Raw genomic sequence first — 56,959 nt, 5'->3', positions numbered from 1 at the left:
GGATTGTGAATTAGTGCTACTAAACCGTCAATTATTTCCCCTAAATTGTGCGGCGGAATGTTGGTTGCCATCCCTACAGCAATCCCGGAGGAACCGTTGAGCAAAATTTGGGGGATGCGTGCGGGGAGTACGAGGGGTTCTTGCTGGGAACCGTCGAAGTTGTCGCCGAAATCAACTGTTTCCGAGTCGATGTCGCGCAGCATGGAGTCGCTAGTCAAAGCTGTGAGGCGACATTCGGTGTACCGCATGGCAGCGGGCGGGTCGTTGTCAACGGAGCCGAAGTTGCCGTGGCCGTTGATCAGGCGTTCCCGCATGGAGAAATCCTGAGCCATCCGCACCAGGGCGTCGTAAACCGCTGTATCTCCGTGCGGGTGATACTTGCCCAGCACCTCCCCCACGACGCGGGCGCATTTGCGGAAAGGTCGATCGGGAGTCAAGCCCAATTCGTTCATAGCGTAGAGAATGCGTCGGTGAACGGGCTTGAGACCGTCCCTCGCATCTGGTAGCGCCCGACCGACTATTACGCTCATGGCGTATTCCAAGTACGATCGGGACATCTCATTACCCAGATCCGTCGGGATTATCCGCGACTCAGAGGTGCTCATAGGTTGAAAAACTCCGTTAAAAATTTAAATTTGACCGCTATAAATCTCAAAAATGCGATAAAATCGGTTTGGATTCAGTAGAGCTGCCAAATATTGCAAATTACTCCTGAAATTATATCACAATTTGCCTTTGACTTTATGGGAAAGTTGCCAGAAAAATTAAGGGACGAAACAAGCACAATTGATAATTTGTCAGTTGGTGATTTTTTCAGCAGTTGGCAAAAGCTAGAAAGGTTTTTTTAGGCTGAAGGCTTTCATGCTTTCGTGACTTTTTTGACGCCCATATAAGAAATTAAAATGGTTACTCGATCGAAATTTTAATTTCACAAAACCGAAGGCCTTCTTAAAGCCAACTAAAAATCTAAAATCTAAAATCTAAAATCTAAAATCAGCCGATGCTACCCGTCATCTACTCCGAAGATTTCTTGCTGCACAAGACTGGAATGCTTCACCCAGAGCGACCAGAACGTTTAACGGCGATCGTCAACGCTCTGAAAGCTGCTCCCTGGGCGGATCAAATTCAGTGGCAACTGCCTACCCCAGTGGCGCAGCGCGAACAACAACTGTTCTCGGCTATCAAAAAAGTTCACTCGCAAAGATACATCAAAGAAATCGAACATTTGGCTCATCGGGGAGGCGGCTACCTCGACGGCGATACGCCGATTTCTGCTGAAAGTTACGATGTAGCGCTGCTAGCGGCGAGTGCTTGGCTCGATGGGGTCGATCGAGTGGTGGCTGCGGGGGAACCGGCTTTTGTGCTGGCCAGGCCGCCGGGACACCACGCCGAAAACGCCCGCGCGATGGGTTTTTGCTTGTTTTCTAATGCTGCGATCGCTGCTCACTACGCCTTGGAACAGCCGGGAATCAACCGCGTCGCTGTCCTCGACTGGGACGTGCACCACGGCAACGGCACTCAATCTTTGGTGGAAAACTGCCGCCAAATTGCCTACTGTTCCCTGCATCAATCTCCGTGCTATCCGGGAACAGGAGATGCCGAGGAGCGAGGCATCTACGAGAACGTGCTGAACATTCCCCTGTATCCGGGCGGTGGCATAGCTGAATACCTGAGCGCCTTTGAATCTCTTGTCGTGCCTTTTTTGTCCAAATTTGAACCGGATTTGTTGATTGTCAGCGCTGGTTATGACGCTACTGCGTCCGATCCGCTGGCGAGTATGACTCTGATGCCGTCAGATTTCGGTACTTTCACCGGATACTGCCTGCAAATCACCCGTCGCATCGCCTTTGGTTTGGAGGGGGGTTACGCGCTGAAAGAGTTGGCAGAGTCGGTTGTGGCGACTATTGACCGATGCCTCAATTAGCTGGAAAATTGGCATAGGGAAAAATAAGGTTGAAAAGCTGTGAGGACGGGATGGAGAGTTTTTGAGGGCGATCGCGCTTGATGGTCTTTTTCCCTCTGACTTCTGACTTTAGTGACAAGCATCACAAATTTAAGAGATCCAAGTCACTGGGCATCAAAGTCTCGGTCACAGATTTTTAGCCGAAAAATCACACCGTGTCAATGTTTTCGATCGCCTGTGAAGTCGCTGGCAAAGAGCATAATTAGGACTACAGTCAGCCTGTGAAAATTTTATCTGTCTCAATCAACTAGGAGGTTTATCATGTCAGTATCCCAAATGACACTCGAAGAGTTATTTGGTCAGGTCATGTTCTCCAGCGTCGTGACTCGCCACGACCGGAGACAGCTCAGATCTGCACTCTTAGAAAGAACACTGAATGATGATGAGTATGCCATCATCAACCGACTGCTGTACAACGTTCGCCGCGGTTGGGTAAAAATTGTCGATTAAAGAACTGGTAGCTACTCCCTTTAGGCGAGTTAATACCATTTTTGATTAAAGCATTGGGAAGGATTGATAACTATCGGGGTTGAGAGCACGGGCATACAGTTACATTTTTTGGGGAAATCGTTAAAAGTAGAACTTGCCAGTTGGGGAAGTTTTTGTTGTTTAATACTTGGCTCGAAAGTGTAATGTGTTTGACCCGGGTGTTAATTATCAAAATCTCGCTACACATCAGCCTATAGGTAGAGATAATTATAAAATAACAGGTTGCGGGTGCATCTCTACTTGTTGAAAACTTGTGAGTTTTGAGTTACTGACTGAGAAGTTATAATTAACTCAAAACTCATAATTTTTTGGATATGAGATGGGAGATTGGAGAGTGGGAAAACTGATGAATATTAGGGTTGAAAACCGCTATAAAGTTAAGATTTTTTAAACTGATATTAAGAATCAAAACTATAAGCAGTTTCCGGTTGAGGAGGATTGTGCGATGGTTACCAACACACCGAGTCGTATAGGTCGATCGACCATTCCGGCAATTTGAGCCCGGAAGTGTCAAAATATTAACAACCAGTTCATCCCCAAAATATATGGCTCCCGCCGTTTTAATTGAAAATCTTCAGAAACGCTACGGCACTGTAGAAGCCGTTAAAGATGTTTCCTTCAAGGTAGAACCGGGGGAAATATTTGGTTTGCTAGGCCCCAACGGTGCAGGCAAAACCACAACCCTGCGGGTACTTTGTACTTTGAGTGCGCCCGATAGCGGACGCATTGAAGTGTCTGGCATTTCTGCTGTCAGTCAGCCGAGAATTGCCAGACAAAAACTCGGCTACGTCGCCCAAGAAGTGGCTCTCGATAAGGTGCTGACGGGGCGGGAACTCCTGCAACTGCAAGCAGCGCTTTACCATTTGCCGCGCCCTACGATTAAAGGGCGAATTGACGAAATGGTGAAACTCCTCGGTTTGGAGGAGTGGGAAAATAAAAAGACGGGTACTTATTCCGGCGGTATCCGCAAACGCCTCGACTTAGCTGCTGGGTTGCTTCACCAGCCGGATGTTTTGGTGTTAGACGAACCGACTGTCGGGCTCGATATTGAAAGTCGGGTGGTGGTGTGGGATTTCCTGCGGCGCTTGCGGGAGGAAGGTACGACGGTGCTGATTACCAGCCATTATCTCGAAGAAGTTGACGCTTTGGCCGATCGCGTGGCGATTATTGACAAGGGTACGGTGATTGCACAGGGCACGCCGGAGGAGTTGAAAAATCGGGTTGGGGGCGATCGGGTGACTCTGCGGATTCGGGAGTTTTCGCCGATCGAAGAAGCTGAAAAAGCTAAAAATCTGATGCAATCTTTGCCTTTTGTGCAGGAAGTAATTGTCAACGCGGCTCAAGGAAATTCTCTCAATTTAGTAGTAACACCGCAAAGCGATGCGCTGGTGACTATTCAGCAAGCTTTGAAAGATGCGGGATTGCCTACTTTTGGGATTGCTCAATCTCGGCCGAGTTTGGATGATGTGTATTTGGCTGCGACTGGTAAGACGCTGTTGGATGCGGAGTTGGCTGCTGCTAGCAACCGCGATTTGAAGGCGGAGCAAAAACAGGCGATGCGATCGTAGTTTGAGGGAAGGGAAAAGTTCGTGAGAAACAGGCTTTCCGGCCTGTTCCACAAAGAGTGAATTTTCTTGTGGAACAGGCCGGAAAGCCTGTTCATAAACGAGATAAACCGATATTTAAGCTGAATTTGATATCATACATCCAAAACTTGCTCTGCTGTCAATGCTAATTCTGGGAAAGTTCGGGATATAATGCGATCGATCCCTCGGTAAGCAGTCATTTGATAAACCCCATTTTCATCGAGCAGGTAAACAAAAACAGTCCGTTCTTTCGGGTTGCCCAAATAGTTTCTGCTACCCAAAGCTAAATAATCGACAATCCAATATTCAGAAATTCCCAGCCGCTGATATTCATCCAGCTTGTCGATATAATCATCTTCCCAATTTGTTGAGACAACTTCTACAACTAATTGTGGGGGTTCAGTTAGGGCTGAATAGGCGAACGGCTGCGATTCCCAGAGGTTTTTGTCTACTACTGTAACATCAGGATGGCGGCCTTGTTCTTTACCATTCGGGGTTAATGTCCTGACTACAATTCGGCCAGATACCCTGTAATTCAGGTTGAGTATTTTTACCTCGTCTTGGAACGTATTTTCAATAAAATCAGCTACATTTTCGTGCAGTCTTATTGTTGGTAAGATTTTGACAATTTCTCCATTAACCAGTTCATAACGTCCGTCTTCATCTAGAAGTTGCTTGATGAATCGATCGAAAGTGAGCATTAGTTTAGGTTTGGTAGGAGTTCCATCGTGGTTTGCTCTCATTTAGCTAGATATTTAAGACTATTATGCCACCAGTTTAACATACTGTTTTAACACAGGTGGAATCGTGAGAAGAGTTTCATCTTTAATGTGACTTATTAAGTTATTTGGTGATATTTTATGAGTTTTTAGGATTGTCAATTTAAAAAATATATGTTAGGATAGATTGGAATAAATGCAACAGTTAAATTTTTGGATATTTTTGTTAACGATAGGTACAAAAATGAGTAAAAAATTAGTTTCATGGGAAGATATTCGAGAAGATTTTGAAAACAAGGAAACCAGTCTTTTGCTGGGCAAAGGTTTTAGTTGTGCAGTGTGGAATCGTTTCAAAGATTCATCCCTGTATCAAGAGGCATCATTACAAAATAATGGTGGCAATTTCTTGTTACCAGAAGATATAAAAATTTTTGAGAAGCTAGAAACTAAAAACTTTGAGAAGGTACTAGCAACTCTTTCAACAACCAAAGAAGTCAATGAGATTTTAGGGGTGCAGGCGCATTCAGAGCTTCTCCAGACAATAGACGATCATTATCAGAATATCCAACGCTCTCTAATTGAAGCCGTAGAGCGAGTCCATATTCCTTGGCTAAAAACCCAAAAACAAAAAACACAGGTATTAACCACTGTCAAAAAAGAAATATTGAAGTATCAAAATCTGTTTTATACAAGTTATGATTTGCTGATTTACTGGAGCCTTATGTCAGATGGACCTCCTGAAGGGTTGCGAGACTACTTTAAAGGTAAGGAATTCCAGGAAGATTTCTGCCCTGAGAATGCAACGTTAAGGTTTTTTTATATTCATGGGGGCTTACACCTATATTCTCAAGGAGAAAAAATCCTAAAAATTACCAATAAAGGAGAAAACATCTTAGAACAATGTAAACAACTCTGGAGCGATCCAAATTTCCGACCCTTGTTCATTGCCGAAGGTACATGGAGAGACAAACTCAAATTCATTCGCAACTCCGATTATCTGTTTTTTGCTTATAACAGGCTCAAACAAAACACTGATAAACTTGTTGTACTTGGCAACCCGTTGAACCTTGATAAAAATCTGCTGGATAAAAATCATGATTTTAACAAGCACCTTTTAGATGCAATTGTTGAATCAAGCCCTCAGACAGTAGCTATTTCCATAGTAGATGATGGAGATGTAGCTCAGCAAATCAAGTATTGGGAAGGCGTAATGAAGCCAGACGACATACAGTTTTTTGACGAAAAATCTCATCCTTTATGCTCTCCTGGTATCAGGATAGAAGCAGACTGATAGAGCTTAATCGTTCCTGTTGCTTTCGGTGTTTGTTGACATTTAAACAGAATTTAGCAATATCTGGCTCAATCTTAACGTGCCAGATATTGCCAGCATAATATTTTTTCCAATCTGTGATAGGTGCAGCCAATTTCAGTGGTAATTTACCAACACTATCAGAACTTACCACTACAGCCGGACGGATTTTTTTGATTTCTGCTCCCACTGTTGGGTCAAAATTAGGTAACCCAATATCACCCCGTTTAGGAGAAGGAGAGTTAGTAGTCAATTAAATCTCCGGCTTCTAATTCTTGCCATTCTCTATCTTGCTGGTAATGTTGCAACATTACCTCAGCTTGTCTTTCTAAAATATTTCGCCTCTCTTCTAACGGCAATTGCATAAATTCTCTGCGACTGGGATAGTCGGCTAGTGTTGGTATTTCTAAAGCTATATCCATCTGCTGATTTTTAATCTTACGATCGCAAATCAATGCTTCTATTCGCTCGCCTTCTGCTGCTTCGGCTGCAATGTCAGCATCAATTTCCTCTCGGTTAGCATGGTAATAAGTCAAAGCTGCATAGACTTGGGTGAGAGTTAAATGCCCGATGCGATCGACAATTTCTTCTGGACTCAAACCTTGCTTGTACCAAATAGCAATGCGCCGGACTGTAACACCAGTTCCGGCAATAATAGGACAGCCACCATGTATGTCAGGCTGACGGCTAATTAAAGTTCCTATATCGGTGATAGTTGACAAGATTTTTTCCCGCCAATTTCTGATTGTTCTCTTATCTAGGATAGCACTGTCACAGCAAGAGCGATCGCCCCCTAATTTTCTGGAAAATAACGCTCCAAAAATTCCCTAGCCGTAACAATAGGAATCCCCTCATATTCCTGCAACACTAACAAATCCAGATCGCCCGTAACAATTGCATCAGCATCAGCAGCGAGGGCAGTTGCTAAAACCATATTGTCATTAGCATCTCGTAACTCAGGCACGTTGATAGTGGAAATCGGATAAATCTCCACTAACTCTCGTGTTCCGCTCATTAAATCATTGAGATTCACTCTCAAAGCCTGAAGTTTAGAAAGAAATTTATCTTGACTCAATGTGCTTTGCATTTCATCAAGCAACTCTTCAGAAGCACACACAGTAATGAGATAAACTTCTGCTAATTTTAATACTCTATCGGGTCTACCTCCCCACAACCACCCTGAGATAAAAATATTAGTATCCAGTACAACTTTCATGGTTGCGACTCTCTTTCCAAACGTTTATCGCGACGTACTTCCCGCACAAGTTCGCAAATTTCCTCCATTGTCATCGGATTAGGATCGAGGGGTAAAGACTCTCTACGCCGTCGTAGTTCCTCCCAGTCGAAACCTGCTACCTTCTCAAAAACAATACTATCTCCTGTCACTGTAACTGCATATCGATCCCCAGGCTTCAGTTGAGCCTCAATCTCAGCGGGAATTTCTAACTTACCGTCGGGGTTGACAGGAACAGTAATATTTGATTTCAGAATGTATTCTCGCAGGTGTTCAACAACTCTATCTTGCAGAGTTTCTGGCAAAGATTCCATGATTTTGACCAAAGTTGCGATCGCCCTTGATGACATAGCTTTATCCTCCTAGTAAATCAAGTTTTTATTTAGCATTATTAATGAGAGCTTATACTTAATTTTACCACAATATCTTCTCGGCAAAAATCAAGCAATTTCCTCCGCTAAAAGCCGACCCTCGCAGCGCTCATACTCATCTTCCAAAAGCCATGAATGAGCCTCATCATAGCTTGAAGTTAAAAACAGAGACTTATAGTTGGCTGATGGGTCATAAATACAAAAACCTCCATTCTTTCCACTCACTAACATCAAAATACGAGGGAGAAAAACAATCGGATCTACCCACAATTCGATAAAGTCCCAATCATTAATTTGTTCGGCGAGGTCTGGTGCGTGGGATAACATGATATGTATCTGTTCCTTTGATAATTTTTATTTCAGCATAATAAAGAGGAATGCGACTACCATCTGCTCTAACTTGATAGCCTATCGCATCGTCAAAGTAGAGTCCATAACGTTCATAGTCATCGGTTTCATCCTCAACTCCTGTCAGATATCCTCTGTCTATAATAGCTTCCGTCACTGCATCTAGTGTAGCTCTGTCATTGGAAACATGAGCTTTTCCCTCTTTCCTTAGCAGTCGTTCCACCTGTGAGGTACCGGGAAGATGTTTGTCAAATAAACTATTTCTAGCGTCTGGTGTTAGTTCGCGGTTAATGCCACTCATCAACTAATTAGACAGGTAACATGATATTCAGTTTACCCAAACTCTACACAAAAAGCGATCGCCCGCCCAACACCACCAATACCTCCAGACTTGCTACTGTAAAGAGAGTTAGATTTAATCAAAATCAGCGCAAGCAATTATGAGCGGTACTGTTACATCCCCCAACAACCTCAACCAGCAGCGGCCACTCTCCACGGCATCCGCTGACACTTCCACTTCCCTGCTGGGCGACTTCATCCAAGAAACACTCGCCTTAACCAAGCGCCTGTTTATTCAATTGCAGCGCCGCCCCTCGACGCTAGTTGCAGGCATTATTCAGCCCCTGATGTGGTTGGTTTTGTTCGGAGCTCTGTTTGAAAATGCACCCGCAGGCTTGTTCGGCGAAAGCCAGAATTACGGACAATTTCTCGGCGCTGGTGTAATCGTTTTTACTGCCTTTGCCGGGGCGCTGAATGCTGGTTTGCCGATTATGTTCGATCGCGAATTTGGATTTCTCAACCGCCTGTTAGTCGCGCCGTTGGCTTCCAGATTTTCGATCGTCCTGGCCTCGGCTATTTTTATCGTCACCCTCAGCTTTATCCAAACCGGCACAATCGTTACAGCGGGCGCGTTTTTGGGCGCGGGATTCCCCGGAATTGCCGGACTTGGGGCGATCGCCCTAATTGTCCTACTATTAGTTTTGGGCGTCACCGGCTTGAGTCTGGGTTTAGCCTTCGCTCTTCCCGGTCACGTAGAATTAATAGCGGTAATTTTTGTTACTAACCTGCCGCTGTTATTTGCCAGCACCGCCCTCGCGCCGCTGTCATTTATGCCAGAGTGGCTGCAAGTTGTGGTGACTCTCAATCCTCTGAGTTATGCGATCGAACCCATCCGCTACCTGTACCTGCACAGCGATTGGTCTTTAGCCAGTGTGGTGATGCACGCTCCTTGGGGTAATGTCACCTTTGGAGGAGCCCTATTAGTGCTGTTGGCGTTTGATTTGGTGGCGCTGCTGAGCATTCAGCCCCTGTTGCGGCGCAGGTTTGCTTAGGGCGATCGTTTCACCTGCACCGTCAATTCTAGGGACACTCCAAAAGCCCATTGGTGTCAACTTAATGTCAAACCCAGTCACAGAATGGTGTTGGACTATTAAGCCTAGATCCCCCCTAGCCCCCCTTAAGAAGGGGGGAACCGGAAATGGATCAAAGTCAACCCCTACTCCCCTTCTTAAGGGGGATTTAGGGGGATCTGGACTCAGGTAAAAACGAGATTTATCAAGGCTTTCAGGCGATGGTTGACACCAATGGGCATGGCTCTGTCCTTAGCCCCAGCGAAGTAATATAATATTTAGTCACAAGTCAGAATATTGTTTAGATAGAATTGTTTTTTTGAAGGTTCAACTAATAAATTATGAACACCAAAACTTCCAAATCGGGCAAATTGATGATTGGGATTGCTGCAAGCGCGATCGCATCCTGTGCTCTGTTTTCCCCTCAAGCAAGCTTCGCTCAAGCCAGCGGTTTAAATAATGCCCAACCGCTGCAAGACTTTCAAACTCAAGACAATACCGACCCATTTTCCGGCCAAAGCAGCGGAAGCGCAATATTTGATTTAATTCACAGATCCAGATTGGGAGGCGGCCGCAGCATGGAAGAATTTAATAGCGAACAGCGCCAAAATTTGAACGATGCGGCCACAGAATTTCGCAACAAACAGCGCCTTATGCTGCAAAAACCAGACCAAGCAGTGCCTTCACCGGCGATCGCACCTACAGAAATTCCCGCCCCTGTCCCTTAAATTGCTTTCTTAGTCCGCGTAGGCGGACTTCGTTTGTCTAGCAGCGGTTTCAACCGCCGAGTTTTAATTTTATTTCTTAGTCCGCGTAGGCGGACTTCGTTTGTCTAGCAGCGGTTTCAACCGCCGAGTTTTAATCTTTATTTCTTAGTCCGCGTAGGCGGGCTTCGTTTGTCTAGCAGCGATTTCAAAATCTGAATCTTATCTAAAAACCATCGCCCTTAATCCCGTTCCAACCACGCCCGCATTTTACCCGGATTAAGCAAACCGTAAGGATCCACCAACTTTTTAAACTGCAACTGTTCCACATTAATACTTTTCATCCCTCCATCTTCCAATATATAAGTGTGAGGATTAGCAATTAGCGCGCCTTGCTCTTCGTGATAGCGAATAATTTCATTGAGCCGTGATTCCGTAGTGTAGCGAACTATTTGCAAAGCAGCCGCGATCGCCCTCCCATTCATCCGCAAAAACTCCAAGTGCATCATCACCTCATCTCCATAATAATTGTACAGTTCCTCAATCAATTTCAAACCTCGATCGGCGGGAAAAATCGTCTGCAAATAAGTCAGAGAAGGGTCAGCGCTGCGAGCGTGTAGAGTTGTATGATTCCAAGTAAATTCAGCAATGGCTGCACCTTTGCTCGCTGCTTGCGCGTTTTTTTGATAGCAAATTGTGCCGCCATATTCGCGCACCAAATCTTGCAGCGGTTCCAGACAAGATTCAGCTACCATTAACAAAGCGCAGTGCTTACCTTCAGGAATCTCCTCGCGGAAAGCAGCAAAAGAAGCAGGAATCGGCCAAGCACAAACACAAATTAGTTTTTTGATAATTCCGTCAGCATCGCCCAAAGCTTGACCGAAGTTTGCCGAGGTCATAAAATCGTCAAAAGCGACGATGATTTCCGCCCAAGGATAAGCAGGGGCGAGGGGAATTTCTAACTCAGTAATAATCCCATTTGTGCCGTAAGCGTGATTGACTTTTTGCACTTCATCGCCGCGTAATTCGATGACGCGGGGCTCGTCTTCCATTGTAACGACTCGAACGGCATGAAGATTTCCTCGATCGCGCAATTGCCCGTAAGTTATCGAACCAATTCCGCCGCTACCGCCACCAATAAATCCCCCAATCGTTGCGGTGCGGTAGGTTGAGGGAACCATCCGCAATTCCCAACCGGTTTCTCGCGCTTGTTTGTCGAAAACCGACATTTTCACCCCTGGTTCTACGCAAGCTAAACCCGGTTTTATCCAGCGGATACTGTGCATTTTTGTGGTATCTAAAATGACGCCGCCCTTGAGGGGAATGCACTGCCCGTAATTGCCCGTTCCTGCACCTCTGACAGTTAACGGAATTTTGAATTTGACGCAGGCTGCCGCAATCCGCAAAACTTCGGCTTCGCTGGCGGGACGAACGACTAAATCTCCTGTTTTATCACTTAAGAGAGGTTGCAAAACAGGACTGAAGTGATAATAGTCGTGAGATAGCTTGACAACTTGCGCGCGATCGCTAATTATTTCGATTCCCGATAGTTCCGAATAAAAAGCATCCCCGTCAATACTTTGAATCGCAGTTGCAGTCATTTTGTTTCCTCCATGCTGGCAGTATTATATGTTTTATCAAGCAGAACTTAGTAAGATAAAATACTAACTGCAATCTTTCTTTAAGTAGTAAGGTGCGCCGAGGCCCACCCTACATATAGATGTTCTGCGTCCAGGGCTCCTTTTTTCAATTAACAAATCCCCCAAATACTGCCATACCGTAGTATTTCCAAGGAACTGCAACAGTCTCAAATCCAGCTTTTGCCAGCATTTCCAAATGTGCCGAAAGTGTAGCTAGGCGATCGGGATTAGAATACCCGTAAGAGACACTCGTCCCCACATTTGCGCGAATTTGTGCTAAGGTTTCCCCCTGATTTAGCGCCCAGTCTTCTCGCGCCGCTTGATAAATATCTTTCATTGCTGCTGATTCTGCTAAAAGAGGATCGGCATTCCAAAAACAGCCACCAGCATTTAAACTTTCGCGAATGCGTTCAAACAATTTCAACTTCATCTCATCCTCAAGATGGTGAATTGCCAGAGAGGAAATGCAAGCATTGAATTTATCCCCCAAGCCTGATAAATTTGGATTGTTCGCCCATTCTCCAAAATCCATTTCTATTCCAGTCCACCGGGCTGCGTATCCTGCCGACTCTATTTTGGCGCGGGCAAAATCAAGCATTCGCGGCGAGTAATCGACAGCAACTATTTCCGCAGACGGGTAGCGTTTGAGAACTTTTAAAGTGAGTTCCCCCGTACCGCAGCCGAGTTCTAAAATGCGGTGGTTTGTGTTAGCAATGCAGCCTGCTACTACATCCAGCATTTCGTCATATTTAGGTAAAAGTCGCCGAATGCCAGTATCAAAATTAGCAGTATTGACGAAAACTTCTCCCGGAAAAATTTCGTTGCCCGTCGGTGAGACAGTAGAGTCAGAATTCACGATCGCCAACCATAGACTACAATTGCTATCCTAACCGAGATAGAACAAAAAGTGCGTGAAGTAGGGACACGGCACTGCGGTGTCCTTACTCGATCATCTGTACTTCACTCAACCGAAAACCACTATAAAGTTATGGGTATTCTTACGGATAAGCGAAACACTCGCGGTAAACAATAATTAACCCTCGGTTGCACTCAGAGAGTCTTGCTTTACCCCGGAGGCCAGCAAAACAGTCTGAACAACCAGTGTTATGTTAGTAGTGCATAAATTGAAATAAAGATTAAACCTCACACTTGAGGATACCATGCGCCAGTTGATTTCTCGCAGTCGGGCTGCCATCAGCCAATTAATTTATAAGCGAATTCTGCTTGCGCTGACAATTTTATTTTGTGTAGGTGTAGGAGTAGCGATGGCAAATATGTATCGTCTTTCCTCCACCCTAATCGAATCGCAAGCCCTCCAAAATGCCACCCTCTATGCCCAAGCAGTTAAAGAAGCCCGCACCCTTTACAGTTCTGATGTTGTCAATCCTCTAAACACCGCTAAAGCGATTAACTTTACCCACGACTACAACCCGACAAAAGTAACAGTTCCCGTACCGGCCACTTTCTTAATAGAACTCGGCAACCAGATCACCAATAAAAATCCCGAAGTATCACTTCGTGTCTACAGCGACTACCCGTTTCCCTGGCGGCGAGGAGAAGGCGGAGTCCGAGACGATTTTGAACGGCAAGCTATTACCTATTTGACAAAAAATCCGACACAAAAGTTTTTCCGCCGTGACGATTTTCGCGGCAAGCCAGCATTTCGATATGCCGAGGCAGATCTTCTAAGTTCTAGCTGCGTTAACTGTCACAATACTCACCGCGACAGTCCTAAGACTGATTGGAAAGTGGGAGATGTACGGGGAATATTAGAAATTACTCAACCTCTCGATACCATCACTCAAAATACTCAAAGTGAACTTAAAAACCTGTTTTTACTGTTAGTAGGTCTTTCAGTTTTAGGGGTAACAGGATTAACTTTAGCTATCAGCAGGTTGCGCCAAAATGCTAAACAATTAGAACAGCGCGTCAGGGAACGCACGGCACAATTGCAAGAAACTAATGTAGAATTGCTGAAAGAACAGGAAAAGAGCGATCGCCTGCTGCTCAATATTTTACCCGAATCCATTGCTGCTAGGTTAAAAGACGGTCAAAGCAGTATTGCTGACCGCTTCGCAGAAGTCACGATTTTGTTTGCGGATATCGTAGGCTTTACTGTACTTTCAGCACAAAGATCTCCCGAAGAATTGATCGAGTTTCTCAACGAAATTTTTTCAGCCTTCGATTGTCTGACCGAAAAGTACGGCTTGGAAAAAATCAAAACAATTGGAGATGCTTACATGGTAGTGGGAGGTTTACCAAATCCTAGCACCAACCACGCCGAAAGCATTGCGGAAATGGCTTTAGATATGCAGGAGGAATTAGCAAAATTTAATGCCAAACATCATGCAGGAATTAACATTCGCATCGGCATCAATACCGGGCCTGCAATTGCGGGAGTTATTGGCACTAAAAAATTTATTTACGACCTCTGGGGCGATGCCGTCAATACAGCAGCCCGCATGGAATCCCACGGGATTGCCGGCGCGATTCAAGTCACACAATCAACTTACGATATCTTGCAAAATAAGTATTTGTTTGAAGACAGAGGAATTATCCACGTCAAAGGCAAGGGCGATATGAATACTTATCTGCTTGCAGCCAGGCTAGTCAGCGCAGTTTCGGTTTAATTTGTTTATTATATTATTAAGGGGTCTGCTAGTTAGTCGCGAGTCATCCGTCGTTAGTGGTTAGCCAAGAACTAACCGTTAATGCCTGCTGGCTGTTGACTACGGACAATTACAGGAATTACACAGGGGATGTGAGAAACCCGGTTTTTGCGCGGTTGCTTCCTTGACACACCCAAAATTGATTACCAGAAACCCGGTTTTTTTCCTATTCCCTAAACTCGCCCTTTCCCAAATAGTAAATTTTATGTTCGTGCGGATTTTATCATTCTTGAGTTTTTTCAAATCTCGCTTGTCTAGGCAAATAGCTTTGTGGGTATTTGCTAGCATTCTTGTCATAGAGGGAATTATTTTAGTTCCCTCTTATTTTCGGCGTGAAAATGAACTTTTAAGTCAACTGGAACAGGTATCTCGGACGACTGTGGATTCCCTAGAGTTTTTGCTCCAACAAGATATTTCCGATCGCACTTTCTTGCAAGAAGAAGTCAAAAATATTACTAAGGACTCTCAAGTAGTTTTAGGATTATCTATTTACCAGGCTAACGGTGAGCTCATATATACACTTGGCGAACCGCCAGAAATCCGTTTCGAGCAACTAAACAGATCTCGTATAGTTCACAATCACAATTTCGATGGCAAGCGCTACGATATTGCTTGGACGGAGCGACATTTTGGAGGCGATTATATCTTAATTGTGCGTCACGATGCTTCCACAGTTCAGCCGGAACTCTACGCATTTATCGGACGGGTTGCTGTTCTAGTCATCATTATATCAGCCTTTGTCACTTCTGTGACTATGTTTTTTTTAGGGGTGACAGTAATTGCACCTATCTTGAGATTGCGCGATGACTTGATCGCTGCCGGAGACGCTTTGAGCAAAGATCGAGAACAACCTGATTTCTACTCTCTGTCTGTCAAGCGCGATGACGAGTTGGGAGAACTCATGGTCGCATTCAATCAAATGTTTCACCGAGTATACAAGGAAATTGCACAGCGGAAACAAGCTGAGGAAGTATTGCGCGCCGAACAAGAAAAGTCGGAACGTTTATTACTAAATATATTACCTGTAATGATTGCCGACCGCCTAAAACAAGGTCATATAAATATTGCGGACGGCTTTGCCGAGGTTACGGTTTTATTTGCTGATATTGTGGGGTTTACCGAAATATCTTCGCGCACGTCTCCTGAAGAATTAGTAGAATTACTTAACAAAATATTTTCAGCTTTCGATCGCTTAAGCGAACAATACGGCTTAGAAAAAATTAAGACTATCGGCGACAATTATATGGTAGCAGGCGGTTTACCGCTTCCCTGTACAAATCACGCCGAATCTATTGCCGAAATGGCTCTAGAAATGCAGCAAGAAATTATGAAATTCCGCGACGAATGCGGTAAACCTCTCAATATCCGCATTGGCATTAATACTGGGCCTGTTGTAGCAGGTGTCATCGGCACTAAAAAGTTTATTTACGATTTGTGGGGAGATGCTGTGAATACAGCAAGCCGCATGGAATCTCAGGGACTTCCTGGTAAAATTCAAGTTAGCAACTCAACTTATGAGTTGCTGTGCGATAAGTATTTGTTGGAAAAGCGCGGTAAAATTAATGTTAAAGGCAAAGGATCTATGACGACTTATTTGCTCAAAGGCAGAAAATTGTAACTGACAATTTTAACCATCGCCCGCGAATACGTGATATGGCGGCAGACGTTGCAGGGCAGCCGCCATCAACACCCAACTAGATTTTTTTTGAACGAACCGCTAAGACGCGAAGGACACGAAGGAAGAGAAGAAGAAATAAAAAGTTCATAAGTGAGTAAAAATTGCTATATTAAAAGGCGACTTGATATTAGCTGTATGGGTAAAAATGACTGCGAATCAGGAACATAATTCTTCAATTTCTCCGATTTGGCAGCCTTTCACGCAAATGAAAACGGCTGCCCCGCCACTGAAGGTAATTCGCGGCAAAGGATCGGTGCTGGAATTAGCAGACGGGCGGCAAATTCTTGACTGCATTTCTAGTTGGTGGGTGACTGTTCACGGGCACAGCCATCCGGTTCTCGCGGAGGCTCTTTATGAACAAGCTCAAAAGTTAGAACACGTGATCTTTGCCGGATTTACTCACGAACCAGCCGAGAAACTTGCTAATAAATTGCTAACTCATACCCCTGCTTCTTTAACGCGGATTTTCTTTTCTGATAACGGCTCAACTGCTGTTGAAGTTGCTTTGAAAATGGCATTTCAATATTGGCGCAATCTCGGAGAAACTAACCGCACTAGCTTTATTAGTTTTGAGGGAGGTTATCACGGCGATACTGTGGGCGCGATGTCTGCTGGCAGAAGTTCGCTGTGGTGGGAATCTTTTGCACCTTTAATGTTTGCTGGGGATGTTGTTCCTTTTCCGGCGACTTTTGACGGCGATGAGGATGTGGAAAGCAAGGAGGCGGCGAGTTTAGAGAAATTGGAGTTTTTGTTAAAGCAGGGCGGCTATGCGGGAATTTTTATCGAACCTTTGGTGCAAGGTTCTGGGGGGATGCGAATGTGCCGCCCTGAGTTTTTGCGGGCGATCGCACAACTTGCCCGCCAGTTTAATGTATTGTTGATTTACGATGAAGTAATGACGGGTTTTGGGCGCACGGGTGAACTGTTTGCCTCGGTTAAATCTGCAACTTCACCGGATATCCTGTGTTTGTCTAAAGGATTGTCTGGTGGCTGTTTGCCAATTGCTGTCACAATGGCATCGGAGGATATTTATCAAGCTTTCTGGCGAGATGAATGGGACAAAGCTTTTTTTCACGGTCATTCTTACACCGGAAATCCCTTAGCTTGTGCGGTGAGTGTAGCATCTTTGGAGCTTTTGGAGCAAAACCCAAATGTTTATCAAGGGATGGAAAAACTGCACCGCCAATATCTGAATCAATGGCTGAGAAATCATCCTAAACTCGAACGGATTCGGACTTGCGGCACCATCGCAGCAATGGATGTGAAAACCGAAAGCGTTTCTGGTTATTTTAATGACATCGCTCCTGTATTGAAAGCCAGATTTCTCGAAGCGGGGTTTTTGCTCCGCCCTTTGGGAAATACGCTTTACTTGATGCCTCCCTACTGCATTTCTCCTGATGAACTAGAATCGATTTATCGGGTGATTCGTCAGGTTTTGGATACTCTGTAAACCCTTTAATTTTAGTAATGAATTTACCCAATTGGAACGATTTGGCTGACGACGCGCTGGCGGGCAAATGTCTCTCTCGCGAGCAATCTTTAGCCGTATTGCGCGCACCGGATGAGGTTTTGCTGGAACAACTAAACGCAGCTTACCGGGTGCGCCGCCACTACTGGGGAAACCGAGTCAGGCTGCACTATTTGTTAAATGCTCAAAGTGGCCTTTGTCCTGAAGATTGCCATTATTGTTCTCAGTCAAAAATTTCGAGTGCGGAAATTGAGAAATATCCGCTTTTAGCTAAGGAAAAAATTCTGGATGCCGCCCAACGCGCCGCAGATTTAAAAGCAGGTACGTTTTGTTTGGTGATTTCGGGGCGTCAACCTAACGCATCTACTTTCGATCGCGTTTTGGATGCTGTCGAGACTGTGAAGGCAAATTATAACCTGAAAATTTGTGCTTGTTTGGGATTGTTGAGCGAGGAACAAACTCATCGTTTGGCTAAAGCTGGAGTCGATCGCGTAAATCACAATCTCAATACTTCCGAATCATATCACACGGACATTTGCACGACTCACACTTTTGGCGATCGGGTTGAAACCGTCGAACACGTAAAAGCAGCGGGAATCACAACTTGTTCCGGCGGAATTTTGGGGATGGGCGAATCGGATGATGATGCGATCGATTTAGCGCTTTCGCTTCGCCATTTGGGCGTTACTAGCGTGCCGGTCAACTTTTTCATTCCGATTCCCGGCACACCATTTGCAGATGTGAATCGGTTAACTCCCCGCCAATGTTTGCGAATTCTCTGTTTGTTCCGATTTTTGCTTCCTAGTCAAGAAATTCGGATTGCTGGGGGACGGGAGGTGCATTTGCGATCGCTGCAACCTCTCGGACTCTACCCCGCTAATTCTATCTTTGTTGGCGATTATCTGACAACTCCCGGACAAGCTGCACATCAAGATTGGGACATGATTCGAGATGCGGGATTTGCGATCGAATCCCCCGAAGGTTCTCTCTTAGAAGTTGATTCAGCAGTTACCAAATCCGAACAAAAAACCCTGGCTGTTTAACTCTTATACCAGTTTTCAATCGGATGAAATAGAGTTGGACACGGCAGTGCCCAAAGCGTGTCAACTTAAGGTCAAACTTAGTACCATCCTGCTGTTTGACTATTAGGGTTCGATCCCCCCTGGCCCCCCTTAAGAAGGGGGGGACAAGAGTTCGATCAAAGTCCCCCTTCTTAAGGGGGATTTAGGGGGATCTAGACTCAGGTAAAACCGATATTTATCAAGGGTTTTAGCCTTAAGTAGACACCAATGGACAGTGCCGTGTCCCTACGGTTAAAATTCTTCAATCTAAAATCTCAAATTTCAAATCTAAAATAATACAAGAGGGGGAATTGTGGACAAACGCGAAGAAATTACGATCGCAGAATACCAGCTAACTGCCGAATCTTTCCGAGCGGGAACTTGGCATCACGACGTATCCCAAAATCGATCCGCATTGACCGCTGCCATGCCCCGCAATCCCGGTAAAATTCTCGATATAGGATGCGGCCCGGGACGAGATTTGGTTGCCTTTAAAAGCCAAGGACACACAGTTGTAGGCTTAGATGCAACTCCAGCTTTTGTAGAAATAGCAAAAGAGTTGTCAGGATGCGAAGTTTGGCAACAATCTTTTCTGAATCTCGATTTGCCCGAGGCAGAATTTGACGGTATTTTTGCCAATGCTTCCCTGATTCACGTTCCCAGCGACGAGATGGTGAAAGTGCTGCAAGATTTGCACAAAGCCTTAGTTGTTAGCGGTGCAATTGTCATGTCAATGTGCCGGGGAAATTGGGAGGGATACGACGAGAGACCAACGGGAAAACGCTATACTGCCGGATGGGAATATCATACTTTAGCGCCTTGTTTAGAACAAACAGGATTTGCAATTGTCAATCACTACTATCGCCCCCCCGGCTTACCGCGCGAAGCTCAATCTTGGGTAGTAATGGTGGGCAGAAAAATCTAACGTAAATTGGAAATTGGGAATCGGGAATTGCGAATCATTCCCCTCTCTTCCTCTGCGTACTCTGCGCCCTCTGAAGTTAAATAAAAAAATAATTCACCAATTGACCGAGGATGGTTGTATAATCCACAGTAAAATAAACCAATTTCTGCACCCATTAAATCAAAATTGATATGACAGAGAAATTCCACATTTTTTTAGCTGGTGCTAGTCGAGGAGTCGGCTTAGAAATCGCGAAATGTCTGACAGCACAAAAGATGCAAGTAACTGCACTTTTGCGATCGCCCGCAACCAGCACCGAATTAGAAGCAATGGGCATCAAAGTCGTGACTGGGGATGCTTTGGATGCAGTAGCTATGGAAGCTGCGATGGCTGGCGGCGATCCAATTCATGCCGTAATCAGCACAATTGGCGGCTTGCCAAAAGATGGAGAAAGAGCCGATTATTTGGGCAACAAAAACTTGATTGATGCGGCTGTCAAAGCAGGCGTGCAAAAATTTATTTTAGTTTCATCAATCGGCAGCGGTAATAGTGTCGGCGCTTTGCCGCCCCAAGCTTTAGAAACTTTGCGCCCGGTTTTAATTGAAAAGGAAAAAGCCGAAAATCATTTGATAGCAAGCGGGATGATTTATACAGTGATTCGTCCCGGCGGACTCAAATCGGAACCTGCAACAGGCAACGGTATTTTAACAGAAGATTGTCGAGTTTCTGGAACGATCCACCGGGCGGATGTAGCGCAGCTAGTTTGTCAGTGTTTAGTTTCGGATGCTGCTAACAATAAAGTTGTGTCGGCGGTAGATAAACAGATGGTTTACGGCCATTCAGAATTTGAGGTATTAACTTTCTAGGGGCGGGTTTAGCGCAAAAATAAGCTGTATCCCATCTAAATTGTATTTTTTGGGCTGGCTAGGAGCAACGCCCCACAGGAAAATTGAACTTTTGTGGAACAGGCATCTTGCCTGTTCCTAAAAATGCTGCAAGATTTGGCACTCAAGAATCGAAAGGCTTAATCCACGATCGCCCGATCGCCCAATCCAAAACCAAACCCGCGATCGCAAACAATACTACACTCTCGGCACCGCGAACAGCAAACGGCAATAACTCCTGTAGGGCGGGCATCTCCCCGGGTTCAAAAAACAATCCAGCATCCAATTGTCCAAAAGCCCGCACCAACCCAAAAGCCAACACCGCACCCGATTTAAGCTGCGGGTTAACATCTCGGCGAATCGCATAGCGGTAAGTCACGCCGAACAAAAAACCGCCCAAAAGTGCGCTCGTCCCTCTGAAGGCAAAATTTAGGTCAATTTCCCTTACCTGCAAACTCGCCAGAGAATCGAACCTATCCGCCAGAATTAAGCTATTACCAAGGGCGATCGCCCCAAAACCCAGCAAACAAGACAAAGCAGCAACACTCCCTGCCTTCAAAGATTCTACCCGTTCAGCGGCACTAAAATTTGACGAGTCCTTCACAGCGCCCTCATTTCAAAAATGGCTCAAATTGACTTATCATAAGGTTTGGAGTCACTTTGTACAGTTTGTTCAATAAATAGCTATGGATATTTTGTCACTCGGTTGGGTTTCGGTGCTAGTTCTGTTCTCCTTCTCAATTTCAATGGTCATTTGGGGACGCAACGGTTTCTAGATTTCACAATAGCTTGCGGGGCAAGCTTTTTAACTGCCCCGCATTTTTTTTAATCCTATTTAACTGATATCTTGCACCATTCTCAATTACTTGTTTAGGAACGGGCATCTTGCCCGTTCCACAAGAAAATTAAGTTTTGTGGAACGGGCATCTTGCCCGTTGGTTCTTGACAATGGTGCAACATCTCAGATTTAACCAAAACGAAATAAGCCCAATTGCAAACATGACAGCCAAAAAAATCTTAATGTTAGTCGGCGACTTTGTAGAAGACTACGAAGTAATGGTTCCCTTCCAAGCACTGCAAATGGTAGGTCACACCGTCCACGCCATCTGCCCGGACAAAGCAGCAGGCCAAACAATTCGCACTGCAATTCACGACTTTGAAGGCGATCAAACCTACAGCGAAAAACCCGGTCACAACTTCACTTTAAACGCGACTTTTGACGAAATCAACCCGGCTGACTACGACGCTTTGATTATCCCCGGAGGACGCGCCCCAGAATACATCCGCCTCAACGAACAAGTGCTGCAAATTACCCGCTACTTTGCCAACAGCAAAAAGCCGATCGCATCTATTTGTCACGGCTTGCAAGTCCTAACCGCCGCCGGCGTACTCGAAGGCAAACGCTGCACCGCATACCCCGCTTGCAGCCCCGACGTACTCCGGGCCGGCGGCAAATATACAGAAGTTCCCGTTACCGAAGCCGTAGTTGATGGCAATTTAGTCACCGCCCCCGCCTGGCCAGCACATCCTAACTGGCTGGCTGAATTCCTGAAAGTTTTGGGAACGAAGATCGAACATTCAGAGAAAGTCGAGGTATGACTATTTTCACAGTCCAAGTTAAACCGAATTGCAAACAGCAAAGCATCGCAGAACAACCAGACGGCAGCCTCACAATACATCTCAAGTCGCCGCCCGTCGATCGCACAAGCCAATCAAGAATTAATCATGCTGTTGGCGAAAAAGTTTAAAGTGCCGAAATCTGCGATCGGCATTAAATCCGGTTTTTCCTCCCGCAATAAACTTGTCGAATTTGCGATCGAACCTGCAACTTAGAAATAAAGGTAATAACAAATCTATCTAAAGAGAGATACAGACTCAACTTTAAAATCATATATTAGTAGTTGTAGAGTTAGAATATAAAATTATGAGCATTGAAAATAGAGTCGAAGCAACAGCGAAGAATATTGAAGGCAAAATCCAAGAAGCTGTTAGCGAAGTTACAGGCAATCAGAAAGATAAATTAGAAGGTCAAGCCAAGCAAGACCAAGCATCAGCAATTCACCTGAAAGAAGACCTCAAAGATAAAGCCAAAGAGATTGTAGACCGAGCTTAGTAACAGTATTCGCTACAAGTTTCCTGCCTACTAAATCCCGCAAGCGATATGTTTGCGGGATTTTTTATACTGAGCCTAAATTATTTGTACCAATATCTTGGGGTGGGTTTATTAACATTATTGGTGCGTGGCAAAATTCACCGGCGAACCGCCCCTATAGATTCTAGTAATTCATAATGCAAAAGCATTAATTTTGTGGCTGGAATTGTTTCCCTTGCATAAGTTGTGCCATCTTGATAAGAAAATTATACCTCAAAAGCACTGCCATCAAATTCCATCACGACTGTTCCTACTTGTCCTTTATATAATTTAATGATTTGTTTTGTTTCAAAATGGGTTGCTTCTAAATCTTCAGTTAAAGCAACAATATCTAGGTCTTTAATTTTTTTCATTGTTTTTACCTCACTTTTTGACTTGGCTGGGGGAGAGTTATCAAGATTAGTCCTGGAGGTAGAAATCGGGTTTTTACCGAAATACTGCACCCTAGCCTTTAATTAGGAGTGAAAAACCCGGTTTCTTTGGTTCTGATGCGTCAGTTCTAAAGATTATTGGCCCATGGCAAAATTCACCGGTGAACCCGCCCCATGCCTCACTAGATTGGCGATTTTCGATTAAAATTACCAATCAATCGAAAATCTAAAATCGAAAATCGAAAATCTAAAATTGCCCAATTCCCAATGCCAATAAAAAAGCCAGGGATGGATATCCCCAGCTCGGAACATAGCACAATTAGTTTTGAGAGTTGATAGGGCGATGTTTCAGAATCGACCCTACCCACTTTTACCCAAATTAAATCAGGGTAATGTCAGCAGCCGTAATACCCGGTCTGTTATTCAGAATTGCCAGCGTCACGCCTGGGTTAGAACCAGCAGTACCGTCAGGGTCAAATCCTAGTCGTCCGTCTGCATTTTGATAAAAGAGGAACGCCTCTGAGGCGCCAGCCCCGGCTGGACCAAACTGGCTAGTGTAAGTCCCACTCTCAAGCACCAAGAACGACCTCGAAGAAAGTCGATTCGTACCTTCGACTGCACTCAAGCCGTTGAAGCCGTTGAACTGCAAGATAAACTTGTCTTGACCGACGACAAAATCGCCGATTTGGTCTGGCTCAGTACCCACTGGAAGGCCGCCGGGGCCGATCGTGACGCCCTCGCCGAAGTTGTTGTAGTAGAAGCTGTCATTGCCCGATCCGCCAATCAGCGTGTCAGCACCAGGCCCGCCGCCGAGAGAGTCGTTGCCGTCACCCCCGATTAAATAGTCGTCCCCAAAGCCGCCCAGCATGGTGTCGTTCCCGCCACCGGCATTTAAGGTATCGTCCCCGAATCCTCCGAGGGTAGTATTGGATGTGTCGCCGAACAGTATGTCATCCCCGTTACCAGTAGTTATGACATCAGTGCCGTTGCCACCAATAATGAAGTTGCTGCCTAAGGTATCGGTAATCAAGTTGGCGACTGTGCCGGCAAAGGTGACGCCGCTAGCGTAGGAGATGAAGTCGTTACCCGCAAAGTTGCCAATCACGCGATCGCGCTGGCTGCCAAAGATGATGGTGTCACTTCCCTCGCCACCGTTCATGAGGTTGGTGACGGTGAAGCTGCCAGTAGGATTGGTGTAGCCAATTAACAGATCGTTGCCCAGCCCGCCTTCGAGAGTAATCAAAGCAGTACCAGTACCAGCAAAACGGGCAGCGGTAGCATTGATAGTATCGTTGCCATCTCCACCGGCTGCATTAGTAAAGGTACCGCTCAGGCTGTCGTTGCCTTCGCCGCCGATCATTGTATCACTGGAGAAGGCAGCGACGATCGTGTCATTGCCCACTCCGCCGTCGAGCAAGTTGCGACCCGCGAAGCCTGGAAAGGAACTGGAGGCGCCTACACTCGAAATTACATTCGGCACCGACGCCGACACGATGAAGTCGTCGCCTGCACCTCCCAACGCGGTATCAGAAGTGGCAAAAACGCTGATAGTGTCGTTACCGTCGCCGCCCTCAAAGAAGTTTCTGCCGCCGCCAAACTCGCCGATCGCGCCGGTGAGAGAATCGTTACCGCCACCACCAATCAAGGTGGTTCTCTCAATTCCGATCGTGATGACGGAGGAAGTAAATGGGCTGCTTTGCGTACTGTTGGTAATGACCAAGATGTCGTCGTCCAGATCGCCCGACAGGTAGCTGTTGCTGGCCACACCTCTTAGGGTGTCGTTGCCTCTACCGCCAAAGAGACTGTCTCTTACATTGATACCTACAACCAAGTCGTCGCCCAAATCACCCCGCAAGTAGTTGCTGCCTTCATTGCCAGCGAAGCCAATAGCCAAGCCACCCTCTAAAGAAAGGTTGTTGCCACCGCCTGCGATGAAGAAGCCGATCGCGTCATTGTCCTTACCGCCGTAGAGGGAATCTCCTCTCTGCGCCCCTCCCAGCATCGTATCTGCGCCCTGATTACCAAACATCAGGTTAGCTTCGACAGTACCTTGGAGGAAGTCTTCTCCCTCGCCGCCGGCCAGGGTAGCGCGGGCTTCAGCGACTATGGTGTCCGAGCCTGCGTCGCCAAACAGCAAAGCCGGAGTGCGCTGAGATCTGATTGAATCTTCGTCGTCGCCGCCGTATATGGTATCGTTCGGGCCAACTGAAATCAGAGTATCGTTATCGCCTTGGCCAAATATTAAGCTGCCGCCCAGGGTGGAAGTTCTAACGAAATCCGCCCCGGCTCCGGCGAATACTGTATCCGGGCCTAGTCCCGGAAGGTTTAAATCTAGTTGATTAGGATTGTCATCTAACGTTGTCATAAAGCTTCACTCCTCTACTTGTTGGTCATCGCTGGTGCGACTACAGACACTGCCTAGAACACCGAATGTTTGGATTCCGCTGTAGTTTAACCTGTTTGCCAGCCGCAAGTCTAGCCTACTGGCCTTAACCCTGTCTAGACTTTCTCCCTCGCGGATTTTTTGCTTGTAAGCTTTTATTTTCAAAGTCTTCACCCTTTAATAATCCTGGTGCACTGTCTCAGGTGCTCACGCTCCATAAGACGCGGCTGATATTCTTAATGTTCCATTCGGGATTGGCGGTCGGGGATCGCGTCCGGGGGAGGAAATTAAAGATTAAAAAAGGCAGATCTGGGTGATCCGGAAGACAAGGGAAATTGGGAGATTTGTTACTTGGTAACAAGGCTTTGTGGCAATTTCCGGTTTTCCAGGCAGGGCCGTCATTTAATAATTCTGGCCCGGATTGAACTCGCCAACCGCTCCGGGCTTTAAAAGTCTACGCCCCGCTTTAGTTCTACGCCCCGATCGCCGTAGTGTTTGTGACAGTATACCTCGGAGTGTACGCTTGCCAAGTCAAAGTAAGCGTGGGGTTTGTGGCAGCGCCCGGTGATAATGATTTCTGTATCCCGCGGCTTGCGTAGCAGGGCTTCGACGATCGGCTCTACCGGCAGCAGTTCTAAGTCTACTGTGGGATTGAGTTCGTCGAGAATAATCGTTTTGTACCAGCCGCTGGCGATCGCACATTTGGCGATTTCCCAGCCGCGTTCTGCTTCTATGCAGTCTAGCTCTTGCTGTTGCCCCCGCCAAACTATAGCATCTCGGCCGCACCGCTGATGGTCTACTAGCTGCGGATAGCTTTGGCGCAAAGCTGCGATCGCCGCATCTTCTGTATAACCGCTGCCACCTTTGAGCCATTGCACAATTAACACCCGGTGAGATTGGTCTTGACTGATACCCCTACCTATTGCCTGCAAAGCTTTGCCCAAAGCGCTCGTAGACTTGCCTTTCCCCGATCCAGTGTATATTTCGATACCGGAAATATGATGCTCTGCCGCTGCGGGGTGATAGTGGGGCTTCATTTCTGAGTGTAAGTCGGCAATCTCCAGCAAAGCTTCCGGGGCCGCTCGGCCTGTGGCGATGACTTCTAAATATTCTGGTTTGTTTTTGAGGGTTTGGACTACTTCGTCAACTGGCAGCAAACCCAAGTCCAATACGGGGTTTAGTTCGTCTAGTACCACGACGGAATAGAGCTCGCTGGCGATCGCTCCTTTGGCGATATCCCAGCCTCGCTGAGCTTCGGCGCGATCGAAGCGGGTGATTGCTTCGGCCCCAAAATATTCGGATCTGCCGGTACGCACTTGGTCGATCAAGTGGGGAAATGCCCGTTGCAAGGCTTCTATTGCCCCGTCTTCGTCGTAGGAGCGGCCGGGGCCTTTGAGAAAGCGCAGCAACAAGACTCGCGTGGGCGAGTCAGAATTGATACCCAGCCCGATCGACCGCAACACTACTCCCAAAGCTGCCTGAGACTTGCCTTTACCAGCGCCGTCGTAGACGTGAATCTGACCCGCGGCGCGTTCCGACCGGGATGAGGCTGTCCGAATACCAATGCCATTCCTTACCATAATCAGCAGTTATTTGAGTCTGTATCGGGGTGGGTATTCGATCGCGCGCCTTGAATGTTTAATTTTTCCATTCTGTTGGCGGATCTCAACAGATTATACGATAACTTCTAACCCCCAATCTTTTAAGCAGCGATCTAACGGAATCAGGCGCTCAAACCTCCGGTTAAGATTATTCCGTTTGTGCTGTACAATTAAAATTTAACACGGACTGATATACCTAAAGGCTTATGATTGCGAGTGTTTTCCCATTTAGGACTGTTTTGGTGCAAATTTTAATTATGTTTTTGGCGATCGCGATAGAATCGTGGTTTTTGCAAAAACTACTTAAACTCGGCCCCAAAACCAGCATTGAATATACAGCCATACTCAATCTATCTTGCACTTGCGTAGGCTGGTTAGTTTTCTTCGGCATTGAAAGCGTTCTTAGCAAAGAATTGCGGGAACAGCTTATCGGTTATATTTTATTAGGACGTGGGGATAATGTTTACGCTCCAATAACTATGATAGCACTCTCAGTATTAGCAGTAACTTTTCTAGCTAAATGGCAGGGATTAGAAATCATAGAAAACATGGTTTCCGGCAATAAAAAAGCTTCCCAACCTCAGTTTATAGGGCCACCCACCCTCACCCGCCGTCCTCCCCAAAAAACTTTTCAAGTAACTACCCAGTTTGGGGGAATTTTAATCGCCCACACTGTTAGCAATGTCGTTATTTTAACCGTGTTGTTTTTGCAAAGCGTCTATTGAAATTTATGATGAAGCAATTTTTTGATGCCACTCAGCAACTCATGAAGCTGAGGAAAAACCTTTCGGAAACCAATAAAAAATTCCAACAGGCGATGATTCCGCCTAGAGTTGTCCACTGGAAGACGCCTTTACTGCTCAGCATCTTTTTAGCTTTGCTGACAGTGGCGGCAGTCACTGACTGGCGGACGAGAACTCTGCTTTTTGATATGAGCTGGTTATTATTTACACTTTCAATGGGTTTGCTGACCAGCCAGCAACCTTTTGTGATTAAAGGAGTAAGTCTCAGTCCGTGGGTGACAAGCTTCTTAATTGGCTTGTGGTTACTGATAAGATTGCCGTCGGATAGGAAGGAAATAGCATGGATATCCAGCCCACTTATAGCAGTAGTAGTCCTTGCTATCATACAGATTTGGAAGAGCGAGTCAAAACGGGAAGGTATCAGGTCGTTGGTGCGCCCTCAGTTTTTGATGATTACTCTAGTTCACCTGCTTTTTTCCTGTTGGTTTGCATTTCACTTTTTAATCCAAGGCTGGATAGAACAGTATCCGAGCGTTTTATCGGAAAATTTCAGGCAAAGCGATTATGTGGTGACATTTCAACAGCCAACTATTAATCGCTCCCGAGGAGTTGTCATCCTCAATGAAATGGAGCGATACCTGCGAAATGAAGCCCGCACAAAACCGTGGGCGCAGGTAGAGCAAATGCTAATAGATATTGACAACCAGCGATTTTTTCTGAAGAATCAAGCCTTAAAAACAACTGGGGTAGTCGCAGAAGATGCGAGGTGGGATGTTAAAACTGCGATCGTCCAAGGAGAGTCCCGCTATCAGTTAGAGATGCAGGCAACTTGGCTGGGGGTGGTTTTTAGACCGGAAATATATTCGTTTACCAAATCTTGCGAGGTGTTCGAGATAGCCAATAGGGCGACTGTAACTTGCGATGCCATCAAACGCTCTCAACCCGGACAGAAAAAAGATGGAACGGCGGGGGACACTCAAGTTTGATTCGGTCTCTGTTAACTAATTGCGATCGATATAGCGGGAGAGTGGAAGAGTCTGAGAGTGGGAGAGTGTGAGAGTCTGAGATGGAAAAAATCCTCTTTCTTCCCTCTTCCTTCTTCCTTCTTCCTTCTTCATTACAATAAAGTATGGCGAAAGTTTTCAGCGGGTTAATAACTAGATGAATTTGAGAAGAATCTTGACAGTCGCGACCAATGTATTTTGGGAAGTAATTCGCGATCGCATCCTTTACTTAATTATTATTTTTGCTCTGTTGATGGGCGCCTCGGTACGGTTGATACCGGAATTGGCAGCGACAACCGAAAAGAAAATTATCTTAGATGTCGGTTTGGCTGCTATGAGCATTCTCGGTCTAATTGCCACAGTTTTTGTGGCTACCGGATTGGTCAACAAAGAAATTGAAAAGCGCACTGTTTACCTGTTAGTTGCTAAGCCGATAAGTCGGGCTGAGTTAATTGTGGGCAAGCACTTAGGGCTGTCGGCGGTGCTGGCGGTGCTTGTAGCAGCAATGACTGTTATCTATCTGGCTATTCTGAGTTTGAGCCGCATTCCTTTCCCTTTGGGAAGCATTTTAATCGCTTCGCTATTCATCTGGTTTGAGCTGTGTCTCATGGCTGGTGTCGGGATTTTATTTGGGGTGTTCAGCAGTTCGCTGTTGGCAACTTTACTGACATTTGGCGTTTATTTGATGGGACATTCGACGCGGGATTTAGTGGCTTTGGGCAAGTTAACTAAAAATCCTGGCCTTGAACAATTGATGATGGGACTTTATCTGGTTTTGCCGGATTTAGCCAGATTCAATTTGAGAAATGATGCTGTTTACGGACAAGTTCCTTACTTAGCGGGTTTGATTACAGATGCTGGCTACGGTTTGCTGTATGTGGTGCTGCTGTTGTCAATTGCGATCGCCATATTTTCCCGTAGGGAATTTTAAAACGCGCCTTCGGGACTTTCAAAATCTTGAGTAAATCAAATTATCGCGCTAAAATATAGAGGAGGTGATCGCTCAGAAATCTCGACTAAAACTAAAATTTATATTAGTAAAATGAGGTGACTTATGACGGCTGTAATTCACAAACCGATATCACAGCTCAAGATTACTTGGCCTCTGCTACCCGATGATTTCATCCTACCAGATGACCCTGTAGACGATATAGACCATCCCTTGCTAGCTAACGGTTTGCGCCAGTCTGTAGTGGATTCCCCGGAACTAATGCAAGACGCACTAATAGTTTCTAATTTTGCTTTGTGCGCTGCCGTGGACGATCGCACTATTTGCAAAGCCCCAGACTGGATGTACGTGCAGCCGGTTCAACCTTGGCCTCACAACTATCCCCGCCGCAGTTACACGCCTCATACCGAAGGAACAGTGCCTTTTGTAGTGATGGAATTTCTATCAGCTACTTACGGCGATGAATACTCTGTCGAACACACAGAAGAAATCGGCAAGTGGTTTTTTTACGAACAAGTAGTAAAAGTTCCTCGCTATGTCATTTTTCGACCGCATACAGGCAGAATAGAAGTTTATGCCCTAGAATCAGAGCGTTATGACAATCCAAATCCTGATGAAAACGGTCGTTATTTAATACCTGGATTAAATCTACTTTTGGGAGTGTGGCAGGGAACTCGCGAAGGTAGAACAGGATATTGGCTGCGCTGGTGGACGGTGGGCGGAGAACTGCTTTTGTGGCCGGAAGAAAGGGCAGAAAATGAACGCCAGCGAGCGGATCGCCAACAGCAAGACAAAGAGTTAGCCGAAACGCTGCTGGAACAAGAAAGACAGCGAAATCAAGAACTTTTGGCTCGATTGGCAGCCCTAGGTCTCGATCCAGAATAGCATTAGAAGTCCGAGGGAAGTCGGAAAAAGGAACAGGTTCGAGGGAATAAGGAAACCCGATCGAAATATGCTTTCTTCACCCTTCTTTATTGAGTTTACTTTCTTACTTATATGTTGGTAAAAAAAGGTGAATTTATGTTAATAGAAAAACTCCAACAATTAAAAGATATTTTCGCGCAGATGGAACGGGCGCTGATTGCGTACTCTGGCGGAATTGACAGCACTTTGGTGGCAAAAATTGCTTTTGACGTGCTGGGCGATCGCGCTTTGGCAGTGACGGCAGTTTCGCCGTCTTTACTGCCAGAAGATTTAGAAGATGCGCGGATTCAAGCAGCAGAAATTGGCATTGCCCACCAGGAAGTAGAAACTCAGGAAATGGCAAATCCCAATTACACTTCTAACCCGGTTAACCGCTGCTATTTCTGCAAAAGCGAACTGCACGATACTTTGAAACCCCTAGCACTAGCAAAGGGTTATCCTTATGTCGTGGATGGGGTTAATGCTGACGATTTAAAGGATTACCGTCCCGGAATTCAGGCTGCGAAGGAACGCGGCGCGCGATCGCCTTTAGCAGAAGTAGGCATGAGTAAATTGGAAGTGCGGCAGTTGGCCAAAGAATTGGGTTTGCCTTGGTGGGACAAACCGGCTCAACCTTGTTTGAGTTCGCGCTTTCCTTACGGCGAAGAAATCACCGTTGGAAAGTTGCAAAGAGTGGGGCGCGCGGAACGCTATTTGCGACAGTTGGGACTGAAAAATTTGCGAGTGCGATCGGATGGAGATACGGCGCGGATTGAGTTACCCGCGGAGGAGATTCAGGAGTTTGTGGTAAATACCGATTTGCCTGCATTGGTGGCGGTGTTTCAGGAGTTTGGTTTTGTGTACGCGACTTTGGATTTGGAGGGGTTTCGCAGTGGCAAATTAAATCAGGTTTTGCAGCCGCAGTTGTTGCAGGCAAAAGGTTGATTAATTTTCCCGAATACAAAAAATTTCTCATGATTGATGTAGTTTGGGACATAGACAAAGGGGAACCATGTCAATCGAACCTTTACAGTGGCGTTGCTTAATCAGGGTATGAAAAAAATAACTTTAAAATCCCAAAGCTTTGTGGGTACTGGTTTCTATGACGGGCATATTTAACGTTTCATACCGTAAATCAGCAACGCCTAGGATGTTTGCCGTAGATTTGGGATGTGCCATGTAATAGCAAATCCGGTTTTAATACCCCCTTTATTTCTTAGTCCCCCTTTGCTCGGACTTCGTTGGACTCTATGCAGCGGGTTCAACCGCCGATTCATAAAGAGGGTGGCTAACTTTCAACGCCCGAGTCTTATCAAGGAGTAGCTGGCTGAATTTGCTGCGGTTGCATTTGCTGCTGCTGATTCTGGAGCAGAAGTTGCTGCTCCTGGATCTGAATTTGCCGATTCTCAAGATCTATTTGCCGCTGTCTGTCTTCAAGTTGCAGTCTTCTGTCTTCAAGTTCCAGTCTTCTATCTTCTGCTTGCTGCAATCTATCTTCACGTTGTAGTTCTCTTTCTAGCAGTCTGTCTTCACGTTGCTCTTGTCGGTCTTGACGTTGTTCGCGAAGCTGTCTGAGCTGATTTCGCCGCTCGAAATCCCCTCCCAAAAATAAGTTTTGAAAAGCGTTGATAGTTGCTTGAAACCCAGTAAAAACGCCGCTAACAGCGCTGATCCCACTTGCAACTCCTGTTATTGGCTGCAAAAAACTGTTGATATTGTCTCCTACCCTAGCATAGCCCGATCGCGCTACCAGAATCACATCGTCGTTGCGGAGAGTGGGGTTATTATTAGGATTCAACCCTTGAGCAAAATCCACCTCGATCGTGCGGCGAGAAACAGTACCGTTGGGGTTCAAACGCAATAGTTCTACCTTGTCTTTTTTGGCCCGCAATTGATTGAAACTGCCTGCCGTCAGTAAAGCTTGGTGCAGGGATGTACTGGGTCGAACTTGCAAAGCCCCAGGCCTAATTACTTCTCCTACAATATTGATGCTAATCGCGTTCGGCGAAAAACTGCTATTTGCGACTTGAGAAACTTCAGCTAAGTCTACAGTAGCTGCTGTGGGGATAATTACGCTATCCCCTTCTTGCAGCAAAATATCTTGAGTTGCGTCGCCTTTTTGCAGCAAATCCCACAGATTTACCATGATAGTTTGTTCATTGCCACCTCTGACTCGGCGGCGGATTTGCACGCGGCGAATGTCAGCTTCTGTAGTGATACCACCAGCAATTTTCAGTGCTCTAGTTATTGTTGGTAAGCCCACAACTGCTCCTTGCTGTTGGTCGATAGATACAAAACTCAACTCTGTTTGTTGGTTGCTCGATCGCACATCCGAAGCAAATACAGTATAAGGCCCCGGCCGGTTTACTTCCCCGACAATTACCACGCCAATTGGTTTAGTAATATCAGCGGAAAAATTAGCACTGGCTCTTTGACGAACTTCTTGAGTATTCAGGGCCCTTGCTGTCGGTACAAAAATTGTATCTCCATCTCGAATGGTGACATCTTGACGCAAATTTCCCGTGTCTAAAAAATCCTGCAAATCAACATTAGTAACTTGCTCCGGCCCGCCTCTGCGGGAACGGCGAATTTGGACATTTCGCATATCTCCTGCTGATGTCACCCCTTGTGCAAGTTGCAGCATTTCCATCAAAGTCGGGAATTTTACTCCTCCTCCTTCTCTAGTGGGATTAATCTTGTAGGAACCCGGGCGAGTAACTTCACCCGCAAGACCTATATTTAGGGGGCGAGCGACGATCACAGTCACGGTAACAACGGGAACATTGATGAAGGGTTCGTATCGCTGGGTAATCACGTTAGCGGCTTGTTGCAGCGTCAACCCTTGAATTGAGACGCTGCGAATGATTGGCAAATTGAGCGTCCCGTCAACTAACACTTGATATTCTCTGCTGAATTCAGGGACGCCGAAGATATCTAAAGCAATGCGATCGCCCGGGCCTAAAGTATAAGCTGCTTCTGGTGTCAGCGAACCAGAATTGCCGATCGGTGGCAAACTCGAACCCGGAGGTGGCGGCGGTACTCTCGGTTGGTTTGGGTTCCTAGCGGGCGCAGGAGTTCTGACGGCAGGTAACTGAGCTCTACCGGGCAGCGAACTCAATAGCACCAGGAGTGCTGACAAACTCAGACTTGTAGCGGTTTGAATGGTATGTTTCATCTTTCTTCCCTGGTTGCGGCCTGCCATTGAACAAGAGCAATTTAGCTAGTGGATTGTAGTTTATTTTCCCTGCTGTCCAGTGTAGCCTCGCTTCGCTGCAAAATCCACAGGTGGAAGCATAAAAATTGTGCGATCGTACTTAACTATTTTGCCCCTTGTTTGTAAAGAAAGTGTAAAGCCCGCCCACTGTTCTCAGGATTAGGATCTCGTTTGAGCAAAATTTTTCATACATAACTCGCGATACAAATCAACCCGCCACAGAAAGGAGATAGGAAAAAACCACCCTGATTTGAGGTAAAATGTTAAATAATTCTCTCTGCAGGACAAAGACAAGTGTCACTAAAATTGGATAAAGTAATTCCCTGGGGACGCTGCTTGGATGAATACATAGGAATGTTTAGCTTGACCTCAAGTGACCTCAAACTAGCAATTATTGATTGTGCGGCCGGCCCAGCGAGTTTCAATGCCGAAATGACTCGCCAAGGTAAAAAGGTAATTTCTTGCGATCCAGTTTATCAGTTTACTGCGGTGGAAATTGGCGATCGCATCCAAGAAACATATCAAACTGTGATTGACGGTGTTAAAGCCAATTTAGACGGCTACCTGTGGAATAATTTTGAATCGCCCTACCAGCTAGGCGAAGTGCGAATGAAGGCGATGCAGGAATTTTTAGAAGATTTTCCATCAGGCTTGCAGCAAGGCCGCTACCTGAATGCTGAGCTGCCAGTTTTGCCTTTCGAGAACGGTCAATTCGATTTAGCTTTGTGCAGCCATTTCTTATTTGCTTATTCTCACCTGCTTTCGGAAGAATTTCATCTGGAAGCAATTACAGAAATGTGTCGGGTTGCAAAGGAAGTCCGGGTATTCCCTCTATTGCAGAGTTTTAGCGGGGAGGAATCCGATCACTTAAGCCCGATCGTCGCCGAATTGAAAAAGAGAAATTTTAGTGTAGAAATTCAAGAGGCTCCTTATGAGTTTCAAAAAGGTGGGAATAAGATGCTGCGAATTAGCAAAAAAAGCTCCGCAGAAAAGTAAGTATAACTTATTCTTCGGGTAGGGAAACCAAATAACAGCCATTAATTCGCCAACTATTATCAAACTGTTTTTCCATGAGATAAATGGCTCGGATGGGGATGCCTTCCGAGTCCAGCAACAGCACCGGCTGAGCGGGAATTCCTTCTACAGTGGTGAGGTTTTCAAATAATACCGATCGCGGACGGTAGACAGCTTCATAGGCAATTTTTACCATGTGCATAAAGTTTTCTGCTGTGCGAAACTGCTGCTGAATTCCGGGACTAGCGAAGGCAAAAGCCCCAGCAGCATCATCTTTTTGAAATGCTTGCAGTTGCTGTTCTACGACTGAGCGAATGGTAGCGCGATCGCTTTCACTGATGAGCATATTTTTAATGATTTGTCAAGAGATGGGAGTGTCGAATAGTTACTATTATAGCGCTCCCACTTAAAGGCGATTTTGTGGCGGGATGGCTGGGAAGCTGTCAGGGCGATCGGGGTTTATTTAAACTCCCGGCGGGCTGCAGACATTAGTGGTAAAATTGGTTAAAGAATTTAAGAATTGTCAAAATGCTAAGCAGCGCCGCATTGAGGAAAACAGGGTCGGGGTGGGAATTTGCAAATGAAGAAGCGTTAGAGGATTTTGTCGAAGTTCAGTTGCAAAGTTTGCTCGGTTTGACAGTCATCAAGCGGCAATTCACTGTCAACGAGCAAAGATGCGATATTATAGCGGTGGACGAGAATAAACGGTTAGTTGTGCTGGAGTTGAAAAACGGCGAAGACAGATATGTCGTTCAGCAGTTAACCCGTTATTACGATGCTTTGTTGGAACACAAACCTTTTGGCGATCGTGTGGATTACGCTCAGCCCGTTTGCTTAATAGCAATTGCGCCCAAATTTCACAGAGATAATTTTACAGACAGGAAGTATCACGGGCTATTTTTTCAGTTTTTGCAATTTGCGATCGTTCCTGACGGGAAAAATTTATATTTACACTTTAAAGATGTAGATGCCGAACATATTGCACGAGTAGAGATTACATATCAAGAACAATACAGAAACGAAACTCTATCTGAACCGCCAAGGTTGCTTTTAAGATTTATCCAAGAATGTAATCAAACTGAACGCGAAGGAGTTTTGAGCGTTCGCCGACAGATTCTAGGCTGTGATAGACGGGTCAAGGAACTTACTGACTCTAGTAGTATTAAGTATGGTTTCGGCAAAAATAAATTGATTGCTGAATTTAGATTTGATGCAAGACGAAATAGCCCTGCAATGTTTTTATGGCTCCCACTTCCCAGAGGATACAACAATAATAAAATCCTAGCTAGAATGAGAATTTGGACGAATTGGGAAATAGTCACAGATACAGGTTATATTCGGAAGGGAATTGGCATAATGGTTAATGAGGATGAGTACAAACTAGGTAGAGTTTCTCCTTCAGCTAAGTTAATGCCTGATACCTCCTATAGGGCATTAGGTGCTAGGGAGAAATTTTTGAATGATCCAGCATACAGAGAGAATTATGTTATGAAGAATTTGGCATCTTATGTGAGCAAGTATGGACGAAACTACCGTCACGGTTCGCCATTAGCGATGTCCCTAACATACTATTTTAAGATTATTGGAAAAAGTGACGAATCCACTTCTTTAGAAAGAATAGTTAATTTAGCTTTAGAATCAAGATTGGTAAAACTCTAAGGAAGAATTAACAAATACGATCGCACCCCATCACCCCTTACCCAATCCACTATCCATCTGCGTCTATCAGCGTGCATCTCCGGTTAAAAAAAATCTCATCAATAGCTTCGCAACAAATCAAATTAACAAACTTTGATATAATATTACACCTAGAAGCCAACCTCAAACCAACTCATGCCACAAACAGTCTGGATCGCACGACACGGAAACCGCATCGACTTCGTTAACCCCGACTGGTTTCTCACCGCAGAACACCGCTACGATCCCCACCTTTCCGAAGACGGTCACATTCAAGCTAAACAACTCGCAAATCGCCTCAAAGGTGAAGGAATTTCTCATATTTTTGCTTCCCCTTTTCTGCGAACAGTCCAAACAGCAAATCACGCGGCAGAAGCTCTCGGTTTGTCAATTAAACTAGAGTGGGGACTGTGCGAATGGCTGAATCCGGAATGGATGACAGAAATGCCAGAAACTGAGTCCGTCGAAGCTTTGTGCCGGCGTTTTCCCAGGATTGATGCTTCCTACAAAGGCGGTATTGCTAATTATCCCGAAACCGTGGAAGCTTGTTTCAAAAGGGCGGGGGAAACGGCTAAACGCCTCGCGGCTGAGTTTCCCGAAGATATGTTATTAGTAGGTCACGGTGCGTCGGTTTTAGGAACTGCGATCGGGCTAGCGGGCGGTGCTGAAACGGAAATTAACGCTTCTTTGTGCTGTTTGGTGAAAGTGGTGCGGGGTGAGGGAGAATGGTCGATCGCACTTAATGGCGATACTTCTCACCTGACTGACTCTGAAGCCGTTATCCGGTTTAATTAAAGTTGAGATTCGTGCGAAAAATCGCATTTTATGCTATGTGTGTAAGGTGCGCCGAGGTGCACCCTATGTTAATCTGATTTGTCCGAATCTGGGTGTTATTGTTTAATCTCGATCGCACATTTTAAATCGAAAATCTTAAATCGGTATGGCAGGACACAGTAAGTGGGCGAATATTAAACGCCAAAAAGCTAGGGTTGATGCCGTTAAAGGCAAGGTTTTTGCTAGAATATCTCGCGAAATTATTGTCGCGGCCCGCAGCGGAGTTCCCGATCCCGCTGGCAATTTTCAACTGCGGACGGCTATTGAAAAAGCCAAGGCGGCGGATATTCCTAATGAAAACATAGAAAGGGCGATCGCCAAAGGTGCTGGCTTGGCCGGGGGAAGTTCGGAATTAGAAGCTATTCGCTACGAAGGTTACGGCGTTGGCGGGGTTGCTATTCTAATTGAAGCGCTGACAGACAATCGCAACCGCACGGCGGCTGACTTGCGAGAAGCTTTTACTAAAAATGGCGGCAACCTGGGCGAAACTGGTTGTGTGGGCTGGATGTTTGACCACAAAGGAGTTTGTACGGTACGCGGCCCGATTGATGAGGAACAATTGTTTGAAGCGTCGCTAGAGGCGGCTGCGGAATCTTATGATTTGATATTAATTGATGAGGATACTGAAGGTGCAGAGGTATTTACAAGCGTGGCTAATTTGGAACAACTGGCTGATGTTTTGAAACAAAAAAATTTTGCAGTTTTGCAGTCGGAAACTCGCTGGATTCCCAGCAATACAGTGGAAATAGACACTCCTGAAAAAGCTCGATCGCTCCTTAAGTTAATGGATGCACTGGAAGATTTGGACGACGTGCAAAGTGTGACGGCGAATTTTGAAATGACAGATGAATTGATGTCTTTGAGTATGGTTTAACGATCTAAATCACCAGATTTTTGCCATCCGCAAGACAAATCCCGGTAACTCTGGATCAGCGCTGACTGTTTCAGGATTATCTAAGATTTCAGGTTCGCGATGGGGGACGGTAGATGTAGACTTTTCTGTTTTTGCGATCGACCAAAAAGCCGAGCGATACACCGTTCTCAACATATTCTTGCATCTTGTTTTGCAATCCCTTGAGAGTGTCACTAGCAGACCGAAATTCAATCACAAAGTCAGGACAAATCGGTGCGAAGGAGGCTTTTTGTTCTTCAGTTAAGGCATTCCAGCGCTGCTTCGTGAAACTTATCTAAACTTGTCTAAACTCATTTTTAGACACAATTCGAGTTCACTTCCTACGCTATTGGGTAGACGGCTAATCCCAAGATAAGTAGGCTATTCCCCTCAAGCCGAGGGTTCCCAATTTAAAATATTCAAACTTGCGTTAAAATCCCGATCCAAAGATATGCCACAAGTAGGACAGTCAAAAGTCCGAACGCTTAGTGGCATATCTTTTTTTGTGCCACAATTTGAGCAAGTTTTCGTACTAGGGAACCACTGGTCTACTAGCACTAAACTAGCTCCATACATTTGGCATTTGTAGTCGAGCTGACGTTTGAATTCGTAAAATCCAAGGTCAGATATTGCTCCAGCTAACTTATGATTCGCCATCATTCCTTGAACATTCAAGTTCTCAATCTTAATTAGCTTGAAAGTTTTAGCTAGGTAAGTTGTTAACTTGTGAAGGAAGTCTAAGCGAATACGAGCGACTCGTGCATGGAGCTGACTAATTTTGTTGTAGGTTTTGCGCTGATTTCGAGAGCCTTTTACCTGTTTAGATGCTTTGCGCTGTAAAGTAGCAAGCTTGGTTTTCGCTTGCTTTAGCGGCTTTGGTGCATCAAAACTCTGTTGGGTTGATAGCGTGGCCACATACTTGATGCCGACATCAATTCCCACAGAACCTTCAGACTGCCCACCGGGCAGGCGCTCTGCATCAACACAAAAGGAAACAAACCAGCGATTCCCTTCTTTTGAAACCGTAAAAGTTTGAGAAATAAAACCACATTCTAACGGCTCAAAAAGTCGAAAAGTTCCCAACGTAGGAATCTTGATAGTGCTACCAGCGACTAACAAAACTTTACCGTTAGATGAATCAACCGTAAAAGATTGACCGTCTCGGCGGCTGGCGAACTTCGGATGACCTGCTTTCCCTGAACGATATCGACTAAAAGCATCTTTTAAGTCAATCAAAGCGTTTTGATAAACTCGGCTAGACAACTGGTTCATTCAAGCAAATTCAGACGTTTTCTTGACGTGATTGGTGAGAACCTTCTTGACTTCGTTGAGTACCTTCGAGTCGGTAAATTTCCCCTCACTGTACATTTGAGTTCGCAGGCTCAACCCAAAATTGAAAACTACGCGCCTAAATCCTGCGTGTTTCGCCATTAACGTCGCTTCCTTGTTATTTAATTTGAGCGCCCGCTTGACAGCAAACATGAAACTTCCTCTCGGTGATTAACTGTGAATAAGTTTAGCAAACTATTTGGCACTTAAGTTTTGCTCTAGTTTAATCCATGAGGCATCGGGGGATCTGGTTGCTCCATTTGGCAAGGTAAAGCCTGCACTGGAGTCAAACGCTTCACCTGTGCCATCTTGTTCTGCCCAGTTCGCAAGTTGCTGAGCAATTTTAATGTTGCGGTTCCCTGTATCTGAAAAAGCTGGTGACATAATGATAACTTCCCCACTGGCTGTACGCTCAATTCTCAAATCGCGATTAACTAGACAGAATTCATAGAACTGTTCAACAGTCATCGATTGGAACGCAGGGAAATTGACCGTCATTGGGACGCTTTCGGTTTGAATTAGCAGCGTCGTCATGGTTTTTCCTTTTTTTGGTGCAGGGGTGATAAAATACCTTGAGCTTACACTATTTTAGCTTTGCGATAGAAAGTCTTAGTCGATCGGGGAGTCGGAGGCTTGTATCCGTTTTTGGGCGGTGTCAATAATCTTTTTTCCCAGTAAGCAAATAAGTAACCATGTATCCCTTGCCCTTGATTTGAATGGCGCCGCGCTTCTGAAAAGTATATTTATCTTTTAATATCTCGTAGGTTTCGGCGGTGACTTGAATGCAGCCGGTAATCCCGTGGGATTCCATGCGCGAAGCAATATTTACTGTGTCGCCCCAGAGGTCGTAAATAAACTTTTTTAAGCCGATAACGCCGGCAACGACAGGGCCACTGCTAATCCCGATCCGAATGCTGAAAGGTTCCGAATGTTCTAAACTGAGGAGCCTAATTTCATGCAACATATCGATCGCCATGTTCGCAACCGCCTCGGCGTGATCCTCTCTGGCCGTAGGCAAACCGCCGACAACCATGTAAGCGTCACCAATAGTCTTAATTTTCTCCAAACCGTGGCGATCGGCCAAGTGGTCAAAAGCCGAAAAAATATCGTTGAGCACTTCCACCACTGCCGTCGCTGAAATTCTCGACGAAAGCTCTGTAAACCCCACAATGTCGGCAAACATCACAGTCACTTCCGCAAAACTTTCGGCGATATTGTGTTCATTGTCCTTCAAACGCAGGGCGATCGCTGCCGGCAAAACGTTCAGCAGCAGTTGCTCGGATTTAGCTTGTTCGAGTTCCAACTGTAGGTAAGCAGCCTGCAACTGTTCGGCTTGGCGAATTCTTTCTCCGGCTAGCTTTTCGATTTGGGCGGCGCGGCTCAAAGATGTCAGCATATATGTCACCGGAATCAGAGTCCACAGCATCCCCATCGTCAGAGTTCCCCAAGAGCGCCAGTGCTTGCGAATCCTGCGAATTTCCGGCGTTGCCGACACGTACATAGACCACTGGCGGCCGCTAATTTTCAGCCGCCTTCTGCAAGCTGTATAGTTCGGGCCTGGATTGTCAAGAATCGGGCAGTTTTGCATGAGGGATCGATCCGCAGCGGCTGATGCTGGAAGCACTTGTTGGCTGGCGGATTGGAACTGCACCGCAAATTGCTGAATTTGTCCGTTACCAGGCAGATTTTTGAGAACCGGGTTCCCCGTTTGCGGTAACAGCGACGGTGCTTCTTGCTTGTCTGGAGCCTCGCTAACGAGATAAATATTGAGGTAGTCGGTATTGCGTCCTTTTAAAGAGGTTTGGAAAATATCTTTGCCTCGAAATACGCCCAGAACAAATCCTTGTAGCAGTTGGCGACGGGATTCGAGGGTAGTCGGTTTACTGCTGTTTTCGTAAATCGGAACTATGGCCAAAAGACCCTGTTCCGGGGAATTGCCCTGAGTTAGGCCGATGTAGTTGGTGACAATCATTTCTCCTGTATCACGTCCTCGATCGAGCGCGGCGCGGATTTCTGGGTGGGAGGCGAGGTCAAAGCCTAATACAGTCTCGTTTCCGGCTGGGGGTTCGACGTAGAAAGCCGGGAAATATTCGGAACGCTGGAGGGCCTTGCGGAGTTCTCCTCGCGGGCCGCGCTCTGTAATCTCGAAGCTGGGGTCGGTTTCGGTTCTAGCTTTGGTTTCGTAGTTGGGCCGCTGGGAATTGGGGACGCGGGGGGCCCAAGCCAGGAGTTGCAGGCTGGGGTGGACGGATAGGGGCCGGGCGACAAACCGGGCAAAAGAGGAACGCTCGACGGCGTTGAAGGCTTTCATGTAGTCGCTGAGGGCGAGAACAGTATCTAAGTCGGAGTTGAGCTGGCGTTCGATGCCGATCGAAATATCGTCAATGCGGCGGTGCATTTCGTAGTCGCGGCGGTTGTCTTCCCAGTCCCAAACCACGGTAAAAGTCAGAAGCGACAGCCCGACACCCAAAGCCAGCGTCAACCCGGCTGGAATGTAGCGAGACCAGGATAAAGGTAGTTTTTTCAGCATAATTGCCTAGCGAATAAGGGCAGCAGATTAGCACACCGCTGAGTGCGATTGGTTCCGGCCTCTGAGTGCGGTTAATTCAAAACCCTGATAACTCAAGCACCGACGGCAATTGGGAATTAAAAGTTATATCTTGAAACTTTTAGATTAATGGACTATCGCTCAGCAGGGGATTTCAATCCAGAATTCCGCTCCCTGTCCGGGCGCTGAGATGCACCGCAGGCTTCCCTTATGTTTTTCTACCACAATCTGATGGCTGATGGATAATCCTAAGCCAGTTCCAGAGCCTACGGGCTTGGTGGTGAAGAACGGGTCAAATAGCCGCTTGCGAACGTCTTCGCTCATTCCCGGGCCACTGTCGGCGATGCAAATTACAATGCGATCGCACTGACTGAGCTTGCTATTACTATGATTTTTCAACCCGGCTTTTTTGATGAGGGTGCGAATCACGATCGTCCGAGGTTGCGGTTGGTTTTCTAGAGCGTCGATCGCATTGCTGATAATATTGAGAAATACCTGGTTTAACTGACCCGCACAACAGTAAATTTTTGATATTTTTCCGTATTCTTTAATAATTTCAATCCTGCTTTTTATACTGGCCTGATGCAATCTGTGCTGCAAGATTAACAGTGTACTGTCAATTCCTTCATGAACGTCTACCAACTTCATTTCTGATTCATCCAGTCGCGAAAAGTTCCGCAGCGACAACACAATCTTACTGATTCTTTCTACTCCTACTCTCATGGATTTTAACATTTTTGGCAAATCTTCCTTCAGAAAATCTAACTCTAAGTCCTTAACTTTTTCAGCAATCTGAGGCACTGGGGACGGGTAGCATTCCTGGTAGAGACTTAAGAGTTCTATTAAATCATTAAAATAGTTGTAAGTGTGAGAAATATTGCCGTTAATAAAAGTTGCGGGATTGTTGATTTCGTGGGCGATGCCAGCCACCATCTGACCGAGACTCGACATTTTTTCGGATTGAACTAATTGGATTTGAGCGTTTTGTAGTTGTTCGTAGGCTTCTTGCAATTGGGCGGCTTGTTTTCTTAATTGAGATTCGGAAGCTTGGAGGGCGGCGGCGGAAATTTTGCGGTTCGTGATATTTTCAATCATCCCTAAGTTGTAAATAGGTTTTCCTTCGCCGTCTCGGATCAAAGTAGCTGTCACATTTACCCAAACAATTTTACCTGTAGCGGTAATCTGGCGGAGTTCGATTTGATAGTGAGTAATTTCTCCCCGTTCAAGAGAATCAGCAACTTGGATATTTTTTGGATAATCGTCGGGATGCCCAAGTTCTATAAATGTTTGGGCGAGCAATTCTGCTGCGGTATATCCCAGCATTTCGCAATAAGTTTTATTGACTCGCACTAACTTGTTATCGTCTAAATTAGCTAAGTAGATAGCGATGGGTGCATCTTCAAAAATTGTGCGAAATAGTTCCTCACTAGCCCGGACTTTAGCTGCTAGGGAAAGCCTATCGGTGATGTCTTCAAAGGTAGACAAAATGCCGACAACATTGCCGGAATTGTCGTGTAAAGGTATTTTATTGGTATCCAGACAGCACTGGGTGCCGTCGGCTTGCATTTTGGATTCTATGATGTGATATTCTGGGGTGTTGGTTGCCATGATGCGGCGGTCGCAGGCTCGAAAAAATTCTGTTTCTTCCGGCTTCCAGGGCATATCGAAGTCGGTGAGACCGGCGATTTCACTGGGGTGATTGAAACCTGCGACTTTGGCAAAGTTTTTGTTACCTCCCAAATAAACTAAATCTCGATCTTTCCAGGCGATTAACTGAGGGATGTTATTGATTACCAACCACAGCATTTTTTGGGATGTTTCCAAGGCTTCCGTGCGTTCTAAGACGCGCTTTTCCAGCTCTTGATTGGCTTGTTGCAGGGCGATTTTTGACTCGCTGAGGGCGATTTCTGCTAGCTTGCGATCGCTGATGTCGATTGTCACCCCCTCCCACAGTATATTCCCGCCCGCTTGAAGTTCGGGGCGGGCGATGCCACGAATCCATTTCAGTTTTCCCGATCCGGTTACGATCCGCCCTTCATATATCCAAGGTTTTAAAGTTTCGCCGGAAATTGCGACTGATTCTAACATGGCTGTTAGGTCTTCTGGATGCACCATTGACCACATTAAACCGGAGTTTTCTTGAATTTTTTCTGGCTCTAATTCGTAGAGTTCCCAACAGCCTGAACTGGCATAAATGAATTCATCGGAACCGTCGGGATGCAGCAAGTATTGATAAATCATTCCCGGCACGTTGGCGGCCATTTTTTGAAATCTGGCTTCGCTTTGCCGCAGTGCTGATTCTGCAAGTTTGCGATCGCTAATGTCAATCAACAAGCCGTCCCAAATAATGTCATCTTTTTCGCCCGGTTCTGGTCGCGAAGCCCCGCTAATCCACTTCATCCGATCGCCGGGAAAAACAAATCTGCCTTCCCACCGCCAAGGTTCTAAAGTTTTAGCTGAGATAGCAAGAGATTCCTGGAAGCTTGGCGCATCGTCTGGATGAATCATTTCGATCGCGGGAATAGCTGAGTTTTGGAGTACAAGAGGTTCTAATTCCCAGAGTTCGCGGCAGCCGGAACTGACGTAGGGGAATGACACAGTACCGTCTGCTGCTAACTGAAATTGATAAATCATTCCGGGAACGTTGGCGGCTAGTTTTTGAAACCTCGCTTCGCTTTGCCGTAATGCTGTTTCTGCTTCTACGCGATCGGTAATATCGTAAAATGCCGATAAAATTGCTGCTTCGCCGTTAAAATTAATCGAACGCATCGACATTTTCACCCAAAACAAACTGCCGTTTGCTTTCCTAAGGCAGATTTGTTCGCTGTCGCTAAAGCCGTTTTGTTTGACTAATTCTATCAATTGACGGCGGTCATTGATATTGGCATAAAGTTCAATTTTTTTGCGTCCGATAAGTTGTTCGGGACTCAAACCTAAACTTTCCCCTAGGGCAGGATTGGCATACAAAATAACGCTGTCTTCTAGGCGTGTAATTGACATGGGAACGGGAGTCACAGTGGCGATCGCCCGCAATCTTTCTTCGCTTTCTTGCAGGGCTGTTTCGGCTGCTACTCTTTTACTAATATCGTTCTGAACTCCGATAAAATGAGTTAATTTTCCCTCGTTGTCTAGGATGGGGGAAACGATTAATTCGTTCCAAAAAGGAGTTTTGTCTTTGCGATAATTTTTGAGAACTACCTGAATTTCCGTTCCCGATCGTAAACTGCTGCGGAGTTTGTTTAATTCGGCCTGATCGGTATCGGGGCCCTGCAAAAATCGGCAGTTGCGTCCAATAACTTCTTGGGCGCTGTAACCAGTCAGTTTCTCAAAAGCAGGATTGCAGTAGATAATAGGTGTGTCAGGCTTGGTAGCATCGGCGATGAGGATGCTGTTGCTCGACGCTGCGATCGCCCGCTCTAGGAGAGACAGGTGGAAAGAGTCTGTTGTCATCGGTGGCAATATCCAAACTCCTTGGGAGCGGACAGAACAATAAAAAATTATAAATAGCTTGAGCCATTCTTATTGTATAATTTTATTCTTAATTGAGCCTTGTTAAAAAAGCCAGCAGCCCAAAAAAGCCGACGGGGGAGACGACTAATACCATTTTAGGTTTTAGATTGGCAATGACTGATTCCATTATGGTTTGGGGCCGGGCATACAGTTGCCTTCTGGTTTGAAAGTAGTACAACCGAAGGCATTAGGCACTTATCCAGAAAACAGAAGGGGAAAATACCGAAGGCAGCAAGAAAACAGAAGGTGAAAATACTGATATTTTCAACTTTTTTTCTTCTTTTCCTTCCATCCGGCTCGTCAACCCTTTTAAATTGACAAGCTAATGCAAGAACCCTGAGAAGTTTTGCTTACTTCAATCCTGGCTTGAAAAGCTTCTTTCAGGTGGGGCATATGGGTAACGGTGAGGATGCAGGCGAAGTCGGAGGCGATCGCATTAATTGCAGCAATCAGCCGATCGCACCCTTCCGCATCCTGAGTCCCGAACCCCTCATCAATAATCAACATTTGCAAAGCCGTACCCGCCCGCTGAGACAGCAGTCTCGCCAGCGCCAGCCGAATCGCAAAATTAATCCGAAAAGCTTCACCGCCCGAGTAAGTTTCGTAGGCGCGAGTACCGCGAGCATCAGCAATTAAAATGTCTAAAGTGTCAATCAATTTAGTTGCTTTTTTAGAAGCAGCCGCTCGCTGAGTAATAAATTGAACGTGCAATTGATTCGCGCTCAATCTCGACAATATCTGATTGGTTTCAGCTTCGAGTTGAGGCAAAACATTTTCAATCATTAAAGCTTGAATGCCGTTTTTACCAAATGCTTGGCCCAACTCTTGATAAACTCGCTGCTGGCGTTTAGCAACTTGCATTTGCTCTTTTTGAGCTACTAGCTGAACTTGCAGATTTTCCAGATTTTGCTGCTGCTGCTGGAGGCGTCCGAGACTTCCCAAATGTTGGTCTAGCTGCTGGCGGCGGCGACCCATTTGCTGTTCGATCGCACTGATGCGGGCTGTGGGATCGGGATGTTCTTGCAATTGCTGGTTCATCGCGGAAGTTTGAGCGCTGACAGCTTGCAAATCTCGATCGCGCACTGCGATGGAATTGGCTATTTCATTAACCCGCTGCTGCACTTGCGGGTACTGCACAGTTGCCGATCGCAATTTTTCGGCGCGCGCGATCCAAAACTGCGATCGGCGCATTTCGCTGCGGACGTGTTCGTGCTGTTCCAAATTATAGCCAACTTCGGCAATGTATCTATCTAAAGACAGAATTTGCTGCTGTATTTCCGAGCTATTTTTTTGCTGTTCTAACTGTTGTTGTACGGAGGCTAATTGAGTTTGCAAATCCGGGCGGCGGGCATTAATTTTATTCCGTTTCTGCTGAGCGTCTTTGATTTGAGCTTGCTTAATTTCCGCCCACCGCAAGCGCTTTTCATCGCTGCGGGCGAGGGAGTGGCTGCTATCGCTGTAATTGAGGTGTTGCAGTTGCTGTTCGATTTGCTGGAGTTCGCCCAAGTCATCGGCTGCATACTCGCCGCTACGCAGCAACCGCTCGATTTCCTCCGCGTCTTGACGCATAGTTTGCAGCCGGTTTTCGTCTTGGCTTAGTCCATCTAATTGTGCTTGCAAATGGCTGCGGCGTTCCCGCAATTCTTGGTAGGGCGCTAATTCCTCTTCTAGTTCTCGGTATTCATGTCTGAGGACTTGAATTTCGCGCTCGGAGACGGCCAACTGTTCGCGCACAACCCACAGTTGGTTCCAGATTTCCTGCTGTTGGGAGTGGTGTTTTGTGACTACCAAATTCCAGTAGTGTTCGTCTAAAGGTCGATCGCACAAAGGACAATTGCCAAAATTTGCATCCCGCACCATTAAAGGCGAATTCGATGGCTCCTTTTCCGCAAAATTCGAGGCTTTACCTTCACCTGCGCTGGTTTCTCCTTCATGTTTCCGCAGCAGTTGCAGTTTTTGGTCGATCTCGGCGAGTCTGGTTTGATAGTCGCGGCTTTTGGCTTGCAGGTTTCCGAGAAAGTCGTGCCTTTCTTGACCTTTTTCGCGGACTCGCTGCTGATAAACTCGCTTGTTTTCCAACTGCAAAATTTGATTGGCGATGGCCGAGATTTCCTGCTGTAATTGCGGCTGTCGCTGCTGCTGCTGAACTTGCACCTGTCGGTTGATTTCCTCTAAGCGGGCGGTTAAACCGGCGCGGGCGCGATCGAGCTTTTGTTGCTTTTGCTGCTGCTGTTGTAGCAGCGGCGAAACTTGCAGTTGCAGTTGCTCTAGTTCGTTGAGGCGCCATCGAACTGCTTGCAACTGTGCGAGTCCTTTATCAACCTCCGGCTGCTGCTTGAGAATTTCCAGAACATCTTTTTCATCCTGTTCTAAAACCTCTAATTGAGCTTGCAACTGCTGAATTTTGCTTTGCAAAAAGCTCAGTTCTTGCCGCTGCTGTTCTTGCAATTGCTGACGCTGATTTTGGGCTTGTTGGTTAGCTTTAAATTTGCCAGCCAGAGTTTCTTCTGTGGCTTGCAAGCTGTGGAAATACGCGATGCCTTTTGTTATTTCATTTTCTTGAACAAGGAGGGCTTGCAGCTCATTTTGCTGCTGTTTGGCTGCGCTGAGTTCTTGCTGCAAGCGGCGGCATTCTTGAGAGATATTGTAGTGCTGTTGCTGGTGGCCTGCGAGGAGTTTTTGCCAAGTTTGGCGGTTGTGGTGCTGGAGTTGCAGTTGCTGTAACTCGGTTGTGTCGGCTTGCTGCTGCTGCTGAAGCAAATCGGTTGCTTGCTGCAATTGAGTTTGTTCTGAGGCGATCGTCTCTTTTTGTTGCAGTTGCTCTTGTAAGGTTTGCAAACTCTGTTTAAGTAGATCGACTTGAGCTTTAAATTGTTTGGACGTATCCTTGGCTTGTTCGGATAAAGTATCGTATTGATCTAGTTTGAGCAGGTTGGCTAAAACTTGTTTGCGTTCGATCGGCTTTTTGAGCATAAATTCATCAGCTCGCCCCTGCCGCAAATACGCCGAGTTGATGAAAGTATCGTAATCGAGTTTGATGTGTTCGAGGATTTTTTGCTGAGTTGTTCTCAGACCCTTGTCTGTGAGCGTGCGGAAATTAAGTTTTTCCTCGCTCTCGGCAGAATTCAAGCTGACTTGAAATTCCAAACTTCCCGATTGTCCGCGTCGGCGGTTGCGAATCACGCGGTAGATTTGGCCCCCGGTGGAGAAAGTGAAATCAACGCGCACATCAGTTTCGCCGATGTGGATGATATCGTCTTCCGTATCGCTGCGGCAACAGCCCCAAAGTGTCCAGCATATGGCTTCTAAGAGGGAGGATTTGCCAGCACCGTTAGGCCCGCAAATGCAAGCGGTGTGCAGGCCGCGAAAGTCTAAAGCAGCTTCGCGATAGCTGAGAAAATTTTTGAGTGTAAGTTGTATAGGAATCATTTAGGCCATCGCGCCATACAATCTATCTATAAATAACACTATTTGTACGCTGTTGCCTAGTTATTCAATCCAGATCAAGAACAATTGTCAGTGCTTCTGCAATTTCTTCCCTAATTGTCTCGGACAGGGTTCCGAGTTGTCGGACAAATCTTTGTTGCGAGACGGAACGGACTTGAAAAGTATCGGCGGCGGAGAGTTTGGCCAAGCCATTTTCTGATGTCGGTTCGAGCTGCACCATCCAATCAAGCGGGGAAAAAAGATCGTTCCATGCTGTAATTGGAACAATTACTTTGAGCCGCAAATTTCCCACTTCATCATCGCTGACAACCACAACTGGTCTAGTTTTGCCGATTTCATCTCCCACCGTTGGATCTAGTCTGACAAGCCAAATTGCGCCCTTACGCATTAGTTTTTACCCCTGCGTTCAGGTATTCTTCCTCTGAATCGAAATACGGTTCGCTGTCGGGCGACCACAAATCGTGCAGCGGCCCTCCTGGTTCATACAAAGGAACCGCTGCTTCTGCTGCGGCTCTGAGTCTCCGCTTTCTCTCAACTTTGCGCTGGGCTTTTTCTTCTATTTCTTCGCGCATCATCCGCGAAGCTGTTTCGATGATTTCTAGGCGTTCTTCTGCTGTCAGATTTTTGAGGGCTGCTAAGATTTCTGTTTTGGTCACGGTTTTTTCGGGTGGTTGGTGAGAAAGTACGATCGATCCGGGAGCATCCCGATACTCGGCAACAAACCAGATTTGTGCGGTTTTTACTGTACGGGCTTGCGACCTTACGGGTAGTTGTTGGGATTTTCAACTATCAAACCCTCACTTGTTGCTGCTGCATTCAGCTCCCCGTCAGCAGATACAAAAGTCATCGCAGGCAAACTGTTAGCTGTGCAAAGGTTATTTATGCCACAGCCTGTTGCTAGCTGCACAGCATCATAGCCTCGCAATCCGTAGGTTTCAGCTAAGGCCATTGCAGAGTTAATAATGCTTTCGGTGAATTCTACAATCTGAGTATCAGGTTGTAGGTCACTCCTGAACTGATTGCACGCTGCTGTAGCATCGGTCGCATTGATACTTCTGCCGCGCGACCTTCTGGTAATTGCAGCAACAATTTCAACACTTGTAATAGCAGCAATCAATATATCGTTGTTAAGTGCAGGATCGCACAAACTCAAAACCCATGCCGAACCTATTTCATTAATGTAGCGTTTGACCAGCGCACTGCTATCTACAAAATAAATTGTCATCTAGCGGCGTTCCTCAATAATTGTCTCAGAAACAGGCTTGCCCTGTACCTGAATTAGTCGCCGTTCTGTTTGCTGACTCCCAGAAGAATGCTTGATTTTTTTTACTAAACCAGAAGTTAACAGCGCTTGGTGCAATTTTGTCCGTTGAGCAGTTTGTTCTTTCTGGGCCAGATATATCCCTATAGCGCGCTCTAGTTGCTGTAGTTCTAGCAGTTCCAGAGTGTCAAGCTGATTGAGGATTTTGTTGAAGATTCCCTGCGGCATAGGATTCTACTTTTTACGCTTGGCTAGTGTGTCTATTATACAACTATCAGACTTGCACGCTGTCACGAATATTCCGGCTTTCTGGACTTAGATTGATGGCTGAAACGACCTATTATCCTTCATCTATCGGGATTGTGCGTCCAGGACGAGTAAAGAAACCGGGTTTCTACGAAGATTTCAAACCCTACATTACCGGTCTGTGCTTATGGCGCACCCTACATCGATGATCGCATAGGCAGATTTTCCATCATCAAAAAGGGTTGACTGTATCCCTACAGCCAACCCCGCGCCTATTTATTTGTCGTGCGTTTGCTCAAACAGCAACACTACCGGGCAATATTCGGGAACGTATAGCCGACACCGACTAACAATCCCACTTCAGCTCCGTCTACAAAACCAACATTCAGTCCCGCTGTTGCTGTAAAATTTCTCGTCAGCGGCACATCTACACCCCCCGAAATCAGGAAGCCCAAAGTACCGTCATCCCCGGTAGAAATTATCACGCCAGCACCTGCATAAGGAGCAGCAGTAATCACAAAATCCTCGGTGACTTCGACGGTATTTTGAGATACAAAATCGAAGGTAACGGGAACTAGAAAAGCTAAGTCGTCCTGGAACAAAACAGTCGGCCTCACCGACAAATTGTTTGTCAAACCGATTTTGCTAATAATGGCAAATGAACCGTCGCCTAAAGCTGAATCTCCGCCAAAACCTAGATTGCCACCAATGCCGATGTAGCTGGGCCCGGAACGAGTTGCTCTGCCTGGTCGGATTTGAGTTCCTTGAGCCACTTTTTCAGTTGGTTCCGAGACAGTTGCCGGTTTTTCAGCAACTTTCGGTTGGTTTGTCAAAGCTGAGGCGGAAGTGCTGACAGGATTGCTCAACAATTCTTCTGCTGTTTTGACTTCTTTTTCTTCCTTCGTTGCTGTTACTTCCAGATTATTGATCTCGGCAACAATTGAGGTAGGTCGATCGCTCTTTTTGGCATTCTCGACAGTGGACTGCACTTTGACGCTATTATCAGCAATTTTAGCGGTTTCTTCCGACTTTTGGGTCTCAGCAGCAATGGAGGTATTTGGCGCTGTTTCTGTCTCAGCAATTTCAGATGTTGCTGCTTCTGATTTTTCTGGTGCAGCAATAGATACTTGCAAGTTGGCTGCCGTTTCAGAGGCTGCTGGCTCTGCCGTTTCTGTTAGTTGGCTCCAACTGATTGAATCAATTTTTGTATTACTAGCGGTTGTTTCTGCGTCGGGCTTAACTGCTGAAGTTGCCGTCGGCTCAGAAATTTGGTCAATATTTTGAGCTGCGATTGTTGCAGTTGTACCGATATCCGGCAAGTTGCCAGTTTCAGCTTTCGCTGACAGGGTGCTGCAACAAACAGCTAAAGCTGCAAGATTTATTAACGCGAAAGTAGACTTGGAAAATAGACTATTCATAGAAACTCCTCAATGAAGGGTGTGTTAAAAGTGTAAGTGTTTGAGGGCGCTAGTCGAGAGCTTTGCTCAAAAAAGACACAAATATGAGTTGTGTTGTTCCTAGATTGGCATTCTACCGTTGAAGAGTCAACTCTCAAGCTGATTAGATTTAAGAACTGACGGCGGGTTTAGAGGCTAATTTAAATTTACCTATCGATCGGCTAAAAATCAATCCTAGGGGTGATTTCATCCTTAATCCTGTTTAATTGAGGAATCGATCGCGCGTCTGGCTTGCATTCTACAATACTGTACTTGGGGGCGCTGCACTCGCAGCCATGCCGGAAAAATCCGGTTTTTGAGGGCGCACCAGCTCGAAACCAAGAGACAACAAGCTTTCAACACAGTTTTGGCAGCCCCGCAGTCCAAAGCAAGTGCAGTTAAAACAACGCGATCGGCTGCTGCACAGTCCATGACAATTAATGTAGAATAATACCACCGATTCGAGAAATATTTGTGGGTCGATCGTGTCAAAATTACTGAACATTATGAAAATTGTGTAAAATTTAGTGTTCTATTTGTAAAGTTTAGCCTTCGCTTTCGCTCAGGGTCTGACCATCTAACAACAGCACGCAACTAAACAAGTAAAAAAATACAAATTATCTGATCTCAACCTGACTTTATGAGCAAAGTTCTAGTCATATTAGGCGAATTGAGCGATCGCGACATCGATTGGATGCTCGCCAACGGAACCCGCACCCAAGTCCTCCCCGGCACAACCCTGATCACCGAAGGTAAGCCCTTAGACGCCCTGTACATAGTTCTGGAGGGAACTTTGAGCGTTGCTGTATCATCTTTGGGCGACAAAGAAATTGGAAAAATTATTGCTGGGGAAGTGTTGGGCGAAATGTCTTTTGTAGACGGGAGGCTTCCTTCTGCTAGCGTCACGGCAATTGAAGAGTGCCTCATCCTGTCAATTCCCAGGCGGCTGCTAACTGAAAAACTAGAGCAAGACGTGCTTTTTTCCCTGCGGTTTTATCGGGCGATTACCAAATTTCTTTCGTCGAGACTGCGGGGTACAGTCCAGCGCTTCGGCGATGATAGTGATGGTTTAATATATCAAGAGCCCGACGACGAGGGCGCTATCCCGGAAAATGTCGAAAATCCCGATTTGGCTGAATCGAGATTTCAATGGCTGTTGCAGCGTTTGAAGGGGAGTTGAAGGAAGAAGGAAGTTCGGCAACGGATTCTGTAACGGATGTAACGGATGTAACGGATTTCAGGAAGAAGGAAGAGGGAAGAGGGAAGAAGGAAGAAGAGAAAAGAACACCTATTTCCAATTACCAATTCCCAATTCCCAATTAGAAAACATATTTTTCAGCGACGCGCCAATAGCGAGAGAAACGCTTTAAATCAATGTAACCATCGTAGCGGACAAAGGGTTCGGGTGGCAAAACTTCTACTGGGTGCGATCGCTTAATTTCCCGGCAAATATCCTGAAACCGAGGACTGGGACTTTCCGCAGTCACCACTTGATTTGCGCCGGATTCGATCGCAAAAGCGATAACTTCCGCAGCCACATCGCCCCGCCGAATAACTACCGGCAACTCCAGCAAACATTCGTAAATAAACACCATTCGTTTGAGACTCAACTGCCATTCATCAATGAGCGCATCATCCCAAACCCAGATGGCCGGTGCCTCTGGGTGCGCTTGAAAAGCCGGGCCTTCAGGACTCAAGCAGTCACCGTGCAGCCAAATAATCGGATTGTTCATAAATTAGTAATTGTTGACTGTTGACTGTTGACTGTTAACTGTTGACTGTTGACTGTTGACTGTTGACAACTGACAACTGACAACTGACAACTGACTTTTTAATTTCTGCGACCTTTTTTAGGGCGTTCCCAACTTTTAGAACCGCCGCTACGATCGACCTTTTCTCCATGAGGAAACAACTTCTCTTCCAAATATTCGTAAGTTCCCTCAAAATCGCATTGCCCATACAGAGGACAATCGCGACAATAAACCGCCTTAGTGTAACGCTCCAAATTTTCCCGATTAAAAAAATAAGGTTTGTGACTAAAAGTGCTCGCTACCCACTGCCAAGAAAGATTATTGCTCGCCGGATCTCCATCTAGCAAATGTTGCAAAAACCAGCGAGCTCCGGCTTGCCAGCGCACGCGGCGCCAGTGTACGAGATAAGCGGCAGTCCACATCCGCTGGTGGTTGTGCAAATAACCAGTTTCTCGCAACTGGCGACTGAAACTGTCGATGCAAAACAAACCAGTCGAGCCCTCGATGACATCCTCTGGCAGAGTTTCGCTGTAATCTTTAGCGGTGTAACCCGTTTTGTAGGGTTCCCGGTCTTGCCAAATCCCGTTGCCCAATTCGGCATACAGTCGCTGCCAATAATCCCGCCAACCCAACTCGTTGACAAGTTTTACGGCCTCTTCTTGATGCCGCACCTTCTCCAGCACGGCATCCCGGACTTCCGCAAGACTCAAAACTCCGTACCGCAAATAGGGCGACAAGCGCGTTATCGCACCGTTGAGGAAATTGCGGGTTGAGGCGTACTTGCCGGGATCGACTTGTTGCAGGGCTGTCTCGGCTGCTTTCCGCCCGCCTGGGGTTGGGGGAACGCTGCTGTCCCCGGCGGCGGCTTCGGGGAACTGTTCACGCACGTAGGCAATTAATTCGTCGCGGTTGGCAAATTCCCGCTTCATGTCCTGACTCATTGTTTTTTCAAGCGCCTGCTATTCTTTCCTCATGTTAAAGCTATTCGATCGGGCGTGCGGGTCGATCGCCCTAAATAGCTTTTCACTCCTGGTAACTCACATCTTGCACCCTTGTCAGCAACAGGCAAGATGCCTGTTCCACAAAAGATAAATTTTCTTGGGGAACAGGCATCTTGCCTGTTCATAAAAGGCTAATTGAGAATGGTGCCATATCTCAGTGGTAACGTACAGTTTGCCCCCGCCGCAATCGATCGTCGGATCGCAGCCAAAATTAGCATCAAAGTCAGTACACTCAGGGATAGATATCATACCAAAATCTTATGGAAACTTTTCCGGCGCACGCTCAAGCGATCGCCAGCTTAGCTAACGGACAGCAGCAAGGTACAAAACAACTGGACAACAGCGAAATTCAAGAGTTCGATCGAGCCATGATGCGCCGCTGCATAGAATTGGCTCGCCGCGCTCTCGGCAAAACCGCACCCAACCCCCTTGTCGGTTCTGTAATTGTCCGAGACGGCAAGATTGTCGGCGAAGGGTTTCATCCCGGTGCCGGTCAACCTCACGCCGAAGTTTTTGCGCTCCGAGAAGCGGGGGAACTCGCCGAAGGAGCGACCGTCTACGTGAACCTGGAACCCTGCAACCACTACGGGCGGACTCCTCCCTGTTCCGAAGCTTTAGTTAAGGCCAAGGTGGCAAAAGTAGTGGCTGGCATGGTCGATCCGAATCCTTTGGTAGCTGGAACTGGGCTGGCCCGGCTGCGAGAGGCTGGCATTGAAGTGGTGGCGGGAGTGGAAGGGGAAGCTTGCCAGAAACTCAACGAGGCTTTTGTACACCGGATTTTGTACCGCCGGCCTTTTGGAATTTTGAAATATGCAATGACTTTGGACGGTAAAATTGCTACCAGTACCGGCCACAGCGCTTGGGTAACAGGCGAGGAGGCTCGGAGCGAGGTACACCGGGTGCGCGTCGGCTGCGATGCTGTGATTGTTGGCGGAAATACGGTGCGTCTGGACAATCCTCTACTGACGAGTCACCAACCTGATAGGAATAATCCCCTGCGGGTGGTGATGAGCCGCACTCTGGATTTGCCGAAGTCGGCTTGGTTGTGGGAAACCTCTGTGGCGGCTACTTTGGTGCTGACTGAGCCTGGGGTTAACCCGGAATTTCAGGAATTTTTGATCGCAAAAGGGGTGGAAGTTGTCGAATTGTCGCCGCTGACGCCGACTAATGTTATGGCTTATTTGTACGATCGATCTTTTCTTTCTGTACTCTGGGAGTGTGGCGGCACTTTGGCGGCCGAGGCAATTGCTGAGGGTGCAGTTCAAAAAATTATGGCTTTTATTGCTCCTAAAATTGTCGGCGGCCAAGGAGCTCCAACTCCTGTAGGAGATTTGGGGTTTTCCGCAATGACTGATGCTTTGACTTTAGAGCGGGTTTCTTGGCGCGCAGTGGGTGCAGATTGTGTAGTGGAAGGCTATTTGAAAATTAAAGATTGAAAGTTAAAAGCGAGTCTTTTTAGTTTTTGATTTTTAACTCCTTTTATGGTTGAAATTCTGATTTGGAGTTTGATGGTTGGCAGTCTCGGCTTGGAGGCGGCGCTCGCGGGTGTAGTGGTGAGCCGCGAGCAATTGGCTGCGGGGCAAAAATGCGATGAGGAGGAGGAAGTTTTGACTCGGTACGAATCTCAAGAAGATAATTTTAATGCGCCTGAAAATGCGCGCTCGAATGGCAATCCCAAACCCGCTCCTAATGCTGTTGATTTGACGGTTTGGGAGTACAAGATTGTGCGGGCTAGCAACGATTTGTTTCGCAATCCTGCGATTTTTCACAAGCTGTGCCAGGAAGAGGCGGAAGTTGGCTGGATTTTGCTCGAAAAGCTCGACGACAGGCGGGTGCGGTTCAAACGTCCGATCGCGCTGCGGGACGCCCCGAAGCCTAATTTACCCACCTTTGACCCTTACCGCACTCATTACGGCCCGCTCTCGAATACGATGACTTGGGCTGCGGCGATCGTGTTTCTGAGTGCGATCGTGCTTCCTGCTGTTTTGGGCTATGCTTTGGTGTCTACTACTCTAACCAGAAGTCGCTCTAATTGGCCTCCGGCACCTGTTCAATCTTTGCCCTCTCCCAGGGGGTAAGAAACTAATAAGTGAAAGATCTGCCCAATGAAAGATGGAAGATGGAAGAGAGAATTGTTTGTTTTAATATCAAGTACGGTCAAAAATTTATAATTAGGTTTGTAGTGAAGACTTAAGTCTTCTCTTCTCTTAAGAGGGTGACAACAAACAATTATATTATAAGTGTGCGATTCGTTTAACCTAAATGGATTAAAAATCCAGGGACGGTTAGCCTAACCCTTTGGTTAGTGTAACTGATT

Annotated in this window: 56 protein-coding genes and 5 pseudogenes (1 of these 61 cut by a window edge); 30 read left to right on the top strand and 31 right to left on the bottom strand. The window is 46.3% G+C overall.

Annotation, left to right across the window (positions count from 1 at the left end; translation table 11 throughout):
• On the bottom strand, window positions 1–605 hold the 5' end (the start) of the coding sequence (gene gyrA / locus QUA70_RS04000) for a DNA gyrase subunit A (RefSeq protein ID WP_333345126.1). It extends 2,113 nt beyond the left edge of the window; only the first 605 of its 2,718 coding nucleotides appear in the window; it begins with the start codon at window positions 603–605; its stop codon lies off the left edge, out of view.
• Between the two features lie 395 nt (window positions 606–1,000).
• Between gyrA and QUA70_RS03995 the strand changes: the two genes are divergently transcribed.
• From QUA70_RS03995 to QUA70_RS03985, 3 genes are all read left to right on the top strand, one after another.
• Window positions 1,001–1,924, top strand: a complete 924-nt coding sequence (locus QUA70_RS03995; RefSeq protein ID WP_333345124.1) for a histone deacetylase — start codon at window positions 1,001–1,003, stop codon at window positions 1,922–1,924.
• 300 nt (window positions 1,925–2,224) lie between these two features.
• Window positions 2,225–2,413 (top strand): hypothetical protein, encoded by a 189-nt coding sequence (locus tag QUA70_RS03990; RefSeq protein ID WP_242716917.1) that lies wholly within the window; start codon window positions 2,225–2,227, stop codon window positions 2,411–2,413.
• 584 nt (window positions 2,414–2,997) lie between these two features.
• A complete protein-coding gene (locus QUA70_RS03985) occupies window positions 2,998–4,020 on the top strand; it encodes an ATP-binding cassette domain-containing protein (RefSeq protein ID WP_333345122.1) in 1,023 nt (340 codons plus the stop codon).
• A gap of 131 nt (window positions 4,021–4,151) precedes the next feature.
• On the opposite strand, the gene QUA70_RS03980 is transcribed toward QUA70_RS03985, so the two are convergent.
• Complete coding sequence (locus QUA70_RS03980; RefSeq protein ID WP_333345120.1) at window positions 4,152–4,781, bottom strand: Uma2 family endonuclease; 630 nt, start codon at window positions 4,779–4,781, stop codon at window positions 4,152–4,154.
• A 220-nt stretch (window positions 4,782–5,001) separates the two neighbouring features.
• Here QUA70_RS03980 and QUA70_RS03975 point away from each other — a divergent pair, with 220 nt between their 5' ends.
• Entirely contained in the window at window positions 5,002–6,048 is a 1,047-nt protein-coding gene (locus tag QUA70_RS03975) for a DUF4917 family protein (protein ID WP_333410311.1), read from the top strand.
• On the opposite strand, the gene QUA70_RS03970 is transcribed toward QUA70_RS03975, so the two are convergent.
• The 6 genes from QUA70_RS03970 to QUA70_RS03945 form a co-directional block, all read right to left on the bottom strand.
• Window positions 6,029–6,319: a type II toxin-antitoxin system PemK/MazF family toxin gene (locus tag QUA70_RS03970; protein ID WP_333329092.1), complete on the bottom strand. Its 291-nt coding sequence runs from the start codon at window positions 6,317–6,319 to the stop codon at window positions 6,029–6,031. The two genes, QUA70_RS03975 and QUA70_RS03970, sit on opposite strands and share 20 nt — an antisense overlap.
• Window positions 6,309–6,788 carry a DUF433 domain-containing protein gene (locus QUA70_RS03965; protein ID WP_333345116.1) on the bottom strand — a complete coding sequence of 160 codons (480 nt, stop codon included), beginning with the start codon at window positions 6,786–6,788 and terminating at the stop codon, window positions 6,309–6,311. Before QUA70_RS03965 ends, QUA70_RS03970 begins: the two co-directional genes overlap by 11 nt.
• A 71-nt stretch (window positions 6,789–6,859) precedes the next feature.
• Window positions 6,860–7,282: a putative toxin-antitoxin system toxin component, PIN family gene (locus QUA70_RS03960; RefSeq protein ID WP_333329097.1), complete on the bottom strand. Its 423-nt coding sequence runs from the start codon at window positions 7,280–7,282 to the stop codon at window positions 6,860–6,862.
• On the bottom strand, window positions 7,279–7,650 hold the full coding sequence (locus QUA70_RS03955) for a hypothetical protein (RefSeq protein WP_333329101.1): 372 nt from the start codon (window positions 7,648–7,650) through the stop codon (window positions 7,279–7,281). Before QUA70_RS03955 ends, QUA70_RS03960 begins: the two co-directional genes overlap by 4 nt.
• A gap of 90 nt (window positions 7,651–7,740) precedes the next feature.
• Window positions 7,741–7,998 (bottom strand): hypothetical protein, encoded by a 258-nt coding sequence (locus tag QUA70_RS03950; RefSeq protein WP_333329104.1) that lies wholly within the window; start codon window positions 7,996–7,998, stop codon window positions 7,741–7,743.
• A complete protein-coding gene (locus QUA70_RS03945) occupies window positions 7,961–8,320 on the bottom strand; it encodes a DUF6972 family protein (RefSeq protein ID WP_333329108.1) in 360 nt (119 codons plus the stop codon). The genes QUA70_RS03950 and QUA70_RS03945 overlap by 38 nt, the downstream gene beginning before the upstream one ends.
• A gap of 139 nt (window positions 8,321–8,459) precedes the next feature.
• Between QUA70_RS03945 and QUA70_RS03940 the strand changes: the two genes are divergently transcribed.
• Together QUA70_RS03940 and QUA70_RS03935 are read left to right on the top strand one after the other, a co-directional pair.
• Window positions 8,460–9,350 carry an ABC transporter permease gene (locus tag QUA70_RS03940; RefSeq protein ID WP_333345114.1) on the top strand — a complete coding sequence of 297 codons (891 nt, stop codon included), beginning with the start codon at window positions 8,460–8,462 and terminating at the stop codon, window positions 9,348–9,350.
• 359 nt (window positions 9,351–9,709) lie between these two features.
• On the top strand, window positions 9,710–10,096 hold the full coding sequence (locus tag QUA70_RS03935; protein ID WP_333345112.1) for a hypothetical protein: 387 nt from the start codon (window positions 9,710–9,712) through the stop codon (window positions 10,094–10,096).
• Window positions 10,097–10,314: 218 nt separating this feature from the next.
• On the opposite strand, the gene QUA70_RS03930 is transcribed toward QUA70_RS03935, so the two are convergent.
• Window positions 10,315–11,673, bottom strand: coding sequence for an FAD-binding oxidoreductase (locus tag QUA70_RS03930; RefSeq protein ID WP_333345110.1), 1,359 nt, complete (start codon window positions 11,671–11,673; stop codon window positions 10,315–10,317).
• Window positions 11,674–11,818: 145 nt separating this feature from the next.
• Window positions 11,819–12,568 carry a class I SAM-dependent methyltransferase gene (locus QUA70_RS03925; protein ID WP_333345108.1) on the bottom strand — a complete coding sequence of 250 codons (750 nt, stop codon included), beginning with the start codon at window positions 12,566–12,568 and terminating at the stop codon, window positions 11,819–11,821.
• Window positions 12,569–12,872: 304 nt separating this feature from the next.
• Here QUA70_RS03925 and QUA70_RS28520 point away from each other — a divergent pair.
• The 7 genes and pseudogenes from QUA70_RS28520 to QUA70_RS03895 form a co-directional block, all read left to right on the top strand.
• Window positions 12,873–13,487, top strand: a pseudogene (locus tag QUA70_RS28520) (Tll0287-like domain-containing protein); the annotation flags it as partial.
• Window positions 13,488–13,607: 120 nt separating this feature from the next.
• Window positions 13,608–14,342, top strand: a pseudogene (locus tag QUA70_RS28515) (adenylate/guanylate cyclase domain-containing protein); the annotation flags it as partial.
• 244 nt (window positions 14,343–14,586) lie between these two features.
• Window positions 14,587–15,999 (top strand): adenylate/guanylate cyclase domain-containing protein, encoded by a 1,413-nt coding sequence (locus tag QUA70_RS03915; RefSeq protein WP_333329125.1) that lies wholly within the window; start codon window positions 14,587–14,589, stop codon window positions 15,997–15,999.
• A 205-nt stretch (window positions 16,000–16,204) separates the two neighbouring features.
• Complete coding sequence (bioA, locus tag QUA70_RS03910; protein ID WP_333345104.1) at window positions 16,205–17,509, top strand: adenosylmethionine--8-amino-7-oxononanoate transaminase; 1,305 nt, start codon at window positions 16,205–16,207, stop codon at window positions 17,507–17,509.
• Between the two features lie 17 nt (window positions 17,510–17,526).
• On the top strand, window positions 17,527–18,570 hold the full coding sequence (gene bioB, locus QUA70_RS03905) for a biotin synthase BioB (RefSeq protein WP_333329132.1): 1,044 nt from the start codon (window positions 17,527–17,529) through the stop codon (window positions 18,568–18,570).
• Between the two features lie 331 nt (window positions 18,571–18,901).
• Window positions 18,902–19,513 (top strand): class I SAM-dependent methyltransferase, encoded by a 612-nt coding sequence (locus tag QUA70_RS03900; RefSeq protein WP_333345102.1) that lies wholly within the window; start codon window positions 18,902–18,904, stop codon window positions 19,511–19,513.
• 170 nt (window positions 19,514–19,683) lie between these two features.
• Window positions 19,684–20,358, top strand: a complete 675-nt coding sequence (locus QUA70_RS03895; protein WP_333345100.1) for an SDR family oxidoreductase — start codon at window positions 19,684–19,686, stop codon at window positions 20,356–20,358.
• 142 nt (window positions 20,359–20,500) lie between these two features.
• Here the strand turns inward: QUA70_RS03895 and QUA70_RS03890 are convergent, their stop codons facing one another.
• Entirely contained in the window at window positions 20,501–20,980 is a 480-nt protein-coding gene (locus QUA70_RS03890; protein WP_333345098.1) for a hypothetical protein, read from the bottom strand.
• An 82-nt stretch (window positions 20,981–21,062) separates the two neighbouring features.
• On the opposite strand from QUA70_RS03890, the gene petN reads away from it, so the two are divergent.
• The 4 genes and pseudogenes from petN to QUA70_RS03870 all read left to right on the top strand — a co-directional run bounded on the left by petN (window position 21,063) and on the right by QUA70_RS03870 (window position 22,489).
• Entirely contained in the window at window positions 21,063–21,152 is a 90-nt protein-coding gene (petN, locus tag QUA70_RS03885; RefSeq protein WP_071883976.1) for a cytochrome b6-f complex subunit PetN, read from the top strand.
• A 223-nt stretch (window positions 21,153–21,375) separates the two neighbouring features.
• Window positions 21,376–21,975, top strand: a complete 600-nt coding sequence (locus QUA70_RS03880) for a DJ-1/PfpI family protein (protein WP_333048100.1) — start codon at window positions 21,376–21,378, stop codon at window positions 21,973–21,975.
• Window positions 21,972–22,209, top strand: a pseudogene (locus tag QUA70_RS03875) (DUF167 domain-containing protein). Before QUA70_RS03880 ends, QUA70_RS03875 begins: the two are co-directional and overlap by 4 nt.
• A gap of 91 nt (window positions 22,210–22,300) precedes the next feature.
• Window positions 22,301–22,489 (top strand): CsbD family protein, encoded by a 189-nt coding sequence (locus tag QUA70_RS03870; protein ID WP_333048102.1) that lies wholly within the window; start codon window positions 22,301–22,303, stop codon window positions 22,487–22,489.
• Window positions 22,490–22,734: 245 nt separating this feature from the next.
• Here QUA70_RS03870 and QUA70_RS03865 read toward each other — a convergent pair whose 3' ends face one another.
• The 3 genes from QUA70_RS03865 to QUA70_RS03855 form a co-directional block, all read right to left on the bottom strand.
• Window positions 22,735–22,881, bottom strand: coding sequence for a DUF4926 domain-containing protein (locus QUA70_RS03865; protein ID WP_333345096.1), 147 nt, complete (start codon window positions 22,879–22,881; stop codon window positions 22,735–22,737).
• A gap of 397 nt (window positions 22,882–23,278) precedes the next feature.
• Window positions 23,279–25,264 (bottom strand): calcium-binding protein, encoded by a 1,986-nt coding sequence (locus QUA70_RS03860; protein WP_333329146.1) that lies wholly within the window; start codon window positions 25,262–25,264, stop codon window positions 23,279–23,281.
• A 464-nt stretch (window positions 25,265–25,728) separates the two neighbouring features.
• Window positions 25,729–26,862, bottom strand: coding sequence for a cob(I)yrinic acid a,c-diamide adenosyltransferase (locus QUA70_RS03855; RefSeq protein WP_333345094.1), 1,134 nt, complete (start codon window positions 26,860–26,862; stop codon window positions 25,729–25,731).
• A 227-nt stretch (window positions 26,863–27,089) separates the two neighbouring features.
• Between QUA70_RS03855 and fraC the strand changes: the two genes are divergently transcribed.
• The 5 genes from fraC (at window position 27,090) to larE (ending at window position 31,427) form a co-directional block, all read left to right on the top strand.
• Window positions 27,090–27,608: a filament integrity protein FraC gene (gene fraC / locus QUA70_RS03850; protein WP_333329152.1), complete on the top strand. Its 519-nt coding sequence runs from the start codon at window positions 27,090–27,092 to the stop codon at window positions 27,606–27,608.
• A gap of 5 nt (window positions 27,609–27,613) precedes the next feature.
• Window positions 27,614–28,612, top strand: coding sequence for a DUF5357 family protein (locus tag QUA70_RS03845; protein ID WP_333345092.1), 999 nt, complete (start codon window positions 27,614–27,616; stop codon window positions 28,610–28,612).
• A gap of 175 nt (window positions 28,613–28,787) precedes the next feature.
• Window positions 28,788–29,561 carry an ABC transporter permease gene (locus QUA70_RS03840; RefSeq protein WP_006631021.1) on the top strand — a complete coding sequence of 258 codons (774 nt, stop codon included), beginning with the start codon at window positions 28,788–28,790 and terminating at the stop codon, window positions 29,559–29,561.
• 123 nt (window positions 29,562–29,684) lie between these two features.
• Window positions 29,685–30,464: a Uma2 family endonuclease gene (locus tag QUA70_RS03835; RefSeq protein WP_333345090.1), complete on the top strand. Its 780-nt coding sequence runs from the start codon at window positions 29,685–29,687 to the stop codon at window positions 30,462–30,464.
• Window positions 30,465–30,599: 135 nt separating this feature from the next.
• Entirely contained in the window at window positions 30,600–31,427 is an 828-nt protein-coding gene (gene larE, locus QUA70_RS03830) for an ATP-dependent sacrificial sulfur transferase LarE (protein WP_333329162.1), read from the top strand.
• 367 nt (window positions 31,428–31,794) lie between these two features.
• Here the strand turns inward: larE and QUA70_RS03825 are convergent, their stop codons facing one another.
• Window positions 31,795–33,657 (bottom strand): polysaccharide biosynthesis/export family protein, encoded by a 1,863-nt coding sequence (locus QUA70_RS03825; protein WP_333329165.1) that lies wholly within the window; start codon window positions 33,655–33,657, stop codon window positions 31,795–31,797.
• Between the two features lie 333 nt (window positions 33,658–33,990).
• Here QUA70_RS03825 and QUA70_RS03820 point away from each other — a divergent pair, with 333 nt between their 5' ends.
• Window positions 33,991–34,692, top strand: coding sequence for a class I SAM-dependent methyltransferase (locus QUA70_RS03820; RefSeq protein WP_333345088.1), 702 nt, complete (start codon window positions 33,991–33,993; stop codon window positions 34,690–34,692).
• A 7-nt stretch (window positions 34,693–34,699) separates the two neighbouring features.
• Here QUA70_RS03820 and QUA70_RS03815 read toward each other — a convergent pair whose 3' ends face one another.
• Window positions 34,700–35,056 carry a DUF4864 domain-containing protein gene (locus QUA70_RS03815; protein ID WP_333329171.1) on the bottom strand — a complete coding sequence of 119 codons (357 nt, stop codon included), beginning with the start codon at window positions 35,054–35,056 and terminating at the stop codon, window positions 34,700–34,702.
• Window positions 35,057–35,238: 182 nt separating this feature from the next.
• On the opposite strand from QUA70_RS03815, the gene QUA70_RS03810 reads away from it, so the two are divergent.
• From QUA70_RS03810 to QUA70_RS03800, 3 genes are all read left to right on the top strand, one after another.
• Entirely contained in the window at window positions 35,239–36,369 is a 1,131-nt protein-coding gene (locus QUA70_RS03810) for an endonuclease NucS domain-containing protein (RefSeq protein WP_333329174.1), read from the top strand.
• Window positions 36,370–36,543: 174 nt separating this feature from the next.
• Window positions 36,544–37,182: a histidine phosphatase family protein gene (locus tag QUA70_RS03805; RefSeq protein ID WP_333329176.1), complete on the top strand. Its 639-nt coding sequence runs from the start codon at window positions 36,544–36,546 to the stop codon at window positions 37,180–37,182.
• Window positions 37,183–37,327: 145 nt separating this feature from the next.
• Window positions 37,328–38,095 carry a YebC/PmpR family DNA-binding transcriptional regulator gene (locus QUA70_RS03800; RefSeq protein ID WP_333345086.1) on the top strand — a complete coding sequence of 256 codons (768 nt, stop codon included), beginning with the start codon at window positions 37,328–37,330 and terminating at the stop codon, window positions 38,093–38,095.
• A gap of 9 nt (window positions 38,096–38,104) precedes the next feature.
• Here QUA70_RS03800 and QUA70_RS03795 read toward each other — a convergent pair.
• The 13 genes and pseudogenes from QUA70_RS03795 to QUA70_RS03735 form a co-directional block, all read right to left on the bottom strand.
• Window positions 38,105–38,393: pseudogene (locus QUA70_RS03795) on the bottom strand (Uma2 family endonuclease); the annotation flags it as partial.
• Between the two features lie 110 nt (window positions 38,394–38,503).
• Window positions 38,504–39,385 (bottom strand): RNA-guided endonuclease TnpB family protein, encoded by an 882-nt coding sequence (locus QUA70_RS03790; protein ID WP_333329182.1) that lies wholly within the window; start codon window positions 39,383–39,385, stop codon window positions 38,504–38,506.
• A complete protein-coding gene (locus QUA70_RS03785) occupies window positions 39,386–39,595 on the bottom strand; it encodes a helix-turn-helix domain-containing protein (protein ID WP_333345084.1) in 210 nt (69 codons plus the stop codon). It abuts the gene before it with no gap.
• A gap of 60 nt (window positions 39,596–39,655) precedes the next feature.
• Window positions 39,656–39,976, bottom strand: a pseudogene (locus QUA70_RS03780) (Uma2 family endonuclease); the annotation flags it as partial.
• A 121-nt stretch (window positions 39,977–40,097) separates the two neighbouring features.
• Window positions 40,098–41,972, bottom strand: coding sequence for an adenylate/guanylate cyclase domain-containing protein (locus QUA70_RS03775; RefSeq protein WP_333329188.1), 1,875 nt, complete (start codon window positions 41,970–41,972; stop codon window positions 40,098–40,100).
• Between the two features lie 159 nt (window positions 41,973–42,131).
• Window positions 42,132–45,440 carry a PAS domain S-box protein gene (locus QUA70_RS03770; protein ID WP_333329190.1) on the bottom strand — a complete coding sequence of 1,103 codons (3,309 nt, stop codon included), beginning with the start codon at window positions 45,438–45,440 and terminating at the stop codon, window positions 42,132–42,134.
• A 369-nt stretch (window positions 45,441–45,809) separates the two neighbouring features.
• Window positions 45,810–48,929 carry an AAA family ATPase gene (locus tag QUA70_RS03765; protein ID WP_333345082.1) on the bottom strand — a complete coding sequence of 1,040 codons (3,120 nt, stop codon included), beginning with the start codon at window positions 48,927–48,929 and terminating at the stop codon, window positions 45,810–45,812.
• Window positions 48,930–48,993: 64 nt separating this feature from the next.
• Window positions 48,994–49,335, bottom strand: a complete 342-nt coding sequence (locus tag QUA70_RS03760) for a type II toxin-antitoxin system PemK/MazF family toxin (RefSeq protein WP_333329196.1) — start codon at window positions 49,333–49,335, stop codon at window positions 48,994–48,996.
• Window positions 49,328–49,603, bottom strand: coding sequence for a hypothetical protein (locus tag QUA70_RS03755; RefSeq protein ID WP_333173825.1), 276 nt, complete (start codon window positions 49,601–49,603; stop codon window positions 49,328–49,330). Before QUA70_RS03755 ends, QUA70_RS03760 begins: the two co-directional genes overlap by 8 nt.
• A gap of 104 nt (window positions 49,604–49,707) precedes the next feature.
• Window positions 49,708–50,172: a type II toxin-antitoxin system VapC family toxin gene (locus QUA70_RS03750; protein ID WP_333329199.1), complete on the bottom strand. Its 465-nt coding sequence runs from the start codon at window positions 50,170–50,172 to the stop codon at window positions 49,708–49,710.
• The gene (locus QUA70_RS03745) at window positions 50,173–50,436 is read right to left on the bottom strand and encodes a hypothetical protein (RefSeq protein ID WP_333025420.1); all 264 of its coding nucleotides are present in this window, start codon (window positions 50,434–50,436) and stop codon (window positions 50,173–50,175) included. It lies immediately after the preceding gene.
• Between the two features lie 326 nt (window positions 50,437–50,762).
• Window positions 50,763–51,872, bottom strand: coding sequence for a hypothetical protein (locus tag QUA70_RS03740; protein WP_333345080.1), 1,110 nt, complete (start codon window positions 51,870–51,872; stop codon window positions 50,763–50,765).
• Window positions 51,873–52,103: 231 nt separating this feature from the next.
• Window positions 52,104–52,382: a hypothetical protein gene (locus QUA70_RS03735; protein WP_333329206.1), complete on the bottom strand. Its 279-nt coding sequence runs from the start codon at window positions 52,380–52,382 to the stop codon at window positions 52,104–52,106.
• A 148-nt stretch (window positions 52,383–52,530) separates the two neighbouring features.
• Between QUA70_RS03735 and QUA70_RS03730 the strand changes: the two genes are divergently transcribed.
• The gene (locus QUA70_RS03730; protein ID WP_333345078.1) at window positions 52,531–53,070 is read left to right on the top strand and encodes a cyclic nucleotide-binding domain-containing protein; all 540 of its coding nucleotides are present in this window, start codon (window positions 52,531–52,533) and stop codon (window positions 53,068–53,070) included.
• Window positions 53,040–53,213 carry a hypothetical protein gene (locus QUA70_RS03725; RefSeq protein ID WP_333345076.1) on the top strand — a complete coding sequence of 58 codons (174 nt, stop codon included), beginning with the start codon at window positions 53,040–53,042 and terminating at the stop codon, window positions 53,211–53,213. The genes QUA70_RS03730 and QUA70_RS03725 overlap by 31 nt, the downstream gene beginning before the upstream one ends.
• Here the strand turns inward: QUA70_RS03725 and QUA70_RS03720 are convergent.
• On the bottom strand, window positions 53,210–53,623 hold the full coding sequence (locus tag QUA70_RS03720; RefSeq protein ID WP_190657509.1) for a hypothetical protein: 414 nt from the start codon (window positions 53,621–53,623) through the stop codon (window positions 53,210–53,212). The two genes, QUA70_RS03725 and QUA70_RS03720, sit on opposite strands and share 4 nt — an antisense overlap.
• A gap of 98 nt (window positions 53,624–53,721) precedes the next feature.
• A complete protein-coding gene (locus tag QUA70_RS03715; protein ID WP_333345075.1) occupies window positions 53,722–54,582 on the bottom strand; it encodes an FAD-binding domain-containing protein in 861 nt (286 codons plus the stop codon).
• 320 nt (window positions 54,583–54,902) lie between these two features.
• Between QUA70_RS03715 and ribD the strand changes: the two genes are divergently transcribed.
• Window positions 54,903–56,078 carry a bifunctional diaminohydroxyphosphoribosylaminopyrimidine deaminase/5-amino-6-(5-phosphoribosylamino)uracil reductase RibD gene (gene ribD / locus QUA70_RS03710; protein WP_333345073.1) on the top strand — a complete coding sequence of 392 codons (1,176 nt, stop codon included), beginning with the start codon at window positions 54,903–54,905 and terminating at the stop codon, window positions 56,076–56,078.
• A 45-nt stretch (window positions 56,079–56,123) separates the two neighbouring features.
• Window positions 56,124–56,720, top strand: a complete 597-nt coding sequence (locus tag QUA70_RS03705; RefSeq protein WP_333345070.1) for a hypothetical protein — start codon at window positions 56,124–56,126, stop codon at window positions 56,718–56,720.
• The last annotated feature ends 239 nt before the right edge of the window (window positions 56,721–56,959 follow it).

It is taken from the genome of Microcoleus sp. LAD1_D5, assembly GCF_036702115.1.
Lineage (GTDB): Bacteria > Cyanobacteriota > Cyanobacteriia > Cyanobacteriales > Microcoleaceae > Microcoleus.
This window is presented reverse-complemented; position numbering and strand designations above follow the sequence as displayed.

Coding starts and splice junctions, on each gene's coding strand:
- QUA70_RS03745 (WP_333025420.1), bottom strand. CDS start 50,436: ATGCCGCAGGGAATCTTCAACAAAATCCTCAATCAGCTTGACACTCTG.
- QUA70_RS03705 (WP_333345070.1), top strand. CDS start 56,124: ATGGTTGAAATTCTGATTTGGAGTTTGATGGTTGGCAGTCTCGGCTTG.
- QUA70_RS03860 (WP_333329146.1), bottom strand. CDS start 25,264: ATGACAACGTTAGATGACAATCCTAATCAACTAGATTTAAACCTTCCG.
- QUA70_RS03985 (WP_333345122.1), top strand. CDS start 2,998: ATGGCTCCCGCCGTTTTAATTGAAAATCTTCAGAAACGCTACGGCACT.
- QUA70_RS03775 (WP_333329188.1), bottom strand. CDS start 41,972: ATGCTGAAAAAACTACCTTTATCCTGGTCTCGCTACATTCCAGCCGGG.
- QUA70_RS03720 (WP_190657509.1), bottom strand. CDS start 53,623: ATGAACAATCCGATTATTTGGCTGCACGGTGACTGCTTGAGTCCTGAA.
- bioB (WP_333329132.1), top strand. CDS start 17,527: ATGAATTTACCCAATTGGAACGATTTGGCTGACGACGCGCTGGCGGGC.
- QUA70_RS03990 (WP_242716917.1), top strand. CDS start 2,225: ATGTCAGTATCCCAAATGACACTCGAAGAGTTATTTGGTCAGGTCATG.
- QUA70_RS03750 (WP_333329199.1), bottom strand. CDS start 50,172: ATGACAATTTATTTTGTAGATAGCAGTGCGCTGGTCAAACGCTACATT.
- QUA70_RS03770 (WP_333329190.1), bottom strand. CDS start 45,440: ATGACAACAGACTCTTTCCACCTGTCTCTCCTAGAGCGGGCGATCGCA.
- QUA70_RS03730 (WP_333345078.1), top strand. CDS start 52,531: ATGAGCAAAGTTCTAGTCATATTAGGCGAATTGAGCGATCGCGACATC.
- QUA70_RS03845 (WP_333345092.1), top strand. CDS start 27,614: ATGATGAAGCAATTTTTTGATGCCACTCAGCAACTCATGAAGCTGAGG.
- bioA (WP_333345104.1), top strand. CDS start 16,205: ATGACTGCGAATCAGGAACATAATTCTTCAATTTCTCCGATTTGGCAG.
- QUA70_RS03980 (WP_333345120.1), bottom strand. CDS start 4,781: ATGAGAGCAAACCACGATGGAACTCCTACCAAACCTAAACTAATGCTC.
- QUA70_RS03740 (WP_333345080.1), bottom strand. CDS start 51,872: ATGAATAGTCTATTTTCCAAGTCTACTTTCGCGTTAATAAATCTTGCA.
- QUA70_RS03840 (WP_006631021.1), top strand. CDS start 28,788: ATGAATTTGAGAAGAATCTTGACAGTCGCGACCAATGTATTTTGGGAA.
- QUA70_RS03955 (WP_333329101.1), bottom strand. CDS start 7,650: ATGTCATCAAGGGCGATCGCAACTTTGGTCAAAATCATGGAATCTTTG.
- QUA70_RS03765 (WP_333345082.1), bottom strand. CDS start 48,929: ATGATTCCTATACAACTTACACTCAAAAATTTTCTCAGCTATCGCGAA.
- larE (WP_333329162.1), top strand. CDS start 30,600: ATGTTAATAGAAAAACTCCAACAATTAAAAGATATTTTCGCGCAGATG.
- ribD (WP_333345073.1), top strand. CDS start 54,903: ATGGAAACTTTTCCGGCGCACGCTCAAGCGATCGCCAGCTTAGCTAAC.
- QUA70_RS03950 (WP_333329104.1), bottom strand. CDS start 7,998: ATGTTATCCCACGCACCAGACCTCGCCGAACAAATTAATGATTGGGAC.
- QUA70_RS03785 (WP_333345084.1), bottom strand. CDS start 39,595: ATGTTTGCTGTCAAGCGGGCGCTCAAATTAAATAACAAGGAAGCGACG.
- QUA70_RS03760 (WP_333329196.1), bottom strand. CDS start 49,335: ATGCGTAAGGGCGCAATTTGGCTTGTCAGACTAGATCCAACGGTGGGA.
- QUA70_RS03880 (WP_333048100.1), top strand. CDS start 21,376: ATGACAGCCAAAAAAATCTTAATGTTAGTCGGCGACTTTGTAGAAGAC.
- petN (WP_071883976.1), top strand. CDS start 21,063: ATGGATATTTTGTCACTCGGTTGGGTTTCGGTGCTAGTTCTGTTCTCC.
- QUA70_RS03855 (WP_333345094.1), bottom strand. CDS start 26,862: ATGGTAAGGAATGGCATTGGTATTCGGACAGCCTCATCCCGGTCGGAA.
- fraC (WP_333329152.1), top strand. CDS start 27,090: ATGATTGCGAGTGTTTTCCCATTTAGGACTGTTTTGGTGCAAATTTTA.
- QUA70_RS03995 (WP_333345124.1), top strand. CDS start 1,001: ATGCTACCCGTCATCTACTCCGAAGATTTCTTGCTGCACAAGACTGGA.
- QUA70_RS03800 (WP_333345086.1), top strand. CDS start 37,328: ATGGCAGGACACAGTAAGTGGGCGAATATTAAACGCCAAAAAGCTAGG.
- QUA70_RS03945 (WP_333329108.1), bottom strand. CDS start 8,320: ATGAGTGGCATTAACCGCGAACTAACACCAGACGCTAGAAATAGTTTA.
- QUA70_RS03825 (WP_333329165.1), bottom strand. CDS start 33,657: ATGAAACATACCATTCAAACCGCTACAAGTCTGAGTTTGTCAGCACTC.
- QUA70_RS03835 (WP_333345090.1), top strand. CDS start 29,685: ATGACGGCTGTAATTCACAAACCGATATCACAGCTCAAGATTACTTGG.
- QUA70_RS03715 (WP_333345075.1), bottom strand. CDS start 54,582: ATGAGTCAGGACATGAAGCGGGAATTTGCCAACCGCGACGAATTAATT.
- QUA70_RS03915 (WP_333329125.1), top strand. CDS start 14,587: ATGTTCGTGCGGATTTTATCATTCTTGAGTTTTTTCAAATCTCGCTTG.
- QUA70_RS03895 (WP_333345100.1), top strand. CDS start 19,684: ATGACAGAGAAATTCCACATTTTTTTAGCTGGTGCTAGTCGAGGAGTC.
- QUA70_RS03930 (WP_333345110.1), bottom strand. CDS start 11,673: ATGACTGCAACTGCGATTCAAAGTATTGACGGGGATGCTTTTTATTCG.
- QUA70_RS03805 (WP_333329176.1), top strand. CDS start 36,544: ATGCCACAAACAGTCTGGATCGCACGACACGGAAACCGCATCGACTTC.
- QUA70_RS03725 (WP_333345076.1), top strand. CDS start 53,040: ATGGCTGTTGCAGCGTTTGAAGGGGAGTTGAAGGAAGAAGGAAGTTCG.
- QUA70_RS03815 (WP_333329171.1), bottom strand. CDS start 35,056: ATGCTCATCAGTGAAAGCGATCGCGCTACCATTCGCTCAGTCGTAGAA.
- QUA70_RS03940 (WP_333345114.1), top strand. CDS start 8,460: ATGAGCGGTACTGTTACATCCCCCAACAACCTCAACCAGCAGCGGCCA.
- QUA70_RS03975 (WP_333410311.1), top strand. CDS start 5,002: ATGAGTAAAAAATTAGTTTCATGGGAAGATATTCGAGAAGATTTTGAA.
- QUA70_RS03810 (WP_333329174.1), top strand. CDS start 35,239: ATGCTAAGCAGCGCCGCATTGAGGAAAACAGGGTCGGGGTGGGAATTT.
- QUA70_RS03935 (WP_333345112.1), top strand. CDS start 9,710: ATGAACACCAAAACTTCCAAATCGGGCAAATTGATGATTGGGATTGCT.
- QUA70_RS03790 (WP_333329182.1), bottom strand. CDS start 39,385: ATGAACCAGTTGTCTAGCCGAGTTTATCAAAACGCTTTGATTGACTTA.
- QUA70_RS03960 (WP_333329097.1), bottom strand. CDS start 7,282: ATGAAAGTTGTACTGGATACTAATATTTTTATCTCAGGGTGGTTGTGG.
- QUA70_RS03870 (WP_333048102.1), top strand. CDS start 22,301: ATGAGCATTGAAAATAGAGTCGAAGCAACAGCGAAGAATATTGAAGGC.
- QUA70_RS03865 (WP_333345096.1), bottom strand. CDS start 22,881: ATGAAAAAAATTAAAGACCTAGATATTGTTGCTTTAACTGAAGATTTA.